The organism is Haloarcula japonica DSM 6131 (assembly GCF_000336635.1).
Lineage (GTDB): Archaea > Halobacteriota > Halobacteria > Halobacteriales > Haloarculaceae > Haloarcula > Haloarcula japonica.
Genome location: NZ_AOLY01000005.1, coordinates 167,146 through 222,281 on the forward strand (window position 1 = coordinate 167,146; position 55,136 = coordinate 222,281).

58 protein-coding genes, 4 tRNA genes and 1 pseudogene (2 of these 63 only partly in view) are annotated in these 55,136 nt (G+C 64.4%); 28 read left to right on the forward strand and 35 right to left on the reverse strand.

The annotated features are described in order from the left end of the window. From C444_RS02055 to C444_RS02065, 4 genes are all read right to left on the reverse strand, one after another. Positions 1 to 292 carry the 5' portion of a 30S ribosomal protein S24e gene (locus C444_RS02055; RefSeq protein WP_004516108.1) on the reverse strand. 17 nt of this gene lie to the left of the window's left edge, so the window shows 292 of its 309 coding nt (coding positions 1-292); the start codon lies at positions 290 to 292; the stop codon falls past the left edge of the window. A 203-nt stretch (positions 293 to 495) separates the two neighbouring features. Further along, complete coding sequence (locus C444_RS02060; RefSeq protein ID WP_004590580.1) at positions 496 to 1,503, reverse strand: AAA family ATPase; 1,008 nt, start codon at positions 1,501 to 1,503, stop codon at positions 496 to 498. Positions 1,504 to 1,666: 163 nt separating this feature from the next. Then, the gene (locus tag C444_RS22150; protein ID WP_167320806.1) at positions 1,667 to 1,807 is read right to left on the reverse strand and encodes a hypothetical protein; all 141 of its coding nucleotides are present in this window, start codon (positions 1,805 to 1,807) and stop codon (positions 1,667 to 1,669) included. A 209-nt stretch (positions 1,808 to 2,016) separates the two neighbouring features. Continuing rightward, positions 2,017 to 2,087: transfer RNA gene (locus tag C444_RS02065), tRNA-Gly, on the reverse strand. Between the two features lie 206 nt (positions 2,088 to 2,293). On the opposite strand from C444_RS02065, the gene C444_RS02070 reads away from it, so the two are divergent. Next, positions 2,294 to 3,127, forward strand: coding sequence for an NAD+ synthase (locus C444_RS02070; protein ID WP_004590582.1), 834 nt, complete (start codon positions 2,294 to 2,296; stop codon positions 3,125 to 3,127). Positions 3,128 to 3,149: 22 nt separating this feature from the next. On the opposite strand, the gene C444_RS02075 is transcribed toward C444_RS02070, so the two are convergent. Together C444_RS02075 and C444_RS02080 are read right to left on the reverse strand one after the other, a co-directional pair. After that, positions 3,150 to 3,923 carry a DUF3105 domain-containing protein gene (locus C444_RS02075; protein WP_004590583.1) on the reverse strand — a complete coding sequence of 258 codons (774 nt, stop codon included), beginning with the start codon at positions 3,921 to 3,923 and terminating at the stop codon, positions 3,150 to 3,152. Between the two features lie 38 nt (positions 3,924 to 3,961). After that, complete coding sequence (locus tag C444_RS02080; protein ID WP_004590585.1) at positions 3,962 to 4,636, reverse strand: enoyl-CoA hydratase/isomerase family protein; 675 nt, start codon at positions 4,634 to 4,636, stop codon at positions 3,962 to 3,964. A 60-nt stretch (positions 4,637 to 4,696) separates the two neighbouring features. Here C444_RS02080 and C444_RS02085 point away from each other — a divergent pair, with 60 nt between their 5' ends. Next, positions 4,697 to 5,353, forward strand: a complete 657-nt coding sequence (locus C444_RS02085; RefSeq protein ID WP_004590587.1) for a DUF7114 family protein — start codon at positions 4,697 to 4,699, stop codon at positions 5,351 to 5,353. A 67-nt stretch (positions 5,354 to 5,420) separates the two neighbouring features. Next, positions 5,421 to 5,492, forward strand: a tRNA-Thr gene (locus C444_RS02090). Between the two features lie 241 nt (positions 5,493 to 5,733). Here the strand turns inward: C444_RS02090 and C444_RS02095 are convergent. The 8 genes from C444_RS02095 to C444_RS02125 all read right to left on the reverse strand — a co-directional run bounded on the left by C444_RS02095 (position 5,734) and on the right by C444_RS02125 (position 12,662). Continuing rightward, a complete protein-coding gene (locus tag C444_RS02095; protein ID WP_004590589.1) occupies positions 5,734 to 6,174 on the reverse strand; it encodes an acyl-CoA thioesterase in 441 nt (146 codons plus the stop codon). A gap of 124 nt (positions 6,175 to 6,298) precedes the next feature. Next, positions 6,299 to 6,847 (reverse strand): KH domain-containing protein, encoded by a 549-nt coding sequence (locus tag C444_RS02100; protein WP_004590591.1) that lies wholly within the window; start codon positions 6,845 to 6,847, stop codon positions 6,299 to 6,301. A gap of 118 nt (positions 6,848 to 6,965) precedes the next feature. Then, complete coding sequence (locus C444_RS22505) at positions 6,966 to 8,105, reverse strand: hypothetical protein (protein WP_239641250.1); 1,140 nt, start codon at positions 8,103 to 8,105, stop codon at positions 6,966 to 6,968. 193 nt (positions 8,106 to 8,298) lie between these two features. Then, positions 8,299 to 9,348, reverse strand: coding sequence for an ATP-binding protein (locus C444_RS02110; RefSeq protein ID WP_004590595.1), 1,050 nt, complete (start codon positions 9,346 to 9,348; stop codon positions 8,299 to 8,301). A gap of 275 nt (positions 9,349 to 9,623) precedes the next feature. Beyond that, the gene (rio1, locus tag C444_RS02115) at positions 9,624 to 10,559 is read right to left on the reverse strand and encodes a serine/threonine-protein kinase Rio1 (RefSeq protein WP_004590597.1); all 936 of its coding nucleotides are present in this window, start codon (positions 10,557 to 10,559) and stop codon (positions 9,624 to 9,626) included. Positions 10,560 to 10,601: 42 nt separating this feature from the next. Next, positions 10,602 to 10,889, reverse strand: a complete 288-nt coding sequence (gene eif1A, locus C444_RS02120) for a translation initiation factor eIF-1A (RefSeq protein WP_004516096.1) — start codon at positions 10,887 to 10,889, stop codon at positions 10,602 to 10,604. Positions 10,890 to 11,017: 128 nt separating this feature from the next. Then, the gene (locus tag C444_RS22875) at positions 11,018 to 11,146 is read right to left on the reverse strand and encodes a hypothetical protein (protein ID WP_004590599.1); all 129 of its coding nucleotides are present in this window, start codon (positions 11,144 to 11,146) and stop codon (positions 11,018 to 11,020) included. Continuing rightward, positions 11,139 to 12,662, reverse strand: a complete 1,524-nt coding sequence (locus C444_RS02125) for an aldehyde dehydrogenase family protein (protein ID WP_004590601.1) — start codon at positions 12,660 to 12,662, stop codon at positions 11,139 to 11,141. Before C444_RS02125 ends, C444_RS22875 begins: the two co-directional genes overlap by 8 nt. Positions 12,663 to 12,860: 198 nt before the next feature. Between C444_RS02125 and C444_RS02130 the strand changes: the two genes are divergently transcribed. After that, on the forward strand, positions 12,861 to 13,577 hold the full coding sequence (locus tag C444_RS02130; RefSeq protein ID WP_004590603.1) for a helix-turn-helix domain-containing protein: 717 nt from the start codon (positions 12,861 to 12,863) through the stop codon (positions 13,575 to 13,577). Between the two features lies 1 nt (position 13,578). Here the strand turns inward: C444_RS02130 and C444_RS02135 are convergent, their stop codons facing one another. Further along, positions 13,579 to 14,415 carry a proline dehydrogenase family protein gene (locus C444_RS02135; RefSeq protein WP_004590605.1) on the reverse strand — a complete coding sequence of 279 codons (837 nt, stop codon included), beginning with the start codon at positions 14,413 to 14,415 and terminating at the stop codon, positions 13,579 to 13,581. 71 nt (positions 14,416 to 14,486) lie between these two features. Further along, positions 14,487 to 15,458: a proline racemase family protein gene (locus C444_RS02140; RefSeq protein WP_004590607.1), complete on the reverse strand. Its 972-nt coding sequence runs from the start codon at positions 15,456 to 15,458 to the stop codon at positions 14,487 to 14,489. A gap of 140 nt (positions 15,459 to 15,598) precedes the next feature. Between C444_RS02140 and C444_RS02145 the strand changes: the two genes are divergently transcribed. The 7 genes from C444_RS02145 to C444_RS02175 all read left to right on the forward strand — a co-directional run bounded on the left by C444_RS02145 (position 15,599) and on the right by C444_RS02175 (position 21,295). Then, a complete protein-coding gene (locus C444_RS02145; RefSeq protein ID WP_004590608.1) occupies positions 15,599 to 16,906 on the forward strand; it encodes an ABC transporter substrate-binding protein in 1,308 nt (435 codons plus the stop codon). A gap of 30 nt (positions 16,907 to 16,936) precedes the next feature. Beyond that, the gene (locus C444_RS02150; RefSeq protein ID WP_004590610.1) at positions 16,937 to 17,854 is read left to right on the forward strand and encodes a branched-chain amino acid ABC transporter permease; all 918 of its coding nucleotides are present in this window, start codon (positions 16,937 to 16,939) and stop codon (positions 17,852 to 17,854) included. Next, positions 17,851 to 18,960 (forward strand): branched-chain amino acid ABC transporter permease, encoded by a 1,110-nt coding sequence (locus C444_RS02155; RefSeq protein ID WP_004590613.1) that lies wholly within the window; start codon positions 17,851 to 17,853, stop codon positions 18,958 to 18,960. Before C444_RS02150 ends, C444_RS02155 begins: the two co-directional genes overlap by 4 nt. Beyond that, positions 18,953 to 19,765 (forward strand): ABC transporter ATP-binding protein, encoded by an 813-nt coding sequence (locus tag C444_RS02160; RefSeq protein ID WP_004590615.1) that lies wholly within the window; start codon positions 18,953 to 18,955, stop codon positions 19,763 to 19,765. Before C444_RS02155 ends, C444_RS02160 begins: the two co-directional genes overlap by 8 nt. After that, complete coding sequence (locus tag C444_RS02165) at positions 19,762 to 20,484, forward strand: ABC transporter ATP-binding protein (RefSeq protein WP_004590617.1); 723 nt, start codon at positions 19,762 to 19,764, stop codon at positions 20,482 to 20,484. Before C444_RS02160 ends, C444_RS02165 begins: the two co-directional genes overlap by 4 nt. Positions 20,485 to 20,600: 116 nt before the next feature. Continuing rightward, positions 20,601 to 21,011: an SCP2 sterol-binding domain-containing protein gene (locus tag C444_RS02170; protein WP_004590619.1), complete on the forward strand. Its 411-nt coding sequence runs from the start codon at positions 20,601 to 20,603 to the stop codon at positions 21,009 to 21,011. A 38-nt stretch (positions 21,012 to 21,049) separates the two neighbouring features. Then, entirely contained in the window at positions 21,050 to 21,295 is a 246-nt protein-coding gene (locus C444_RS02175; RefSeq protein WP_004590621.1) for a DUF7470 family protein, read from the forward strand. A 75-nt stretch (positions 21,296 to 21,370) separates the two neighbouring features. Here the strand turns inward: C444_RS02175 and C444_RS02180 are convergent, their stop codons facing one another. Next, positions 21,371 to 23,347 (reverse strand): DUF460 domain-containing protein, encoded by a 1,977-nt coding sequence (locus C444_RS02180; RefSeq protein WP_004590623.1) that lies wholly within the window; start codon positions 23,345 to 23,347, stop codon positions 21,371 to 21,373. Positions 23,348 to 23,693: 346 nt separating this feature from the next. Between C444_RS02180 and C444_RS02185 the strand changes: the two genes are divergently transcribed. From C444_RS02185 to C444_RS02200, 4 genes are all read left to right on the forward strand, one after another. After that, a complete protein-coding gene (locus C444_RS02185) occupies positions 23,694 to 24,266 on the forward strand; it encodes a sugar O-acetyltransferase (protein WP_004590625.1) in 573 nt (190 codons plus the stop codon). Between the two features lie 64 nt (positions 24,267 to 24,330). Then, a complete protein-coding gene (locus tag C444_RS02190) occupies positions 24,331 to 24,678 on the forward strand; it encodes a thioredoxin family protein (RefSeq protein ID WP_004590627.1) in 348 nt (115 codons plus the stop codon). A 62-nt stretch (positions 24,679 to 24,740) separates the two neighbouring features. Further along, on the forward strand, positions 24,741 to 25,508 hold the full coding sequence (locus tag C444_RS02195; RefSeq protein WP_004590629.1) for a glycerophosphoryl diester phosphodiesterase membrane domain-containing protein: 768 nt from the start codon (positions 24,741 to 24,743) through the stop codon (positions 25,506 to 25,508). Positions 25,509 to 25,601: 93 nt separating this feature from the next. Continuing rightward, entirely contained in the window at positions 25,602 to 26,120 is a 519-nt protein-coding gene (locus tag C444_RS02200; protein WP_004590631.1) for an HPP family protein, read from the forward strand. A gap of 28 nt (positions 26,121 to 26,148) precedes the next feature. On the opposite strand, the pseudogene C444_RS02205 reads toward C444_RS02200, so the two are convergent. Beyond that, positions 26,149 to 26,301, reverse strand: a pseudogene (locus tag C444_RS02205) (universal stress protein); the annotation flags it as partial. 86 nt (positions 26,302 to 26,387) lie between these two features. On the opposite strand from C444_RS02205, the gene ddh reads away from it, so the two are divergent. Further along, complete coding sequence (gene ddh / locus C444_RS02210) at positions 26,388 to 27,314, forward strand: D-2-hydroxyacid dehydrogenase (protein WP_004590635.1); 927 nt, start codon at positions 26,388 to 26,390, stop codon at positions 27,312 to 27,314. Positions 27,315 to 27,351: 37 nt separating this feature from the next. On the opposite strand, the gene C444_RS02215 is transcribed toward ddh, so the two are convergent. Continuing rightward, a complete protein-coding gene (locus tag C444_RS02215) occupies positions 27,352 to 27,987 on the reverse strand; it encodes a DsbA family oxidoreductase (RefSeq protein ID WP_004590637.1) in 636 nt (211 codons plus the stop codon). 255 nt (positions 27,988 to 28,242) lie between these two features. Here C444_RS02215 and C444_RS02220 point away from each other — a divergent pair, with 255 nt between their 5' ends. From C444_RS02220 to C444_RS02240, 5 genes are all read left to right on the forward strand, one after another. Then, positions 28,243 to 28,809, forward strand: a complete 567-nt coding sequence (locus C444_RS02220; protein ID WP_004590639.1) for a GNAT family N-acetyltransferase — start codon at positions 28,243 to 28,245, stop codon at positions 28,807 to 28,809. 109 nt (positions 28,810 to 28,918) lie between these two features. Beyond that, positions 28,919 to 29,617, forward strand: coding sequence for a CDP-alcohol phosphatidyltransferase family protein (locus C444_RS02225; protein ID WP_004590641.1), 699 nt, complete (start codon positions 28,919 to 28,921; stop codon positions 29,615 to 29,617). After that, positions 29,614 to 30,318 (forward strand): CehA/McbA family metallohydrolase, encoded by a 705-nt coding sequence (locus C444_RS02230; RefSeq protein ID WP_004590643.1) that lies wholly within the window; start codon positions 29,614 to 29,616, stop codon positions 30,316 to 30,318. The genes C444_RS02225 and C444_RS02230 overlap by 4 nt, the downstream gene beginning before the upstream one ends. Before the next feature lie 2 nt (positions 30,319 to 30,320). Next, positions 30,321 to 31,046 (forward strand): TVP38/TMEM64 family protein, encoded by a 726-nt coding sequence (locus tag C444_RS02235; protein ID WP_004590645.1) that lies wholly within the window; start codon positions 30,321 to 30,323, stop codon positions 31,044 to 31,046. A 72-nt stretch (positions 31,047 to 31,118) separates the two neighbouring features. Next, positions 31,119 to 31,799, forward strand: coding sequence for a metal-dependent hydrolase (locus C444_RS02240; protein ID WP_204365958.1), 681 nt, complete (start codon positions 31,119 to 31,121; stop codon positions 31,797 to 31,799). 39 nt (positions 31,800 to 31,838) lie between these two features. On the opposite strand, the gene thiD is transcribed toward C444_RS02240, so the two are convergent. Continuing rightward, on the reverse strand, positions 31,839 to 33,227 hold the full coding sequence (gene thiD, locus C444_RS02245; protein WP_004590649.1) for a bifunctional hydroxymethylpyrimidine kinase/phosphomethylpyrimidine kinase: 1,389 nt from the start codon (positions 33,225 to 33,227) through the stop codon (positions 31,839 to 31,841). A 122-nt stretch (positions 33,228 to 33,349) separates the two neighbouring features. Between thiD and C444_RS22155 the strand changes: the two genes are divergently transcribed. Continuing rightward, positions 33,350 to 33,514 (forward strand): DUF7331 family protein, encoded by a 165-nt coding sequence (locus tag C444_RS22155; protein WP_004590650.1) that lies wholly within the window; start codon positions 33,350 to 33,352, stop codon positions 33,512 to 33,514. 5 nt (positions 33,515 to 33,519) lie between these two features. Here C444_RS22155 and C444_RS02250 read toward each other — a convergent pair whose 3' ends face one another. The 8 genes from C444_RS02250 to C444_RS02285 form a co-directional block, all read right to left on the reverse strand. Continuing rightward, positions 33,520 to 34,401: an EamA family transporter gene (locus C444_RS02250; RefSeq protein WP_049909055.1), complete on the reverse strand. Its 882-nt coding sequence runs from the start codon at positions 34,399 to 34,401 to the stop codon at positions 33,520 to 33,522. A gap of 40 nt (positions 34,402 to 34,441) precedes the next feature. Beyond that, a complete protein-coding gene (locus tag C444_RS02255) occupies positions 34,442 to 36,754 on the reverse strand; it encodes a CARDB domain-containing protein (RefSeq protein WP_004590654.1) in 2,313 nt (770 codons plus the stop codon). 238 nt (positions 36,755 to 36,992) lie between these two features. Beyond that, positions 36,993 to 37,286, reverse strand: a complete 294-nt coding sequence (yciH, locus tag C444_RS02260; RefSeq protein WP_004516073.1) for a stress response translation initiation inhibitor YciH — start codon at positions 37,284 to 37,286, stop codon at positions 36,993 to 36,995. Positions 37,287 to 37,330: 44 nt separating this feature from the next. Beyond that, positions 37,331 to 39,565, reverse strand: a complete 2,235-nt coding sequence (locus tag C444_RS02265; RefSeq protein ID WP_049909039.1) for a transglutaminase TgpA family protein — start codon at positions 39,563 to 39,565, stop codon at positions 37,331 to 37,333. Further along, a complete protein-coding gene (locus tag C444_RS02270; protein WP_004590658.1) occupies positions 39,562 to 40,536 on the reverse strand; it encodes a DUF58 domain-containing protein in 975 nt (324 codons plus the stop codon). The genes C444_RS02265 and C444_RS02270 overlap by 4 nt, the downstream gene beginning before the upstream one ends. Further along, a complete protein-coding gene (locus C444_RS02275) occupies positions 40,533 to 41,492 on the reverse strand; it encodes an AAA family ATPase (protein WP_004590660.1) in 960 nt (319 codons plus the stop codon). The genes C444_RS02270 and C444_RS02275 overlap by 4 nt, the downstream gene beginning before the upstream one ends. Positions 41,493 to 41,686: 194 nt before the next feature. Next, complete coding sequence (locus tag C444_RS02280; protein WP_004590663.1) at positions 41,687 to 41,956, reverse strand: DUF7573 domain-containing protein; 270 nt, start codon at positions 41,954 to 41,956, stop codon at positions 41,687 to 41,689. Between the two features lie 82 nt (positions 41,957 to 42,038). Continuing rightward, positions 42,039 to 42,722, reverse strand: coding sequence for a class I SAM-dependent methyltransferase (locus C444_RS02285; RefSeq protein WP_004590665.1), 684 nt, complete (start codon positions 42,720 to 42,722; stop codon positions 42,039 to 42,041). A 162-nt stretch (positions 42,723 to 42,884) separates the two neighbouring features. On the opposite strand from C444_RS02285, the gene C444_RS02290 reads away from it, so the two are divergent. Both C444_RS02290 and C444_RS02295 read left to right on the forward strand, forming a co-directional pair. Beyond that, positions 42,885 to 44,228, forward strand: coding sequence for a tryptophanase (locus tag C444_RS02290; RefSeq protein WP_049909057.1), 1,344 nt, complete (start codon positions 42,885 to 42,887; stop codon positions 44,226 to 44,228). 97 nt (positions 44,229 to 44,325) lie between these two features. Continuing rightward, positions 44,326 to 44,544, forward strand: coding sequence for a hypothetical protein (locus C444_RS02295; protein WP_004590669.1), 219 nt, complete (start codon positions 44,326 to 44,328; stop codon positions 44,542 to 44,544). Here C444_RS02295 and C444_RS02300 read toward each other — a convergent pair. The 7 genes from C444_RS02300 to C444_RS02330 all read right to left on the reverse strand — a co-directional run bounded on the left by C444_RS02300 (position 44,501) and on the right by C444_RS02330 (position 48,638). Next, positions 44,501 to 45,478 carry a 5,10-methylenetetrahydromethanopterin reductase gene (locus tag C444_RS02300; RefSeq protein ID WP_004590670.1) on the reverse strand — a complete coding sequence of 326 codons (978 nt, stop codon included), beginning with the start codon at positions 45,476 to 45,478 and terminating at the stop codon, positions 44,501 to 44,503. The genes C444_RS02295 and C444_RS02300 overlap by 44 nt on opposite strands. Beyond that, positions 45,465 to 46,238 (reverse strand): coenzyme F420-0:L-glutamate ligase, encoded by a 774-nt coding sequence (locus tag C444_RS02305; protein ID WP_004590671.1) that lies wholly within the window; start codon positions 46,236 to 46,238, stop codon positions 45,465 to 45,467. The genes C444_RS02300 and C444_RS02305 overlap by 14 nt, the downstream gene beginning before the upstream one ends. Before the next feature lie 121 nt (positions 46,239 to 46,359). Beyond that, positions 46,360 to 46,848 carry a metallophosphoesterase family protein gene (locus C444_RS02310; protein ID WP_004590672.1) on the reverse strand — a complete coding sequence of 163 codons (489 nt, stop codon included), beginning with the start codon at positions 46,846 to 46,848 and terminating at the stop codon, positions 46,360 to 46,362. Positions 46,849 to 46,922: 74 nt separating this feature from the next. After that, a complete protein-coding gene (locus C444_RS02315; protein ID WP_004590673.1) occupies positions 46,923 to 47,219 on the reverse strand; it encodes a winged helix-turn-helix transcriptional regulator in 297 nt (98 codons plus the stop codon). Between the two features lie 120 nt (positions 47,220 to 47,339). Then, complete coding sequence (locus tag C444_RS02320; protein ID WP_004516061.1) at positions 47,340 to 47,993, reverse strand: hypothetical protein; 654 nt, start codon at positions 47,991 to 47,993, stop codon at positions 47,340 to 47,342. Between the two features lie 450 nt (positions 47,994 to 48,443). Continuing rightward, positions 48,444 to 48,516 (reverse strand) — tRNA-Asp (locus C444_RS02325). Between the two features lie 49 nt (positions 48,517 to 48,565). Beyond that, positions 48,566 to 48,638 (reverse strand) — tRNA-Asp (locus C444_RS02330). Positions 48,639 to 48,914: 276 nt separating this feature from the next. Here C444_RS02330 and C444_RS02335 point away from each other — a divergent pair. The 4 genes in view from C444_RS02335 to C444_RS02350 are tightly spaced (at most 1 nt apart) and all read left to right on the forward strand, a layout consistent with a single transcriptional unit that may run on beyond the window. Further along, a complete protein-coding gene (locus tag C444_RS02335; RefSeq protein WP_004590674.1) occupies positions 48,915 to 49,142 on the forward strand; it encodes a DNA-directed RNA polymerase subunit H in 228 nt (75 codons plus the stop codon). After that, positions 49,142 to 50,707, forward strand: a complete 1,566-nt coding sequence (locus tag C444_RS02340; RefSeq protein ID WP_004590675.1) for a DNA-directed RNA polymerase subunit B'' — start codon at positions 49,142 to 49,144, stop codon at positions 50,705 to 50,707. Before C444_RS02335 ends, C444_RS02340 begins: the two co-directional genes overlap by 1 nt. A gap of 1 nt (position 50,708) precedes the next feature. After that, positions 50,709 to 52,535, forward strand: a complete 1,827-nt coding sequence (gene rpoB, locus C444_RS02345) for a DNA-directed RNA polymerase subunit B (protein ID WP_004590676.1) — start codon at positions 50,709 to 50,711, stop codon at positions 52,533 to 52,535. Next, positions 52,532 to 55,136, forward strand: the 5' portion of a protein-coding gene (locus C444_RS02350; RefSeq protein WP_004590677.1) for a DNA-directed RNA polymerase subunit A'. Its footprint extends 305 nt past the window's final position; only the first 2,605 of its 2,910 coding nucleotides appear in the window; it begins with the start codon at positions 52,532 to 52,534; its stop codon lies off the right edge, out of view. Before rpoB ends, C444_RS02350 begins: the two co-directional genes overlap by 4 nt.

The window sequence follows — 55,136 nt, forward strand, 5'->3', positions numbered from 1 at the left end:
CCTCTTCGCCGTCGGCGACGATCTTGTTGCGTTCGAGCATGTGGTCCTGCTCGACGTCGCGGGCGTACTCGGGGTTGTCGTAGACCTTCGCGTAGCCGACCGTCTTCCGCATGCCGAACTTGGTGTCGAGCTTGTGGATGACGACTTCCTCGGCGTCCTTGTTCAGCGTGGCCGCAAGAGAGTCGCGGACAGAGAGACGGGAAGGGGTGGCTTCGTCGTGGACGACCTCGAACCGGACGTCCGTTCGGTGCAACATGGGATTTTCGTCTTCTTCGATGATGTCGATATCCATGGTTCGTTGTCCGTATCTACCCGCCGAAGCGCGTAAAAGGATTTCGAAGCGGTTGACGCCGGCGTGACGGCCGAGCGTCCGCGATTGTTGATCGCCGTCCGTAACTCTGTTTTCGGGACGCTAGCCTGACGCGCTGAGCGGTCAGTTGTGGGCGTTTCGGCTGTAGTCTCGGTAGCAGGTCGATCCCCGTTCGCAGTGACTCCTTACTGCTCGCCCAGTTGCGCGAGCAGGTGCGAGAGATGGATTCGCTCGTTGGCCGCGTCGACGAGCGCCATATCCGTCTCACCGGCCATCGTGTGGATTTCGGCCAGTCGGTCGCCAGAGTAGCGTGACCGGGCTACTTCCAGCATGTCGTCGAGGATATCGGACGCGCCGTACCCCTCGTCGACGAGTAGATCGTCGAGCGTCGACCGAGCGTCGGTGAAGCGACCGTCTTCGGCCGCCTCGATCATCTGCTCGACTTGGTCGTCGGCCTCGACGGCATTGAGCGTCTCGAAGGCGGCGTCCATCGTCACCTCGCCCTCGGCTTCGGCGGTGGTCTGGGCGGCCAGTACTGCCGTCCGGAGGTCCCCCTCAGCGTAGCCGGCGACGTATTCGATGCCCTCATCGTTGTGGTCGACGCCCTCCGCGGTGACGATGTCCTCAAGCACCGACGCCGTTTCCTCATGGGTTGGCTCGCGCATCACGACCGGGAAACACCGCGAGCGGATCGGCGGGATAACGGCCGAAGGCTGACGCGTCGCGATAACGAACTGCGTCGCCTCATAGTACTGTTCCATCACCCGACGCAGCGCCTGCTGGAAGTCCTCGCGCATCCCCTCGGCGTTGTCCAGCAGGATGGTCTTGTAACTACCAGATACAGGCGAGTAGCTGGCGGACTCTTTGAGGACGTGATTGATGAGGTCGGCTTTCGAGGACTCGCGCCGTCGCTTGCTGTCGATGAACGACGAGAATCGCGGGTCGTTGGCGACCTCCTTTTTGGTCATACCGAACACGTCGGCCATGTTGAGTTCGGTGAAGTCCGCATCGGGGTTTTCGTGGACCTCGCGGGCGAACGCACGGACGGCGGCCGTCTTCCCGCTCCCTTTCGGCCCGTGGACCAGGAGGTTCATCGGCTCCTCGATGGCCCCCTGCAAGTGCTCGCGGGCCTTCGGCTGGCGGATCTCCGACAACTCCGGGGCGTGTGTCTCCGTCCACAGCGGCGCGTCCATCTGTTGGCACTGGGTATGCCCGGCCCCGACAAGTATCCCGCGGTCCGCGGGCTCACGCTACTTGCTGGTACCAACGGTGCAGTAGCGGCGCGTTCGGCCCACCCATCACGACCCAAATCTAACGGCGACCGGCACACTGGTACCGGCAGTCCCCGATCCTCGCTTACGAGAGTAGACTGTCCTCGGCTGGCTGCCAACCGCATTCCACGCACTCGAACTCCTCGTCGGCCGTTTTGATTACCGGCTCGTCGCATTTCTTACATTCCCGGAGGGGATTGTGGGGCCGAGTGGATGGTCGAGACATACGTTAACTAACTACACATTCTTTTCATATAACCGTTCGTTCTACGTACCTAGAATCATCGCTCCGACCAGCGAAGCTGGCGTCGCATTCCACCTGTGTGCTGGTTTCTCACGGATCCTCCTGCGCTCTGGTCGCTCGCAGCAACATGTCGACCGGAAGCGAGCGAACCAGTGGTTCGCCACCATCGGCCGGCAAACGACAGAAGGGAGTGCGCCGGCCGGGAATTGAACCCGGGCTATTGCCTTGGGAAGGCAATGTCCTACCACTGGACCACCGGCGCTCGTTGCACTCGCGCCGAGGTTCGCGATTCCCGCAGAATCGCTCACCACCGGCGCGCTGTGGTAGACTGCAGGTCGGTCGGACCTGCGAACCCTGTACCGAACTGTCAACAGCGACCGTACTTGAACGTAGCGCTTCGACTGGACGCCCGTCCGAAAATATCACGCCGATGAATGGGTATTAGTTCCGTCCGGCCAACCAACAGATATGGCAACAGCCGACTCCGTCGTTCGGGCCGAGAACCCGTTCGACCTGACGTTCTCCGAGGCTGAACTGGACGCCAACCGGGAGCACATCACGTCGTTCATCGAGGCGCAGGTCGACGCCGCGGGTGTCGACACCGTCGTAATGGGGCTCTCGGGCGGCATCGACAGTACACTCGTCTCGCATTTGGCTGTCGAGGCACTTGGCCGCGACGCTGTCCACGGCCTCGTGATGCCCAGCGAGGCCAACCGCGCTGACAACATGAGCGACGCCGAGCGAGTCGCCAACGACCTGCTCGGTATCGACTACGACGTCATCGAGATCAACCCGCTGGTCGACGCGTTCCTCGACGCTTATCCCGATTCTGAGGGCGACCAGCTCGCCGTCGGCAATCTCCGGGTTCGCTGCCGTGCGGTGCTGAACTATCTTGTCGGGAATCACGAGCAGGCGCTGGTACTGGGGACCGGGAACCGCAGCGAGGCGCTGGTCGGTTACTACACGAAATACGGCGACGGTGCGGTCGACTGCCATCCTATCGCGCCGCTGTACAAACAGCAAGTCCGGCAGTTGGCGAAACACGTCGGCGTCCCTGCTGATCTCGCGGAAAAGACTGCTAGCGCCGAGATGTGGGCCGGCCAGACTGACGCCGACGAAATGGGGATGGACTACGACACGCTCGACTCTATCCTCGCCCTGCACATCGACGGTGGTGTACCGGCAGCCGCGACAGCCGACCGGCTCGGTGTCCCGCTCGATGTCGTCGAGACTGTCCGCGAGATGTTCGAATCGAGCGCCCACAAGCGAGCCATGCCGCCAGGTCCGGACCCGCTGTACTGAGACCTGTGCTGCGCTCCAGCCGCTAACGGACCGGGTTCTCCGGACCCCGACCCAGATACTCCGAGAGGAACGCGTGGACCGTTTCGGCATCGTAGCTATCCATCGGTAGCTCGTGCTGCCACGCCGTCACGATGTAGGGTGCCCGCGGGTCGTCGTTGGGGTTCGGAACGGCGACGACGCTCCGCCAGGTGCCGGTGTGGGTGCTCGAAAACTCTCGCAGGCTCCCTCTGGCTTCGGGCGAGATCTCGTCGGGGTCGTAGTAGACGATGACCGCGCCGTGTTCGAGCGTGTGGACGAGTGAGCCCAGCAACGGCGTCGCCTCGTAGAACCCCGCGCTCACTGTTGTTGCGTAGTGTGTTCCGGAGAGCGGCGGGAACCGCTGGTAGTCAATCGCACTGCCTTCTTCGACATGGTTGTTCCCCCGGTCCGGGAACTGCTCCACACCGGACAGTCGGTCACTGTCGCCGGTGTCGTCCAGTGACGACGCTTCGACCCCGGTGGCCTCAACCGCGGAGAGCGGCTGTGCGCCTGTCGTCCCGACCAGGTCCGCGTCACTTCCGCTGCCGTCACCACCGCTTAACTGAGTAACGTACACTGTGAGACCAATAGCGAACACCACGACGACGCCGATAACAATCGGCCCGACCGGGATGGCATTGCCATCCTCGTCACCGGTATGCTCCTCGACGCGCCGTCGGTCAATCGCACCCAGTTCGCCGTCGTGGGCGTCAGCGAGGTGATCGAGATAGGCGGCCTCGCCGTCGAACGATTCCGCACAGTACTCACAGTCGACCATTGGCGGTCCGTAGGCGAGGGGTGGTCTTGTACCCTTTCCTACTCCGACTTCGCGTTGAGATCGGCAAAGACCTGCTGCTCGCGGCGCTCCTGCGTCTCTCTGTCGGCGTCGTCCCGTATCCGCACTTTCAGCGCCCGGAGCGCGTCCGTATCGACGGCGGCCAGTTCTTCAGTGACGGCCCGCGGTTCCGTGGTTATCCGCGAAACCAGCCCCATCTGTCGCGCCGTCTCAGCATCGAGCGTTCGGCCGGAGAGCGCGATGTCCAGCGCTTCGCCGGTCCCGACGATGTCAGGCAGCCGCGCCGTCCCGCCCCACGCGCCGAACAGGCCGAGTTTGACCCCTGTTTCCGCCAGCGTCGCGTCTGGCGTCGCTACACGGATATCACAGGCCAGTGCCAGTTCGACGCCGCCGCCCCGCGCCGCGCCGTCGATACCGGCAACAACGGCCCCGTCGTACGATTCCAGTGCGTGAGCGACCCGCTGGCCCAGCGCCGCGAACGCCTCGGCGCTCTCCGAACCGAGGGCCTTGACTTCGTCGAGGTCCGCGCCGGCACAGAACGCCTCGCCAGCGCCATGGAGATACAACACTGGTTCGGTCGCTGACTCGACCGCCGCTTCGAGGTCACGCAGCGCCGTGCTTGTGAGCGCATTGCGCTGGTCGGGTCGGTCGAGCGTCAGGGTCCGGATACCATCGCCGCTCGTGGTCTGTACCATGCCTGCTGTGACTCTGCGGTTTCCAAAGGTCTTTGCCCTTCCCGTCGCTAGACCCTCATAATGGAGGAAGTGGCGGCAGTTCGCCGAGCGGCGTTGGCGGCAGTCGACGATGTCGAGCCTGACCGGCTCCACGAGCGGATCGACGCTCGCCTGGACGACGCGTCGCTGGCGCCCGGCGTCCTGACGCTCGTCAGCGCGGGCGCAACGAGCGACCCGCCGGTCGACCTGGCTGATGGCGTCGCTGACCGAGCCGCTGGCGTCCAACTCATCTACGAGGGGCTCTCGCTCACCCGGCAACTGGCCCACGACGACCCCTGGGTCAACGGCGACCGCGACACAGCCGACCTGGATATCCTCATCGCCGATATCCTCGTCTCGCGTGGGTTCTACCTGCTCGCCAGGACCGAAGCCGCCGACGCCGCTGTCTCTGTCGTCCGCTCGTTCGGCCACGACCAGACAGTCCGTCAGACGACTGACGACGAAAGCCTCGACACCGCGCTCGAAACGGACATTCTGGAGCTCGCCGTGGTCGCCGGCGTCACCGCCGCTGGCATCAGGCCCACCCCGACGCTCCGCGAATACGCGACCGAACTGGCCGTTGACGGCCTCCCGTCGAACGCCGACCTGCTCGGTGAGGACGTCGCCGATGCGCTCCGAGCGCGGGCAGGGGCCGAACAGCCCACCGGCGACGGGACCGAAGCCGCCGCCGACCACTGATACTAATCGACACACCGGTCCCGAATCGAAACGACTTTAGACAATTGCCGGATACACACTGTTGCGTGCCTGGGTAGCTTAGCGGTAAAGCGCGTCCTTGGTAAGGACGAGACCCCGGATTCAAATTCCGGCCTAGGCTTCTCACGCGAACTATCTGCGCGGAGTTCCATCTCCGCGCGACCCCCGTGAGCGTGTGACACGGGAGCGGAATTTGAATCCCTGGAAGGCGAGCGAAGCGAGTCTTCCTCCGGTTCAAATTCCGGCCTAGGCTCTTCTTGAAAACAACCTGCGAGTGGCGCGTCTCGTCGCGCCACGTCACGCGGCACCAACTCCGTAGCGGTATGTCCCTGCAGAACACTGTTAGCGAGACTCTCCGGCTGCTACCGATCCGGCTCTTCTGCAAGTGCTGTCTCGCGCAACCGTTTGCACTCCTCGCTTTCGGCGGTCAATTCGGGGACGGGCGTCGGTTTCCCGTCGTCGACGGCGACGAAGGTGGCGTAGGCGCTCGTCGTCTCCTCAGTTTCGCCCGTGTGTGGCTCCTCGCGGGCGACTTCGATGCGGACCCGGACACTCGTTCGGCCCGTGGCGTAGGCGTAAGAGTCGATAAGTGCGGTGTCGCCGATGGGGATCGGGCGCTCGAAGTCGACGCTGGACATCTGCGCGGTCACGCAGGACTCCCTGGCGGCCCGCATGGCCGACATCGCGCCGATTTCGTCCATCCATTTCATGACGATTCCGCCGTGGGCGCTCTGGTAATTGTTCGCGTGAGTCGGCTGGACGCGCTCGCGGTTGACGATGTGTGTCTCGGCGATGGTCGGCATACCTCCTCGTAGAGCCTGTTCCGGCAAAACGGTGTGGTGCGCCGATGGGACCTGACAGCAACCGTCCGTGCTCGTACTGTCGCCGTGGCGCGCAGTCGCCAGTCACGCAGTCGAACTACTGGCGTTATCCGGTGAACTGGTGGTATTCGAGGCCTTTGTGCTTCATCTCGTTGTGTTTGCGTTCGAGGAACGAGTAGACGGAGCCGTGTGGCGCGCCGTCGAGGATCATCTCGGCGGCTTCTCGCACGGCGTCGACCTGTTCGGGGCCGCCGATGATGCCGAGTGTCGACCCGTAGATAACCACAGCCGCGCCGGAGAGTTCCTGCATGAGTTCCCGCGTCCGGCCGCCCTCGCCGATGAGACGGCCCTTCTGACGGCGGAAGTCGTTCTTGTTGCGGGAGGCGGCCTCGATGTCGATGAGTTCGAACATCATCATGTCGTCCTCGAGGAGCGCCAGCGCGTCGTCGGGCGCGAACCCGCGGCCGATGGCCTTCACGATGTCGGGGCCTTTCAGCGCCGTCACGGGGTCGCCGACGGACTCGACTTTCACCGTGCCGTCCTCGGAGTCGATATCCAGTCGGACCTCTGCGCGCTCCTCGATCTCGCGCATGGTCTCACCGCCCTCGCCGATCAACACACCGATACGGTCCTGCGGAATCTTCACGTGTTGCATAAGTATACCTCTCTGTAGGAGGGTCTGCCTGTTTAAAACTTCGGCGTCCGGCGTATCCGGTACCGTGCCACACCCGTCGGCAGGTGCGGACTGCATATTACAGTCGAGGTGTGGCCGATCAGCCACCCAATACCGTGGTGAGGAACCAGATGAGGCCGAATATACTCCCGGCCGCACCGACCAGTTTCGTGAGCATGACGTTCCAGTCGGCGGGTTCGACCTCACTGGAACGGGTTGTACTCCCGATGGCGTCCAGCTGTTCGTTGAACTTCGTGATGCCGTACGCATACCGGTACATGAGCGCCCCACCTATCGTCATGAGCGGACCCAGCAGGAGGCCGGACTGGGATTCTTCGGGCTCGCTCTCCTCGGGCCCGGGATTGTAAGTGAAGGTTTCCGGTGTACCTGTCTCATCACGCTGCGCCGCTGAGGCTGTGGACTGGACAGGCGACGCTGATGACTGTTCGCTGTCTCCCGTGTCAGCCGGCCCCGTGTCGTGGGACCCAACTGCGATTTCGTCGAGATACGCCCGGCCGTCGAGCTGGACCTGCCAGGAGGAGGTTGCAGCGCTGGTCGAAACCGCTCTGGTCACGCGCTGCCGGTGCTGTCGGTCAGTATCCCACAGCGCGACCTGTGCGGTCCCGTTCGGATACCACTGAATTTGGACGACGAAAAACCGACCGGTGGGGGCTGTGACGCGCTCGGAGGTCATCACTGTCCCGCTCCCGTTCGTCGAGATGATGTCGACACGGTCGTTATTTTCCCGGCCGACATTCCGGATGGAGACTGACGCCGTGGTGTTTCCGTCAGGGCGCTCGACAACCCGAAACGCCCCGCCGCGACCCACGTCAACGACACCGGTCACAGTGCCCTGACTGGTGTTGACTGTCGCCGCGGTCAGTGTCGCGGTGTCGTTGGCACGGACGCCGAGCGAACAGTCCCCGTCTGTGCCGATACGCAGGGTTTCGCCGGCGGTCCAGTTGGCTGTCGACGTGGCTCCAAGCCCATCGAGGTAGTAGTACTCCGAGTCCGTGTCCGGTGGCTCCGGGCGCTCGTCTTGCACCGAACACGCTGGCTGTGGCGTCGCTGCCTCGGTTGTGGCGGCGTGGCTGTGCGTGGCACTCCCCGAGCGTGTCTCATCGGGTGCCACATTGCTGACACCGGCGGCGGCCCCGGAGACGGCAACGAGGGCGGCTATCCCGAGCAGGAAAACGAGCGACACTGTCCGTCTGATCGTGAGTGTTGGAGGGCGTCCCATGGGTGGATTGCAGGGGGTATGTAGCCGTGGTGGCCTCTCGTCGTTGGGCATCACCGCCCCATCGGTTATTGGTTTTCTGCTTCTGTGAGACTCGTCCACAGGGAGTGCGCTCGGGCGGGGACCGTCATTCGTTATCGACGAGTAAGGCGGGAACCGGTCGCCGGAACCGAACGGCGCTCTCCTGATCCCGCTGTCAGTCTAAAAACTCGACACCGGTGACTTCGAACCGTGCCCCGCCCGTGTCGCTGTCGGTGACGAGGATGTCCCAGCCGTGTGCGCCCGCGATGGTCCGGACAATCGAGAGCCCGTAGCCACTGCCATCCTCGGCGGTGGTGAAGCCGTGGTCGAACACGTCGTCCTTGATTTCGGCTGCGATTCCCGGGCCGTCGTCTTCGACGTAGAAGCCGTCGTCAAGCGGGCCAACGCGGACGATAACGGTCCCGTCGCCGTGTTCGACGGTGTTCTGAAAGAGGTTCTCGAACAGCTCGATGAGGCGGTCGGCGTCTGCGCTCACTGCGCCGATGTCCTCGTAGTGGAGCGTGGCCCGTCTGGTGGCTCCACCGCTTCCTTCCCAGGCGGTGTCAACGACGGCCTGAACGTCCGTCGTCTCCGGGTCGGTGACGACGTTTCCCTGCCTCGCGACGCGGAGCAGGTCCTCGACGAGACGGGCCATCCTGTCGCTCGTTTCTTCGAGGGCATCGAGGTGTTCCTCGTCACCGGTTTCGCGGGCCAGCTGCACTCGCGAAGAGATGACGCTGAGCGGGCTCTGCAGGTCGTGGGCGAGGATGTCGGTAAACTCCTTGAGCCGGTCGTTTTGGCGTTCCAGCATCTTGTCGTACTGGTGTTTCTCGGTCGTGTCCTGGCTGACTGCGACAAACCCCTCAGGGTCCCCATCCCCGAGCGGCGAGAGCGAGAGAGTCGCCCAGAACACGGCCCCATCAGCTTGCCGGTGCCAGTGCTGTGTCTCGACGGGGCCGTCCGCCGCTTCCGTCAGCAGTGATTCGACGGTCGTCTCCATCTCCTCGGGGTCGGCAAACAGCATGTCGACGTGACGGCCGACTGTCGCGTCCCGGTCGTAGCTGTACAGCGACGCTGCCGGCTCGGGCCACGTCGTGATGATGCCATCTGTATCGAGCATGAACACTGCATGCGAGGACAGTCCCTCGATGAGGCGCTCAGAGACCGAGTCACCACTGTGTGCTGTCTGCTGGTCCGAACTGCTGTCTGCCGGGTCGGTGTCCATCAGCTGCACCCACTCTGGCCATCCAAGTAGTGGCCCACAGGGAACGAGAAGCACTGTGAAAAGACAATCATACCGAAGTATACAACATCTAATATCCTATGCACTGTGGTTTTCACACTCAAATGGGTTGTGAGAAAACGGGTGAAAGACGCGTAGTACTGTATATTTCTCTCCAGAAAGCATCGGCATGACTGGGACTGCTAGCAATTCACCTATAGCCAAAGCAACACATCAGCACTACTCAAAACCCGTTCGTGCGAACAGAATGACAGTGCTTACTCGTCGTCGCGGCGGTCGGCTGGCGTCCCCTGCGGGACGGCGTCGTCGTCGCTCCCCGGGGCGGTGTCGTCCTTGTCCTTCGGTGTCGCGTACTCCCTGACGTACGCGAGCAGGTCCTCCGGCGTGGCGTCGACGCCCTGTCTGGCGAAGAAGTTCGCGACGTTGCGGCAGTCCCGTTCCAGAAAGTCGTCGGCGTTGGGATGGTGGATTGTGACCGCCTGCCCGAGGTCGATGATGTACAGTTGGCCCTCGTGGAAGACGATATTGTACTCCGAGAGGTCGCCGTGGACGAGGCCGGCATCGTACAGCCGGCGGGTGTACTCCTTGACGACCTCGTAGGCCGTCTCGGGGTTCTCGATGTGCACCTCGCTGAGACGTTTGCTGCGACCTTCCTCGGTCCCGAGATACTCCATCACGAGGACGTTCCGCTCGACGGCGATGGGTTCCGGCGTCCGGACGCCAGCCCGCCGGGCGCGCTTGAGGTTCGAGGACTCTTTGCGGACCCACGCGGTGACGACCTTCTTCTTGTCCGAGCCGATGCCCTCGAAGCGGGGGTCGCCGTCGAGATAGCTCCGCATATCCTTGAAATCGGAGGCGTTGATGCGGTACACCTTGACGGCGACCTCTGTCTCGCCCGACAGCGCCGTGTAGACGTTGGCCTCTTTCCCGGTCGAGATCGGCCCGCCGAAGGCATCGATATGGCCGTCCTGCACAAGCTTGTACAGCGCGCCGTAGGTGGCATCGTCGAAGACGCTGGCCTCGACCTTGAACTGGTCGGCGTCCTTGATGCGTTCGCGGAACTCGCTGAACTCGCGGTCCCGCTTGCGGGCGATGCGGTCGGCTTCCGTGTCGGAGACGTCGACCTCTTCCCACTCGTCACCGGGGGAGTCAACGTCGTCCGTATCGAGCAGGCCGAACTGCCCCTCTGTCACGCTTGTGCCTCCGTCGAGCGCGCGGCCAGATACATATTCAGGCTACTCCTGGATGTGTCCCTCCTCGCGTAGCTGGTCGGCGTCCTGTTTCTCATAGCGCCACGTGATGTCGGCTTTCTCGTCCTGCCAGTCCCAGGGTTCGACGAGGACCACGTCGTCCTCGCGTATCCAGATCCGCTTTTGCATCTTGCCCGGAATCCGGGCTGTACGCTCGACGCCGTCCATACAGCGTACCTTGACGCGGTTCGCGCCAAGCATGTCCATGACGACGGCGAACACCTCGTCCTCTTCCGGCATCCGCAGGTTCTTCCTGCTGTCGTTGTCGCTCATAGACGGTACTTCGACGGGGAGAGGTTTAAGGTTTGGAAAAGTTGGACCGTGAACCCGGTCCGTAGCCTCCGACGCGGGTGGGACAGACGCCGGGGCCGTCTCGGAGAAAGTGTCGCAGCGGCGACCGCTCAGTCAGCGCCGAGGCAGCCGACCCACGAGCAGTCGGTGCAGGTCTCGATGCCGTTCGCTGTCGTCGTCTCGCCGCGACAGCGCGGGCAGACGGACCCGACCTCTGGCGACTGGACGGACTTACTCATCGGTGATGATGTCCGCCGACAGGCCCTGTGCCATCTCGATGTCCTTGGAGTTGTTCAGCGTCCAGGCGGTGCGCTCGGTGACGGCCTCGATGACCTCGCGGCCGCTCGGGAGGCCGTTGCCGGACTTCTTGACGCCGCCGAAGGGCAGGTGGACCTCCGCGCCGATACACGGGAGATTGCCGTAGGCGAGGCCGATTTCGGCCTCGTCGCGGAACTGGTTGATCTGGCGGTAGTCCTCGGAGATGATAGCGCCGGCGAGGCCGTAGTCAACGCTGTTGTGCATCTCCAGCGCTTCGTCGAAGTCACCCGAGTACTCAAGCAGCGCGACGTGGGGGCCGAACACTTCCTCGTTGATGCACCGCAGGTCCTCGTCGTAGTCGACCTCGTAGACGAACGGGCCGACCCAGTGACCCTCCTCGTGGCCGTCGGGAATCTCTTCGGCACCGAGGTCGGCGCGGTCGACGAGCACGTTCGCGCCCTCCTCACGGGCGAGGTCGTTGTAGCGCTTGAACTTCTCGACCTGGTCGTCCTCGATGAGCGGCCCCATGAAGGTGTCTTCCTCCAGTGGGTCGCCGACGGCAATGTCTTCGGCGACGTCGACGAACCGTTCCTTGAACTCGTCGTAGAGGTCCTCGTGGACGATGAGGCGCTCCGAGGAGACACAACGCTGGCCGGTCGTCTTGAAGCTAGACATCACAGCCGAGTGAACGGCGATGTCGAGGTCGGCTTCCTCCGTGACGATGACAGCGTTCTTCCCGCCCATCTCGCAGGCGGCGATCTTGCCAGGCTCGCCGCCGACCTTGGAGGCGATCTTGTGGCCGACTTCGGCGCTCCCGGTGAAGAGGACCGTCTCGACGCGGTCGTCCTCGACGATGGCGTTGCCGGCGTCGCCGTAGCCCTGCACGAGGTTGAAGACGCCGTCTGGGATGCCCGAGTCCTCGAACATCTCGGCGATGATATGGGCACACCACGGGGTCTGTTCGGCGGGCTTCCAGACGACGGTGTTGCCCTCGACCAGCGTCACTGCGAGGTGCCAGAACGGGATGGCGACCGGGAAGTTCCACGGGGTGATACAGCCGACGACGCCTTTCGGCTTGCGCCGCATATAGGCGTCCTTGCTGGCAATTTCCGACGGTACCACGTCGCCGTGGGGGTGGCGGGCGTTGCCGGCGGCCCACTCGACCATATGCCAGGACTCGGTGACGTCGGCCAGCCCTTCGCTGATCTCCTTGCCACACTCCATGGTGACGATCTCGCCGAGTTCCTCGTGGCGGTCACGCAGCTCGTGGTAAATGTCCCAGAGGTACTCCGCACGGTCGATGTGCGAGAGCGAGCGCCACTCGTCGTAGGCGTCCTCTGCCGCGGCCAGCGCGCGGTCGACATCGGCTTCGGTTCCGCGGTGGAACGAGGCGAGTGCCTCGCCGGTGGCCGGGTTCTGACTTGTGAACGTTTCGTCGCCGGTGCCTGTCGTCCAGTCACCGTCGATGTAGTGTCGACGTGAGTCGTCTGTACTCATGGTAGGTGCTGTACGCGTCCCCCACCAATATGTTCCACCGTCCATGGTCAGGGGGCCGCCGCTGTTTGCCGTGGTCCGGTGGCCCGTTGGAAAAACGGCCGAATCTACCATGGTCGGTGTTTCACTTATGAACCGCACCTTTATTGGCGTCCATACCGTGACCACTCCTAACATCCCCCTATCTGGAGGGTGCCCAATATGAGCGAAGCGCAACTAGAAGACTGCGGACTCCAACTGACTCTGAGCATCTGGCATCCTGACTGCTGGACGCTCGAAGTGACCGACAAGACAGCGGCCGGCTTGTTGGCTCACGGCGTGTACAACACCCAAAACGGTAGCGTGAAGGGCCTGTTCACGGCGTACGCCGACAGTATTAGTGACGTCGAGGATCTCATTGACGCGACTCGTGATTCGTCCCTGACCGACTCCGTACTGGAGTTGCGCGAGCGCCACGGCGCGACTGGCACAGGCTCGTCGCCGGGCAACACGACCCGGGAGCTGTTCGTCGAGTACGATCCGGACAACACCATCAGCGACAGTCTGCTCTCGCGCGGATTTATCCACAACGACCCGGTTCGGGTCCGGCACGGTCGCGAACACTGGCCGGTGTTTTTCCCGGACTCCCGCGATGAAGCCGAGTCACTCCTCGACGAGATCCGCGAGGAGCAATCGGCCGATATCGAAGTGACCCGAATCACGTCCGCCGGCGGCGGCAACCCAGGGGAGCTTCGCCGGATGGACCGGCTCTCGGATAGTCAGCGCGAAGCCTTTGAGCTCGCCCGACAGGAGGATTACTACGCGTGGCCACGTGGTATCTCGACGCGCGAACTCGCGTCGAAGCTCGGCGTTTCGAAGACAACGCTGCTCGAACACCTCCGGAAAGCTGAGGCGAAACTGCTCGACCCGGACCAGTAGTTCAGCTCAGCACGGCCCGGACGGCGAACAGCGCGTTTTCCTTGCGCTCGCGGACGCGCCGGTAGAAGTAGGAGAACCACTTGTCGCCGTAGGGAATGTACTGCCACATCGGGACGCCCTCTGCGGCGAGGTCGCGCTGTTCGTCGTCGCGGACGCCCATCAGCATCTGCACTTCGTAGTCGGTGCCGTACTCGTCGTGGAGGTCCTTCGCGTGGTCTATCATCGCCGGGTCGTGGCTGCCGACGGCGACGCCGCCCTCGAACTCCTCGAACATCAGTTCGAGACAGTCCCGATAGGCTTCGTTGACGCGCTCTTTCTTCTTATAGGAGACCTTTTTGGGCTCGGAGTAGGCCCCCTTGACCAGTCGGACCTTCCCGGGAAGGGGCGCGAGTCGTTCGAGGTCCTCGGGCGTCCGCTTGAGGTTTGCCTGCGTACAGACGCCGACGCCGCCCTCGTGTTCCGTGACGAGCCGCTCGTACGCATCGAGGGTGACGTCGGTCGTGGTGTAGTCCTCCATATCGACCCAGACGAAGACGTCGCGGTCGTCACCCGCCGCGACGATTCGTTCGAGGTTTTCGACGAACACGTCGTCGCCAACGTCGAGGCCGATCTGTGAGGGCTTGACTGAGATACAGCAGTCGAGACCGCTTCTGTCGATTTCCTTTATCAGCTCGATGTACTGGCCTGCGTCCTCGTCGGCTGGCTGGCGCTCGTCGTAGTGTTCACCTAACAGATTCAGGATGCCCTTGACACCGTCGTCGTTGAGCGACGCGACGTGGTCGAGCGCCCCCGGCGCTGTCTCCCCGGCGACGAAGTTGTTCGCTATCGGCGGAATCATTATCGAAACTACGCCACTATATCGGCCTAAACGCACCCCCTACCAAAAAAACCATCCATTGAGAGTTGAAATCAAGCGAGAGTGAAACTGCCGAGCGTATCGTCGTCGTCCCGGTAAAACGTGTGCTCGCCCGTAATATGCGCTGTGCCAGAAACGACCGGGCTGGTCACGGTGACACCGTTGTCGACCCGTGTGTCGGTGATATACCCCTCGAACGTCGACCCCACCGGGCCAGTCACTTCGACACGCTCACCGATAGCCAGGTCGCCATCGACGTGATGGAGCGTCAACCGCGCACACGTGCCTGTGCCACAGGGGGACCGGTCGACGGAGCCGTCGGCGAACACCACACAGCTCCGGTCGCCGTCACCGCTGGCGGTGAGTTCGACTGCTGAGACAGTCACCGTCGAACCGGTGACTGGGTCCTTGGGTCCGGCGTGGTTGATTGCTCGTCGGAGTTTCAGTGCGGGCTCGATACACTGCGTGGCGTCCTCACGGTCGAGCGTGACGCCCAGGCTGTCAGCGTCGACGACGGCGAAGTAGTTTCCCGAATAGACGATACGAGCCTCGACCGGGACGCCGTCCTGTTCGACGGTAACCGTCTCACAGACGTAACTGTCGACGTTTTCGAACGCAACGCGGCGGACGATTCCATCTACTATCTCGACTGTCACGTCGACCAGTCCGGCGGGAGTTTCGACGGTCAGTTTGGGCGACTCGGGAAGGTCACCCCGTTCGATGAGTGCGGTGACGACCCCGATGAGGCCGTGGCCGCACATATCAAGATAGCCGTCAGTGTCCATGAAAAACACCCCGAGGTCGGCCCGGTCGGTTGGCACCGGGACCGCCCCGAACATATCCGCGTGCCCGCGGGGCTCCTGCATGAGGAGTTTTCGGACGCCGTCAGCCGTGGCTTTGAACCGGTCGCGTTTCTCCCGGACGGTTGCTCCAGCGAGCGTGTCGACCTCGATACCGTCGAGGACGATGCGCGTTGGTTCCCCGCCCGTGTGCGTGTCTACCGTGGTAAACTCCGTTCGTTCCATAGCCGTAGCGATACTCTATGCGGCAAACGCGTTCCAGAAGTATTAATTGACGGCTTTCCGTATGCGGTTGAGAACATGGTGCCTACCATGGACGGTGACAGGGTTATACAGGGACTTACGAAAAAGGATATCAGTATACCATGAACGACAATGACAACCGCTCGATTGACAGGCGAAGCGTAATCAAAGCCGCTGCGAGTGCCGGACTCGTCGGTCTCGCCGGCTGTTCCGGTGGTGCTCCCGAAGACGGTGGTGGGGGTGACGGTGGTGACGGCAGTGACGGCGGTGACGGCGAATCGACGGATTCCTCGACGGACTCCGGGTCCGAAACATACACCATCGGGATGGTTGACAGCCTCTCCGGCTCACTATCGGCCTTCGGTCAGCGGAACCAGCGCGGCAAGGAAATCGCGCTCGACGACGTCAATTCCGTCGGCGTCGGTGGCGGCGAACTGGCGATCTCACAGCAGGACGACCAAAGCACGAGTCAGGGCGGAGTCAGTGCAGCCCAGACACTCGTCAATCAGGAAGAGGTTCCGCTGCTCATCGGTACTGTCGGGAGCGGCGTCAGCACGGCTATCCACGAAAGCGTCGTCCAGAACACCGACGTCGTCCAGATCAGCCAGAACAGCACTAGCCCGAACCTGACGAACTTCCCGGACCTGCTCCGGATGCCGCCGGCCGGCAAGGCACAGGCTGAGGCTATCTCCACACTCCTCGACGAAGACGGCAACGAATCCGCCGCGCTGGCCTGGATTAACAACGATTACGGCCAGTCCGTGGGTGAGGCCTTCATTGATGCCTACGATGGGGAGATCGTCTACAACGAACCTCACGACCAGGGCCAGTCTTCGTATAGTAGCACTATCTCCTCGATGTCCGACACCGACGCTGACGCGTGGGTGTTCATCACTTACCAGCCCGAGTTCGCGACGATGTCCCAAGAAGCGTTCGACCTGGGCGTCACTGACCAGGCCGCCTGGTACGGCGGTGACAGCGTCAAGGGCCCGAAGGTCCTCGAATCAGCACCCGAGGGCAGTCTTGACGGAATGAAAGCCGTGGTTCCGAGCGTCCCGCAGGACGCCGAGAACTACCAGGCGTTCGTCTCGGAGTTCGAAGAGCGCTTCGGCGAGGAACCCACGTCGTGGTCGGCCTACGCCTACGACGCTGTGGTCGTCAGCGCACTCGCTATCGAAGCCGCAGACGAGTTCACCGGCTCGGCGCTCATGGAGGTCGTGCGGGACGTGACGCGACCCGAGGGTGAGGAGGCGACCACCTACGAGGCCGCCCACGAGATTCTGGCCAACGGTGGCTCGCCGTCGGACGTGGACTACACCGGCGTGAGCGGCCCAATCGACCTCGACGAAAACGGTGACCCGGTCGGGTTGCTGCAGGTGTTTGAAGTCGTGGACCACGCGTACGAATCCGCCGGCTTCATCGAGGGCTAACGCGGCCACAACCCTTTCCCCATCTTATCAATGGCGCAGATATTACAGTACCTGGCAAACGGGCTCGTTTTCAGTAGTATCATCATCCTCGGGAGTATCGGGCTCTCGCTGGTCTACAGCATCGCTGACTTCGCGAACTTCGCACACGGCGATACGATGACGCTGGGTGCCTACGGGGCATTCGTCGCGTTCGGCGTATTCGGCGGTCTCGGTGGCACTGTTCTCGGTCTCCCAATCGGATTCTTTATCGCCTTGGTAGTCGGGATGGCGCTGGCGGCCGCCGTCGCCGTTCTGACCCACATCCTCGTGTACAAGCCCCTCGATACGGACTCGATCGGGTTGCTCATCACGAGCATCGGCGTGGCGTTCGTCTACCGCGCAGTGCTACAGGCGTCCTTCGGGACGGACTTCCTGCAGTACGATATCAGCCGTAGCGGGCCGATTCCGGTGCTGCTTGACACACTCGACGTTGCAGTGACACAGCGAGACGTCGCGATTATCGTCAGCGCGGCGGTCCTCGTCGCCGGCCTGCATCTCCTGCTCCAGCGGACGACGCTTGGCCGGAAGATGCGCGCGACGGCTGACAACCCTGATCTCGCACGCGTGAGCGGTATCCGAACTGACCGCGTCATCCTCGTCATGTGGGTCGTCGGCAGTGCGCTGGCCGCCGCTGGCGGCGTTTTCCTCGCGCTGTACAGCCAACTTGACCCGCGAATCGGATTCAACATCCTGCTGGTCGTGTTCGCCGCGGTCATCCTCGGCGGCATCGGTTCGGTGTACGGGGCGATGCTCGGCGGCCTTCTCATCGGGATGCTCCACGAACTGACGCCGCTGCTTAGCGATGTCGGCCTTCCGATCAGCAACGCCTACGCGCCGGCTGTCGCGTTCGTCATCATGGTCGCGGTCCTGCTTGTCAGGCCCCGCGGCATCGCAGGTGATATGACATGAGCACGCTTGATGTCGGTACGTATTCGCCACGCGAGAAGGGCGTCGTAGGACTGCTCGGCGTGCTTGGCGCGCTCCTGCTCCTGGCGGTCGTCACTGGCTTCCTCGCCCCGGCGTACCTGCTGTATCTCGTCGGGCTGTCGGCGATGTACATGCTTCTTTCGATGGGCTTGAACGTCCAGTGGGGGTACGGCGGCATGATCAACTTCAGCGTCGCGGCGTTCTTCGGCCTCGGCGCGTACGGGACCGCGTTGCTGACGGCGTCCGGGTCGCCGATCTCCGGCGGCGTCAGTCCCGTCGTTGCGCTATTTGGCGGTCTCGGCCTGGCCGCGGTGCTCGCAGTGATTATCGGGTACCCGACGCTGAAGCTCCGCGACGACTACCTCGCAATCGCGTCGCTGGGTCTTGCAGAGGTCGTCCGTATCTTCATCCTCAACGAGTCACAGTGGACGGCGGGTAGCGCCGGCCTGACCGGTATCCCGCTGTTCTTCTCCGACTGGCCCGTGCTCGGCGACTTGACCTACCCCTACGTCTTCTACGCGGGCGGGACGCCGGTGTTCAACATGAGCCAATCGGTCGTGACCAGTTTCCTGAACGTCGTGCTGGTCTCGGTCATCGTCGCGGCCGTCTACCTGTTCCTCCGGCGCATCCATCAGTCGCCGTGGGGTCGCGTCCTGCGGACGATCCGGACCGACGAGGACCTCGCGGAGACGCTGGGCAAGAACACGTTCGCGTTCAAGATGCAGGCGTTCGTCATCGGAAGCCTCATCATGGCGCTTGCGGGCGTGTTCTACTCCCATCTCGTGCTGTTCGTCAGCCCGCAGGACCTCCAGCCGATCACGACGTTCTACGTCTGGGTCGCCGTCATCCTCGGCGGCACCGGCAGCGACCGCGGCGCGATGCTAGGCGGGTTCACAATCGTCGCCATCCAGCAGGGGACGCGCTTCCTGACCGACACCGGCGCGCTGCCCATCGGTGCTGCCCCGCTTCGGCTCATGCTGGTCGGCTTGCTGATCATCTTTATCGTCAGGCTCCGCCCGGAGGGCATCCTCCCGCCGGAGCGCGAACTCATCTGGCCCGACTCGCTGGGCGGTGGTCGCGATGAGTGAGCAGTCGCTCGTCTCAGACGGTCCCATTCTAGGGAAGGACGATCCGGTTCTTCGGGCTGAAGGACTGGAGAAACGCTTCGGCGGCCTCGTCGCGACGGACGACGCGTCCATCGAGGTCGAACGCGGCACCATCACGGGTCTCATCGGCCCGAACGGGGCCGGCAAGTCGACGCTGTTCAATCTCGTCTCGGGCTTTTACGAGCCCGATGCCGGCTACGTCTCGGTCAACGGCGTCGACGTGACCGGACGGAAGCCCCACCAGATCGCCGATCAGGGGATGATCCGGACGTTCCAGACGCCGCGGAAACCGGAGGGGATGACCGTTCGGGAGGCGCTGCTGGTGGGACCACACAACCAGACTGGGGAATCGATTATCCCGCTGTTCACCTCGCCAGACACCGTCGAACAGGAGGAGCGGCGTTCGCTGGAACAGGCCCAGGAGATGCTCGAGCGGTTCGAAATCGGCGACCTGGCGACCCAGCCCGCGACGGACCTCTCTGGCGGGCAGATGAAGCTGGTCGAACTGGCCCGCGGGATGATGGCCGAACCCGACCTGCTACTGCTGGACGAGCCCGTCGCCGGCGTCAACCCCGTGCTGGCAGACAAACTGGCCGGGTTCATCGAGGAACTCAACGAGGAGGGGATCACCTTCCTCATCATCGAACACGACATGAACTTCATCATGCGGCTCGCTGACCCGATTATCGTCCTCAATCAGGGGAGTGTCCTCGTCGAGGGACCGCCCGAGGCGGTCCGGAGCGACGAGCGCGTCATCGACGCCTACCTGGGAGGGCCGTCGGAATGACCGACCCGATACTCACCGTCGACGGCGTCGACAGCGGCTACGGCGAAGTGCAGGTGCTCGACGACCTCTCGCTGACCCTCGGCGAGGGCGAAATCGCCTGTCTCGTCGGCCCGAACGGGGCCGGCAAGTCCACCGTTCTCAAGACGGTATTCGGCATGCTGGAGCCCTGGACCGGCTCGGTACGTCTTGGCGACCGCGAAATCGGCGGGATGGCCCCCGAAGACATCGTCCGTATCGGTGTCGGCTACGTCCCACAGACGGAGAACGTGTTCGGCTCGCTGACTATCGACGAGAACCTCCGGATGGGCGGGGTCGCTCGCGACGACGGCCTCGACGAGGTCGTGGCCGAACTGTACGACCGGTTCCCCATCCTCGACGACAAACGCACCGCGAACGCGAAGACGCTCTCGGGCGGCCAGCGGCAGGTGCTCGCGTTCGCTCGCGCGCTCGTGATGGAGCCCGACGTGTTGCTCATCGACGAGCCGAGCGCCGGACTGGCACCGAACACCGCAAAGGAGGTGTTCGACGACGTTGAGACGGTCAACGAACTCGGCACGTCGATCCTGATGGTCGAGCAGAACGCCCGCGAAGGGCTGGGAATCTCCGACCGCGGATTCGTCCTCGATCAGGGGACCGTCAAGTTCGAGGGCGAGGCGGACTCGCTGCTCGACGACCCCGAGGTGTCCCGGCTGTATCTCGGCGGCGAGTCGCGCCGCTGAGTCCTCAAATCCCTGTTTTCTCACGTTCGCCACCAAGCCAGAATGACGACTCACCGGGTGTTGCACTCAAAGGGACAAGGCAACACAGAAAAGCCCCCCTCGCATATCGCCTGCCAATGACGGTGACGCTTCCGACCGAGGCCGGCGACTGGGCCGCTGCGTGGCGCGACCGGATCAACGAGCGGGCCGCGTTCGCTGAGACCGCCGACGGCTTCACCGCCGCGTTCTGCTTCGAGATCCGCGCCGACGACGCCTACACCGGCGAGCCGATACAGTTCTCGGTCGTCATCGAGGACGGCGTCTGTACCGCTGCGAACACGGCCGCGGACCCCGAGTACGACTTCGCGTTCCGTGGCCCCTACAGCCAGTGGGTCACGATGCTGCAGGGCGACCTGGACATCTCCGCCGCCGCGATGGACGGCACTTTCGACGTTGAGGGCGACACGATGCGGCTACTTCGTCGGCAGGACACCATCGCCGAGATGGTCGCGGCGGCACAGAACGTCGACACCGAGTTCGAGCACTGACCGACGGGCTTTTGTCCGCCCGCTTGGCCTACACGGGTATGCTCGACAAACTCGGTGCGGTTGGTATCGGCGGCATCGTCGTGTTGCTCGCCGGCATCGGTCTGGTCGCGTGGAAGGCACCTATCGTCGCTGTCGGTATCGCTCTGGTCGTCGGCGGCCTCGGGCTAGTCGTCTACGGCCTCGTCACGAGCCTGCTCGGCGCGTTCGGACTCGGTGGCGGAATGGGCGGTATGGGTGGCGGCGGCATGGGCGGTGGCGGTATGGGCGGCGACGGCATGCCCTGAGGCGGGGACAGCACTACTCGCGATACCGCTTCTCGAAGAAAGTGGGCCAGTGCGGGCGGACCGCCCGCCTCTCGGTCAGTTCTCGCTCGTCGGCCGGTCGGCCCGGTGTTCGCTGATGATCTGGTCGACCATCTCGGCGTTTTGCTCCTTCCGGCGGTCAGCGGCCCGCTCCTCCCAGTCCTCGATTGCCGCCTCGATCTCGCCCTCGCGGGCGACGGCCAGTTCGTCCACTTCCTGGACGGTGACCATCTCTGCCGGTGCGACGGGGATGTCGTTGTCGAACAGCACCTGATCGGCGATGTCGGAGAGGTTGCCGTTCCGGAGGACGATTTTCGGGTCGATATCCGCCAACTGCTGGGCCGTCGACCGGCCCGCGCCCGAGGCGTCACGGAACATGATGATGTCGTCCTCGACGAGGCCGAACCGCTCGTCGGCGTCGGCGATGGCGTCCCTGGTGAACTGCTCGACCACCTTGACGGGTGTCAACCCCTCCTGTTTCTCCGAGACGTCCGCGAAGTTCGAGTGGTCGAGCTTCCACAGCGCCTTGAGTCGTTCAAGCTTGTCGGCCAGCGCCTCGCGTTTCTCCTGTTCTTCCTCGACCTTCCGTTCGAGGGCCTCATTGCGTCGCTGGAGTCGCGTCACCTCGCGGTCTTTCCTCACTTCGCGCCGGCCCTCGCTGCGGGCCTTTTCGAGTTGTTTGTCCTTCTCCGAGAGCTGGTCGTCCTTGCGCTTGATCGTCTCTTTGAGGTCGTCGACGTGTGATTCGAGCCGTTCGATGCGGGCGTTCAGTCGCTTGATTTCCTTCTCGTCGTCGGTGAGTTCCCGCGGCTCGTGGGCCGTCGCTTCCTCGTCCTCGCCGTCATCGTCTTCGAGGTCCCGCAACACCGTCTCGACGCTCTCCTCGCCGGCGACGACGCGGTCGATGACCGGTCCCACGTCGTGCTGTGGCGGGACCTTGCTCGCGACGCGCTCGAACTGGTCGGCGTGGTAGTCGAAGGCGTAGAGGGCGGCGGCCATCGCGTCCCGCTCGTGGTCGTTGTCGTAGGCCTCCTCGCGGGTCCGGTGTTTCTTCTCGTCGACCGGGAGATCGGTGTCGGGCTCCCAGCCCGCGGCGCTAAAGGAGCGCCGGAGCTTCTCGACGGTTTCGGGCATCGGCGTCACATCGGCGGCGACGACGACCGGCCGCCCGCGCTCGATGATCCACTCCGTCGTCGCCGCGGCGTCGTCGGTGCGAGAGGAATACACGTCCAGGACAGTGCCGTCCAGGGAGACGATGGCGACGGCCGTCGTCGTCCCGGGATCGACGCCGACGACGACGTGATCGCGCCGTTTCGCGAGCGGCTTGAACTCGATGCCGTCCCGCCGCTGGCGCTCGATCTCGACGCGTGTATCGCCCGAGCGTGCTCTCGATACCGGGATGTCTTGCGGTCGGGCCGACACCTGAAAGACGGCGTTCGAGAAGCCGCCGTACTTCTCTGTCACGTCCCGTTCGTACTCAAGACCGGCACCATCGAGTTCGGACTCGATTTCACGTGCTCGCTTCCGGACCGCGCCGTGGATGCGTCGCGTGTAGCGGTCCTCTGACCACCCGCCTTTTCCGGTCGAGCGGCCCCGCGAGACCTTCACCTCAGTCGTATCGGTGAAGGCCGACACTTCCTGACCGACGTTGGCGGCGGCCAGTCGGGCCGCGGCTTCGGCCTCCTCCATCGGGTCCTTGCCGTAGGGGACGCCGTGCCGCTTGGCGACCCGGGAGAGCGGCTCCGGCCGCTCGTCGCCGGTCACCTGCACCAGTTTCGTTTCGTCGGGGAGGGACCCGAGGACGTGGATCAGGGCGTCCTTGTCCTCAGCGAGTTCGTACATGTTGTCCGTCGCGACGATGGCCGGCTCCTCGTCCTCGATGCGCCGGCGGAGCTTCCGCCGCGAGACCACGTCTCGCTCGACTGATTCCCCGTCGAAGACCACCAGCGCGTACGACGGCGCGTCGCCGCGCACGTCGCCGCTCTGGATGTCGACACCGAAGACGACCGCGTCGAGCGCTGCCGTGCGGTTCACGGGAAACGGTAGGCGACGCGCGATTATAAATCCGTTCCGGGCTAGCAGGATAGGTCTGATTTGATTGTGCGATGGAGACTTCGAACAGCCAGAAAGCCCCCGACCCATCAACTCCCGCGTCTCGCTTCGCTCCTCGGTCGTTGCACTCCCTGCGGTGCTTGCGTCGTCGGGGTTCGTTGATGGGTCGGCCCCTTTCAGTCCCGCCCGACATAGATTGTTCAGCTGGCTTGATGGGGCGTTATGGTTCGGGATTGCCGACCCCAAACATCTCTTATCAGGGCGGTCCGAAAGCCCACTATGACCACACCTCGCTGCGCCACGAGCGCCACTCCGGAGGCCGGTCGGCATGGCGTCTGAACGGGAGAAGATGCTCGCCGGCGAGCGCTACGACGCGAGCGACCCGGAACTCGTCGCCGCCCGCGAACGTGCGAACGAACTCACTCGAGAATACAACCGAACCGACCCGACAGACACCGACACCAGACGGGCACTCATCGAGGACCTGTTCGGCTCGGTCGGCGCGGACTGTCACGTCGAACCGCCGTTCCGGTGTGACTACGGCGACAACATCCACGTCGGCGACGGCTTCTACGCGAACTTCGACTGCGTCGTGCTGGACGTCTGCCGGGTCGACATCGGCGACGATTGCCTGCTCGGGCCAGGCGTCCACGTCTACACCGCGACGCACCCGCTCGATCCGGACGAACGACGCAGCGGCGTCGAGTACGGGAAGTCGGTGACTATCGGCGACAACGTCTGGGTCGGCGGTCAGGCGGTGATCAATCCGGGCGTCACCGTCGGCGACGACGCCGTCATTGGGTCCGGCGCGGTCGTCACCGACGACGTTCCCGCTGGCGTCGTCGTTCAGGGGAACCCCGCATCGGTCGTGCGGGAAATCGAGACTGACGGCCCCCGATAGCAGCTGCGGCCGAACGGGCGTAACTCGTCGCGGGGTTCTTCGCGCTGTGGCACGTATTATCTCTATGGACACGAAAACGGAACACAGCGTTCGGACGGTGGAAACGCGAGACGAACTCGACGACGTACTGGCGACGGCCGACCGCGTGCTGGTGATGGTCCGAACGACTGGCTGTACGATCTGCAAGTCGATGGAGCCGATACTCGACATCGCCGCGAAGGCCACCGACGCCGCGGTGGTCGTGTTCAACCCCGAAACCGACCTCGACGCTGTCGAAGCCTTCGACGTCCGGAGCGTCCCGACGTTCCTGCTGTTTGGCGACGGGGACCTTATCGACCGCCGTGCCGACGGGTTCGTCCCGGCCGAGGAACTTATCGAATTCACCGAAACCGGGCTTGAATCGCGCGTGTGAACTGGGTTGCATTGTCACACTGAGGGAACACTTTTACCATTGCTTGTCGAAGCGGTCCGACGATGGCCCTCCAAATCGGCTCCGCCCTCGAAGAGGCGGGGTACCGGCTGTTCAGTCGTACCGGCGCGATACTACTCGTAGCGTATTTCGCCCTGATGGCTAGCTTTCAAGCACTGTTCAATTCAGCCATAGCGACGACCTACACCAGGATGGGATACAGCGAGATTGCCGCAGCCATGCCGCTCACATTCGACATCCCGCTTACTGTTGCTGGTGTCGGTATCGCTATCACCTCCGTGGTCTCACTGTATCTCACCGTCGTGTCCTTCCGGACGTTTGTCGCTGGGACACGCACCAGCTTCCCCGCAGGAGCGTTCACGCGGAACGTCCCACTCGCGCTAGTGAACGTCTTTGTCGGCGGGATCGTCTACAGCCTGCTGGTGTTTATCGGGTCAATCTTGCTCATTATCCCTGGCATCTTCGCGTACGTCGCGTTCATCTTCATGATGCCGTACATCATCACCGAAGACCGGAACTTCATCGCGGCGCTCAAGGAAAGCTACCGGCTCACCGAGGGCGACCGGCTCGCGCTGTTCGGACTGCTGTTGATTGTTGGTGCCGCCGCGGCGGTCGTCGGCGGGATCCTCGGATTCGTCGGCTCGCTGGCGCTTTCGTGGCCGACTTCACAGTTGGCGAGTGTCGTCGTCCAACCCCTAGCGTCGCTATATGGCACCGCAATTATTGCAGTCGCGTTCGAGCAACTCCGGACGGCTGACGGGCAGCCGCCGTCGGCCCCGAGCGAGGACGACACGACGCTGACGGCTCTCTGACTGGATTCGTCGGCCCCTGTCGTCCCACTCAGGACGACACCGTTCTCTGTCGCATCGTGACTGTCTTATCCGTCCAGTTGCCTACCGGGAGCAATGCGACGGCACCGGATCGGGACGAGCTTGTACGCTGGCGTGCTGTTCGTCGTTCTCGGAACGCTCGCGTGGGCGAGCGGGCAGCCGTTTATTTTCCCGAGTCTCGGTCCATCTGCGTTCATCCTCGCGTTTCAGCGGGACGGCGACCGGACGGGGCTGGTCAGCGTCGTCGTGAGCCATCTCATCGGCGGCGTTGCGGGACTGCTCGCGTACAGCCTGCTCGCCGGTGGCGTCTCGCTCGTCGCGGACCCGACCGCGTTCTCGATGGCCGGGCTCCGCCTCGTCGCGAGTGCGACGCTCTCGATCGTCGTGACGAGCTGGGGGATGATTGCATCCGACACAGTACACGCGCCGGCCTGTGCGACGACGCTCATCGTCTCGCTGGGGCTGCTCTCGACGCCGCTGCAGGTCGCAGTCATCGTCGTCGGTGTCGGCGTCCTCGTCGCGTTCCACGCGCTCGTGCTGTCCGTGTACCACCGAGCGACTGATCCGTCCCGGCCAGGCTCGGTCGATGGCTGATGCGGTCACACAGCCCTCTGTACCGTGCTCACTCGTCCGACAACTCGACGGTTATCACCGGCACCGGCGATTCGCGGATGACCGTCTCCGCGACGCTCCCGATGAGATAGTGGTCCAGTCCGGTCCGACCGTGGGTTCCCATCACGACGAGGCCCGCGGGAACTTCCGTGACGGCGTCGACGCGCTCGGTAGTCGTTGGAACTAATCGGCTTGAGACCCCGCTGCGTTCCGGAAAAGGACTATACTGTCCCCGTCGCAGGGACGGATATGGACATCTCCAGAATCGCTGTCCACGAGTCGGTTGCGAAGGCCTGTCCGCTGGAGTCGATGGTCGCCGCGCTACAGGGACCTGACGTTCCCGTCGAGATTGTTGGAGACGGGGCCTCATTCGATGCCAGTGATTGCGTCGTCACGTTCTCCCCGCGGGACGCGTTTCTGGACGCCGTCTGGGTCCACGGCATTCGCGCGGGCTACGACGAGTTCGACGTGGCTGCCTACGAAGCCACCGGGACGGCATTGACAAACAGCACCGGCATCCACGGCGACACCGTCCCGGAAACCGTCGTCGGCTACATGACAGCGTTCGCCCGCCGTCTCCACGTCTACCGGGACCGTCAGTTCGACAGCGACTGGACCCAGGAACCGTACGACGCGCCGTTTACGCTGACCGGCGAACAGGTGTGCGTGGTCGGCCTGGGCACCATCGGTCAGGGCGTCGCCGACCGGGCCGACGCGTTGGGGCTGAATGTCGTCGGCGTTCGTCGCTCCGGCGATCCCGCCGAGCACGTCGAACGCGTGTACACGCCCGACGACCTAGACGCCGCTGTCGCCGACGCGCGCTTCGTCGTACTGTGCTGCCCGCTCACCGAGGAGACCGAAGGGATGGTCGACACCGCTCTCCTCGAAAAGATGCGGGCAGACAGCTACCTCGTCAACGTCGCTCGCGGGCCTGTCGTCGTCGAAGACGCGCTGCTGGCTGCGCTGGATGACGATGCGATTGCCGGGGCAGCTATCGACGCCCACTGGGAGGAGCCACTGCCGGGCGACCATCCGCTCTGGGACCACGAGTCGGTCATCGTGACGCCACACGTCGCTGCGTTCACGAACCGCTATCACGAGGACATCGCGGCCCTCGTTCAGGAGAACCTCGAACGGATCGACCGCGGTGAGTCGCTGCGGAACCGCGTCGCGTGAGGGCGGACCGTCCGGGGACTCTCTCTGGCCGCGCCGCTCAGGTGCCTTCGACTAACCGTTCTAGCTGCTCGGGCGGCACCGCCCCGCGAGCGGCGTGGCCGTCGTAGGCGAACGTCGGGACGCCGGTGATGCCCTGTCGCTGGGCCGCGGTGAACTTCTCGCGGACCGCCGACCGGAGGGCATCGTCCGCGAGCGCCGACCGGATCTCGTCGCCGTCGATGCCCGCGTCTTCGGCCAGGTCGACAAGCAGGTCTTCGTCACCGATGTCCGCTCCGTCTTGCCACAGCGCCTCGAAGATAGATACGTCGAAGGTCAGCCATGTCTCGTAGCCGTAGTGCTCCTTGACGTAGTACGAGGCGATCTGGGCGGGTAGTGAGTCGATGTCGGTGGCGATGTCCAGATCCATCTCGACGTCGTATTTCGCCTGAAGCCGGCGGACGCTCTCTTTGGCCTGCTCGTAGTAGTCCTCGTCTTTGCCGTCGTCGACAGAGTGGTCGATGGAGCCGTCGGGGTTGCGCTTCCCGCTCCGGAGGTCGAAGGGGTGCCAGTCGATCTCTAGGTCGTCCTCGCGCGTCGACTGGTACTGCCTGAGCGATTCGCGTCCGAGATAACAGAACGGGCAGACGTAGTCCGAAAAGACCGTGATCCGCTCGCTCGACTGTGTCTCACTCATACGTCCGGGTATGCGTTGCTCGCGGTTAAACGCGGCCACCGTCTGTGTTAGATGCGTGCACACCCGTCTTGGAGCGTAACTGTCGAGATAGAACTATATCTATATAGATGTCATAGCAACGGATTACATGACAGCCCATCCTTTCGGTACCGACGTGGACGACTCGAACGGAGACGGTCAGTGGATCGCCGGGTCTGCCGTCGAGAGCCACTTCTGTAGACGCGGTACAGCCGACACTCGGCCCGGAGGGTCGCTGTGACGGGACTGTGGCGACTAACGCGAAACCGGTACGGCCGGACCGTCTACGACGCGCTCGACCGGGCCGGCGTCACGGCGACGTGGATGTACGAGTACACCCGGTCGCTGGCGGACCCGATACCCGACCGGACCGACACCGCGGTCGCCGTCGAACGTTGTTCCCCGGGTCGTATCGCTTCCCTCGACCCGCCGGTCGAGGACCTCGTCGCGGCTGAGGATATCGTCGCCGCCCTCGCGGACGACGAACCGGTGGGCTACCTGTTCTGTTCTGTCGGGGCGACACACCACATCGCACCACTCCACCGCCGACTCTCGTTCGACGGCGCGTACCTCAGACGCGTATTCGTCGACCCGGACTATCGGAACCGCGGCGTGGCAACCGCGATGGTCGCCGCGGCGTGTCGACGCGCGGCAGACGAGAATGCGACGGAAGCGACGGCGCTGGTGGCACTCGACAACCGTCCGTCCCGGGCGTTGTTCGAGCGGCTCGGATTCCGTGCGACGCGGGCGAGGCGCTACGCCGCCGTCGGTCCGTTCTCGTGGCGGTCGGTCCGCGACCTGTGAAACGTCTCTTGACGGCTGCGTAGCCGAATATATCTATATATTTTACTACTAAGTAAATAATTCTCAGGCAAGATTTATACTTTGAACGGGCGAGGTTCGAAACGGGTCGATGACCGAGCCATTGCGAGAGGCGATACGGGGCGTCTGGAACCGGGTGGACTTCGCCGACCGACGGGTCTCCGATACGGTCGACCGGACGGACATCGTGGGTCGGCTCACCGGTGCCGACTACATCAGCCTCGCGGCCCTGTTCGTGGGGTGGGGGAGCGCGCTCCTGTTCTTTCGTGGGGCACCCAACTGGGGTCTCATGGTGATGTTCGTCGCGTTCTTCCTGGATAAGGTGGATGGCTGGTACGCACGGCGCACAGGTACCTCGTCCCCGTTTGGCCGGCAGATCGACTCCTTTATCGACATCTTCGCGTATCTGCTCCCTGCAGCACTGCTGTACCACGTCGCACTTGCGCCGTCACCGGTCGCGAGCCTCGTCGTTGGATTTCTGCTCTTCGCGTTCGGGGGGCTCCGACTGATCCGACACACCAACGAGGGGTTCGGCTCCGACGGCGGCGACAGCTACTATCACGGGACGACGGTCGTTCACACCAACTTACTCGTCGTCGCGAACTACTTCCTCGCGAGCTTCGTCGGACTGTGGAACGGGTGGCTCGCTGGCGTACTCGTGGGAGCCGCCTGCCCCCTGATGGTCTCTGACTACAAGGCCTACAAGACGGACCTCAGCCACGGCCTGGCCGCCGCTGTCGCGCTGGCGGCGGGTGGACTGGCCCTCGCGATGGAACTCGGATACGTATGACCGGTTTGTCGGGGCTGCCGGGCGACCCTGACGGCCGAACGGTCCACGTTGACACACATCTCCACACGGTCGCCTCCTACGACGGTAACATCATGCCCGAGACCCTCCTTGCAGGTGCGAAGGCGGCGGGGCTCGATGCAGTCGTGGTAACCGACCACGACACGGTCGAAGGCGCACGGCTCGTCGCCGACCTGGCCGAGGACGTGCTGGTCGTCGTCGGCTGTGAAGTCTCGACCGCCGACGGCCACTTGCTCGCGCTCGGTGTCGACGCCGCGCCGGAACCGGACAGACCGCTGGTCGAGACCGCCCGTGACATCCAAGACGGCGGCGGAGTGGCCGTCGTTCCGCACCCGTTCCAGCGGTCGCGCCACGGGGCCAGCCGGGAGGCTATCGACGGCGTGGACGGCATCGAGGTGTACAACGCCCACGCGCTGACCAACATCCGGAACAAGCAAGCGGCGCGGTTCGCACGGACAGCGGGCTACCCGGCCTTCGGCGGGAGCGACGCCCACCGCCCCGGCGGTATCGGCCGCGCAGCGACGACAGTTGCGCTCCGACCCGGCGACCCGCTGACCACCGAGACGCTCCTCGCAGCGATGCGGGCCGGGCGAACGGCCGCGGTCGGACGCTCCCCGGCACGCTCGCGCTATCTCTCGAAAGTCGTCGAGAACGCCACGCGAAAGACGCTGACGCTGTTCTGACCGTGGCACCGAACCGACCCGATGACGACCCGACGCGGTTTTTCAGGTCGAAAGCAGCGCGACGGGACGCGATTGCGCGGACGCTGGCGCTGCTCGGTCTGTTCGTCGCCTTCGCCGTTGGGATTCACGCAGTCGCGCCGCGGCTGCTCGACCCGGTGTGGCTGCGCCGCCAGCTCGCGGCCTTCGGCGCGTTCGCGCCCCACGCTTTCGTCACCTTGCAGACGCTTCAGGTGCTCCTCGCCCCGATTCCGGGCCAACTCCTCGGCGGCGTCGGGGGCTACCTCTTCGGTGTCCGGGCCGGGGCGGCCTACAGCCTGCTCGGCGTCTGTCTGGGGAGCGCGGCGGCGTTCTCGCTGGCCCGCCGCTACGGCCGGCCGTACGTCGAACGGGTCACGCGGTCGGAAATGCTCGCCCGGTGGGACCGGTTCCTGGCCCAAAACGGCCTGATGGGGCTGTTCGTCCTCTTCCTCCTCCCGACGTTTCCCGACGACCTGCTCTGTTTCGTTGCCGGTATCTCGGACTTGCGTCTGCGGACCTTCCTCGTGCTCGTCGCTGTTGGTCGAACCCCGTCGTTCCTCGCAGCGGCGTACGCCGGCGAGCGACTGGACGGCGGCCACGTCGGCACGTTCCTCGCCGTCGTGACGGCACTCACGGCGGTCTCACTCGCCGTCTTCGTCCTGCGGGAACGTGTGGTCGCCGTGTTCGGTGATCCGGACACGGGCGAGTAATCCGCGGTCTTTTCGGGTGTCCCGCTACCCGAGTATCTCGTCGTGGAGACGGCGCTGTCTGACGCAGTATTTATGTCTATTGAGCCGAAGGTAGCCGTCAGTACGACAATGATGGCGACGACGCACGCGTTCATGACAGTCGCCGTCGCCGCGCTTGCCATGCCCGCGCTGTCGGAGTACGCGGCCCCGCCGCTCGTGCTCGCGGCCGCGTTCGTCGGCGGCCTCGCACCCGACTTCGATGTGGTCGCCAGCCACCGGAAGACACTCCATTTCCCAGTGTACTTCTCGGTCCTGGCGACGGCGCTGCTGGGTGGCGGCCTCGTCACGGGCACGACACCGCTAATACTCGCCGGCGTCGCCGTCGCCGCGGGGGCCGTCCACTCCCTCTCGGACGTGTTCGCCGGCAGCCCCGAGGCCGAACCGTGGAACCCGACGACGGACATCGCGGTGTACAACCACCTCCTCGGTCGGTGGCACCGGCCCCGGCGGTACGTCCGCTACTCCGGCGCTCCTGAGGACTTCCTGCTTGCGGCGGCCTGTGCCGCGGTCGCTGTGCTCTCGCCCGCGACGGGCGTCTGGGCCGACAGCGCCCTCGTCGCCCTGCTTTCGGCCACCGGGCTGTACACCGCCGTGCGCAAGCATCTGGCGTCGATTGCGGCGACGACTCGGTCGCTTCTCCCGGTCCGTGTCCCGAGCGTTTCCGTGACGGAATCCGAACACGGCGGCTCGACGCTCTCCGTGGAGTTCCGGTAGTCCGGGTCCCGTGCGGGACCGTTTTGAACGCTGCCCGGCCTACCTGTTGCTGCCGACTCCCTCTCGGACGCTCTCGACACGCGAGATGAGGGCATCAGCGTCCGCCGCGAACAGCAGTACGCGCCCGCTGTTCCCCATACTCTCGCGGCCCACGACGGCGACGGGCGGCCCGTCGCTGGTCTCGAAGGCCCGGTCGACGCCCCACTGTGCTGTGGCGTCGGCGGAAACGGCATCTGGGCGCTCACCGGCGTCATACGAAGCGATAGTGCCGTCCAGCGATTCAAGCGCGTTCTCGACGGTATTGGTCAGTCGGCAGTCGACCGCGAACCGGATCGATGGGTCGCGTTCCCGGGCGGCCAGCAGGGCGCGAGCAACCGTCGTGGACGCGCCGAAGCGGACCCCGCGGTTCGGCCGGACGCCGTCCGTCATGCGGGCTATGCGGCCTTCGACGGCGGCGACTGCGTCTGGCCGCTCGGCGTACGGCGTCGCGCCGGCGACGGTCATCCCTCGGTCGGGGACCAGCGCCGACACGTCACCGTCGACGAGCGCAGACACGGCCCGCTCGACGGCTTCGCTCGTCGGCTGTCGAGCGGCATCGTTTCTCGTCTGGACCAGGTGCTGGACCGCGCCGGGACCTTCCCCGACGTCGACGTTGTACCGGACTGCGCTCGCAAGCAGATTGATGCCGCTCCCGACCGCCGACGACAGGTCGTCGCCGTGGGCCAACTGCGTCGCGATGGCCGAGGAGAGCGTACAGCCGGAGCCGTGGGTGGCTTCGGTGTCGATGCGGTCGTGGCGGAACGTCGTCACGCCGTCCTCGGTCACGAGCGTGTCGACGACGGTGTCACCCGGAACGTGGCCCCCCTTCACGAGCGCGCTGTCGGCCCCCATCTCGATGAGGTCACGGCCCGCCCGTTCTGCGGTCTTTGGATCGTCGACGTCGCGCCCGGTCAGGACGGCCGCCTCGTCGGCGTTCGGTGTGACGACCGTCGCTTCGGCGATGAGGCTCTCGTAGGCGTCTTCGGCCTCGGCGGCAAGTAGCCGGTCGCCAGAGGCCGCCACCATCACCGGATCGACGACGAGGTTCGGCAGGTCGGCGGCGTGGGCCACAACCAAGTCGATGACCTCGCTCGTCGCGAGCATCCCCGTCTTGACCGCGGCCACGTCGAAGTCTTCGGTGACCGCCTCGATCTGGGCCTCGATCTGTTCAATCGGGAGCAGATGCTGGCCCTGTACGCCCGTAGTGTTTTGTGCCGTGATACTGGTTATCGCGCTGGTCCCGAAGCCATCACAGGCCTCGATGGTCTTGACGTCGGCCTGGATACCGGCCCCGCCACCGGAGTCGCTGCCGGCGACGGTCAGCACGACTGGCGGTGTCACTGGGGCGTCCGCTCGTGTCATATCTGATGCCTTCAGCGGCGGCCACATATCGGTGCTGGTCTCTCAGTCGGACGAAACTATGCGGCCAAATCCTAGTATGGTAATAATACTACATACTACATCTGAGAAACATTTATGTAGCGCTGTGTCGGATGTGCCCTTGTACCACAATGGAACCAGCGTCGCGCGATACTACCGACTCCGACGAGCAGTACGGCAGCTTCACCACTGGCGGCGGCGACGTCGTCGTCTATGACACCGAGAACCCGACCGCGTGGCTCCAATCGAGCTATGCGGTACAGGTTGGCTGCTCCTCGGAGCGAAAGTCGGCCTGACCTTCTTACCCGACCGATATCATCGCGATACCGACGATAGCCAGCCCCGCAGCAGCCAGGCGTGCTCGGAACTGCGCTTCATCGAGCACAATCGCGCCCAGAATGACGGCGACGATAGCCTGCCCGTTAACGATAGGTGAAACGATACTCGCCGGGAGCAACTGGAAGGACAGTAACACGATGTGGTTCGCGTAGGCGACGAACATCGCCGCGACGACGAACTTCGGGAGGTCCCCTCGCCACCCTGGTGGGACCTGGTAACGGAACGCGAGCGGCGTCATCAAGACGGCGATGCCGACGGCCATCACTGGGATGTAAGTCGTCGGTTCGATAGCCAGTTCCTGCATCAGCACCCGCTTGCTTACATCGACGAGCGCGAACGCCGCAGCCGACAGTAAGGCCAGCTGTGCGGGCCGGGACTGCCGGGCCCGTTTGAGCGGGGCCAGTAACGCCGTACCCTGCCAGTTCGCGACGTAGACGGCCGCGGTCGCGACGACGACACCACCGACCTGTAGCGGCGAGAGGTGCTGGCCCAGCAGGCCGACTTCCAGCGGCAGGACGAACACGGGAACGATTTTGCTGATTGGCGACACGTAGGAGACTTCGCCGACGCGGATCGCCCGAAAGAGGGTGAGCAGTCCAACCGCCGTCACCGCCGTCACAGCGAGTATCGACGAGAGGACGTTGATGCGGTTGCCCGCCGGGAGGAAGGGCTCGTTGCTGACGAAGACGATTGGGAGGTAGACGATGGGGACGATGCTGTATGTAAGCAACAGGAACACCGGCGATGGGTACTCGGTGAACCACCGCTTCATCACGAACAGGTACACCCCGAATATCAGGGCCGACAGGACGGCGTACGCGATTCCGACGTTCACGGTTGACAACGACTGGCCGACCGCAATAACTGTTCCCTTCGGGCTCGTGTCAGGAACCGCGATGGCGAGCAAGCAACGCCGCAAGCAACACTGCGAGACCGGCCACGAGCGCGGTAAAGCCGTCGCCCTCGCCGGCTGTCGTCTGTGTGTCTGTGCGCATCCCCGTCGGAGTCGACGTTGATGCGGCTGTTTCCGTCGAAACGACCACGTCGACCGTCGTCGTGGTCCGTCCGTCACCCGCCGACAGCGACACTGTTCCGGGCTCGTTGAGGGTGACCGTCCGCGCGACCGTTGTCGTCGTCTGTGGCGGGAGATACAGCCGCTGCTCCGCGAATACGGCGTCGTTGCGGCGGAACTCGACTACTGTTGTCCCCGGAATCTCGTTGTCGTTGGCGACAGTGGCGGTCACGTCGACCCTGTCACCCTGCCTGACTTCTCTCGGACTCGCGGTGACGTCGGTCACGCTGGCGGCTGCCGGTTCCGTCACCACGACAGTGACGGTGTCGCCGTCGACGCTGATCACGTATCGGCCGGGGTCGGCGAACGTGTGTGTCATCGCGACGTCAGTCCGTTCACCCGGTTCGATCTGACCCTGTTTCGTGGCGACGACGGTCTCGTTGACCGCGAGCGACACGTTGTACGCCCCCGCCTCGCCGCCGGCGTTCTCGACGACCGCATCGACCGCGAGCGTCTCGTTGGTCGCCAGCCGGATCGGTTCGTTGCCGCCGACCGGCGCGTCCGACCGGTAGAGACTGTCTGCGCGGTAGGCGTCCGCGCGGTCGACCGGCGGGAGGCTGTAGCCGATACGGGCGGGAATCGCACCGAACAACCGCTGGTGGGTCGCCTCGTTCCACATCGCCACCGTCGCTGTCGTTTCGGTCTCCGTCGCGGTCGTGTTCCGGACGCTTGCCCCGCCAGCGGCCTCGATCTCGGTGAGGAACTGCGATTGCGTGACCGGGTCACGATAACCGTTTAGTGCCTGGAACACGGTCTGGAGTGTCTTGTTGCGGTCAGTGGCCGAGCGGATATGGACGTCTGCCCGCCCGGCCACCAGCGCGCCCTTCCTGTAGTTCGCGTCGCTCGTCCAGCTCGACCGGTCCGTCAGCGCCACGTCGCTGTAGACGGGCCGTCCGCCCGCTGCAAGCTGTGTCCGGAACTCGTCGAACCCGATCCGGTCCTGTTCCAGCGTCAGGACGGCGGCGTAGTACGTCGCCCAGCCCTCGACCGTCCACCGCGTCTCCCGCGTCGTCTCGTAGGCCTGCCGGCTGTGGACGTACTCGTGGAGCCAAACGTTGTTGGCGGTATCGAGCGACTGCCCGGACTGGACCCACATGTCCGCATCACCGATCTGATACCCTTCGACGCCCCAGTCGACGGCCTCGGACGGCGCGGCGACGACGAACACCTGCTCGTCACGGTCGCCAACCCGGAGCGCGTTCGACGCGTTCGCCATCGAATCGAGGACCGAAATCGGCGAAGCCGTCATCGTCGCCCGCTCCGGCACAGCCAGCGTGAACGTCTGGTTGTGCGCCGTCTCCTCGAACGTCGCCACTTCGCCGAGGTACACGATCTCCTCGCCCGCCGCGCCCGGACCTGCCGTCCGGAGTGTGCGGTTGTACCTGACTGGGTCCTGGCCGGTGTAGCGCCAGCGCGTCGGCGTCAGCGACCGCGTGAGCAGCGCCCAGTCGCCCGTATCGACGCTGAGATATCGGCCCTCGGCTCCCTCCGGACCGCTCTTCTCGATGGTCCGGTTCGGGTTGGTGCGGTAGCTGATCGTCGCCGTATCCGTCGTTTCGTCCCACTCGTACACGGACTCGTTGATGCGCTCGAACCCGTCGGTTTCGGTCACCGTCGCCTCCGCTGGGACGTGTGTTTCGAGGTCGATGACCCGGTCCGGGACCTCGTAGGTCAGGGTCACTGCGACTTCGCCCGGCTGTTCCGGCACACGTGCGTAGGTCTGTGTCTGCTGAATCACGTCACCGTCGCTGGTCTGTGTCGTACCCGACGTGGCTGTCCCTGTCTCTACGCTGGCCGCTGCTGTGGCCGCCGTTCCGGCTGTGTCTCCGCCCTGTCCGCGCGGCTGGCGTCGATACGTGTCGGCGCTTCTCGCTCGGACTATCGAGCCATTTGACTCGCTAGTGGCTGTCGACGACTGCACCGTTCCAACTGCCTGTCCACGCTGAGCCGATGCCGTCTCGGTTTTGTCTGTGCAGTTCTCACTGACGCCAGTCGCCGCTCCGTCGCTAGTCCCGGTCACCGCCCCATGGTCAGCGGTCGCAGCCACCGGGAGCGACGAAATTCCCCCACCAAGGAGAAGAACCACGAGTCCGACGGCCACCACCCGCCGGGGTACAACGAACATTGCAAACAGTTATCGTCCGGTGGTTGAAATAGTTGACCGCCGATTGCGAGTGTTGGTATCATGCACCAATACCTGCCTCGACCGGTCGCTCCTACGACGGCAAAAAACAGCCAGACCTGAACCACTCGTAACCGACCGCAGCGAACACTCGCGAGCAGACCGAACTGAAAAGCTGGCGAGCAGGTCACAGCAGCGGCTTGCCACGGTGCTTTCACGAGAACCGCTGGCAGTCAGGAGTTCAGGCGACGTTGAAACCTTTGTCGCGGAGGAAATCCTCGACGCGGCCCGTGTGATTGCCCTGGAGCTCTATCTGCCCATCCTCGACAGTGCCACCGCAGGCGAACTTCGATTTGAGGTCTGAGGACAGCGAGTCCATGTCGACGTCTTTCGGGTCGAATCCCTCGATAATCGTTACCTCCTTCCCGTAACGGCGCTCGTCGATGCGGATGTTAATCTCCTGGGACTCCTTAGCGACGTCCTCACAGACGCAGAGCTCCTCAGGCAGCCCGCACGTCGAGCAGACTTCCGACATTACAATCGCGCCTACGAACACGACCTATTAAACACTGTCGGGGACTAGCGCTCGGAGACGATTCCATCGGCGATTTCGACGGCTTCGTCGGCCATCGCCTCGCTCACCTCACCGCCGTACCGGAGCCGCTCCCGTAGCGTCGCCAGTCGCCGGACCCGGTCGTCGGCCCCTATCGCGTCGAGATACGCCCGTACTGTCTCGCCGCTCTTGCGGCCCCGGTGTTCCGTCGCAAGGACATGCATGGCTCGCTGGAACGCCCGCTCGACGTCGGTCTCGGGGTCCACGCGGCGCTGGTATCGCAGCCACACTGCCCGGTAAGCTCGTTCGCTGAGGCCGGACCGGCGCGCGCCCGCTGCGATGCCGAGCAACGCGACGACGCCGAGCGTCATCTCCTCGCGCGACGGGAGCTCCGGCAGGCTCAGCTCCGCCGCCTCGTCCGTGTCCGACTCCCCTGCTGTGCCGGTGGGTGTGTCGGATTCCGTGGCCGTTGGTGTCTCCGTCGGCTCGGTCTCGGTCCCATTGGTCTCAGTCAGCGGGGCGGGCGTCGACGTGTCGGATGGCGTGTACTGCTCTACCGGGTTCCCGTCGCCGACGGTGGGCGCCGATCCGTCCGAACTCGCGTCCTCGATACGTTGCTGTCTGACTTCTTCGCGCGGCCCGGACGGCGTTGGGTCGAACTGTACCCAGCCCTGGCCGGGGAAGTACACCTCGACCCAGGCGTGGGAGTTGAGTCCGCGCACGACCCACTGGTTCTCGTCGATTCGCTGGCCGGAGGTGTACCCGACGGTCATGCGCGCCGGGATGCCTTGGGTCCGGAGCATCGTCACCATCGTCGTCGCGAAGTAGACGCAGTACCCCTCGTCCATCTCGAAGAGGAAGGCATCCGCGACGTTGAAGTCGGGTCGGTCGACCTCGAGTGAGTAGTCCTTGCTGTCCTGCAGCCACCGTTCGACGACCAGCGCCGTCTCGTAGGGGTTCTCGGCGTTCGCAGTGAGAATCGCTGTCCGTTCCGCGACTCGGTCCGGCGTGCTGTCGGGGAGCTGGGTGTACAGCTCCACAGTCGCGTCGTCGTAGTCAGTGCCGGCCGCACGCAGCCCGTCCGGGGTTGCCACGAGCAACTCGCTCCTGACCTCGTAGCTATCACCCGACGAAAGTGTCCCATCCGGCTGAAACCCGCCCTCGCTGGAGACCGATACCGACGGCTCTCCGGAGTAGCGGACGGGCTTCCAGGCAGCCGGGACGGTCCCGATGGTCGACTCCGCCCGGAACTCCTGTCGAAGCGTCCGGGTCTCTCCCTCTGGAGAGTCGAGGCGCTGGTCGTCGTACGGGATTGGGTTCCCCGTCCGTACCCACCCGTTGCCGGTGTAGCGGTCGTAGGAGGTGACCCGCCAGTAGCGTGGTTCCTCGCTTTCGACCGTGTACCGTATCTCCGGTGTCAACGAAATGCTCCCGCGTACTGAAAGGGACTCCCCGGCGTCGAAGAGGCTTCCCTCGACGGTCTGTCCCTCCGACCCGTCGTCGTACGACAGCAAACTATCCCGGGTAATCGGGACCTGCGAGAGCGCTGCTGGGAGCACGATTATCGCTGCCAACTGTTCGAGGACGGCACGCCGCCCGGCGTCGATGCCGTCACCGTCATCGTCCGCGCGCTCCGTCCCGTCACTGCCAGTCATCGCGTCGGGCCGCTTCGTCAGGTCAGTTGGCTCGTCCGCCGACAGCGTATCGAGCGTCCCGAAGCCGACCGTCGCCGCGATACCGACCACGCCCAGCAGCGTCGTCACCACGCCGGCGTCGGTCGTCAGGGCGAAAAACGCGAGCGCCGTGCCGGCCGCCACCGTTGCCGTCACGTACCAGCGGCGCAGGGCGAAATACCACGTTAGAAACACCGGTGCCGGCGCGAACGACAGCACCCACAGCCTGACCTTGGCGATCTGGAGCAGCGACCGTCCGGTCAGCAGGGCGGCGGTGTCGCCCAGCAGCTCCGTTATCGCCGGATTCGTCGAGAGGTTCAGTATGTACGCACCGAGCCCGCCGGCGAACAGTACTGCGCCGACACCGACCGCCAGTGGGGGTCTGAGCACGCGGGCCAGCAGTGTCGCGCCGACGAGCGAGAGCCCAGTAAGCGCCAGAAACAGGGTCGGGTCGCCGACTACGTCGCTGAGATAGTACATCGTTCGTAGCGGCGCACCGATGGCCAGCGCCGCCGCAAGCAACGCCAACATTCGTGACCCGCTCCACGGGACTCGACGGCGGACTCGTTCCACGACGGCAGCGCTCATCCGTTCACCTCCCCCGCAATGGGGTTGTCCCGACTGGCAGTCACGTCGGCGAAGGACTGGCGGCGGCCGTCGACCGATACCGTGACGCCGTCACCGCTGGCCGTGACGACCACGTCGGCGTCGTCCACACGGCCGGTCTGGCCCGCATCGGCCCGGGCCAGCAGTTCAAGCAGTCGCGTCCGGTGGGTGTCGCCGTACCCCTGCTCGACTGCGCCGTTCGGGACGGTGAGTTCGACGGCGAGGCCGCTCTCTAGGGCGGCCATCGTGATCGTTGCCGCGGCGGCGGCCATCTCGTCGGCGTGGCCCCGTTGGGCTTCTGCGGCAACGAGCAGGGTCCGGTCACTCCGGGTGTCAGTGAACTCCTTGACCAGCAGGTCCTCGCGCTTGGCGCTGGATTTCCAGTGCACGTCCCGCAGGGAGTCGCCACTGACGTACTCCCGCAACCGGTCGAACGACTGCCGGTCTTTGCTCTCGGGTGTGAACGTCCGCGCGAACGCGTCTGTCCCGCCCAGCCGGTAGACGGGCGGATACACGAGCACGTCGGTTTCACTCTCGACAGTGTACCGCTCCGTGACGAGTCCCAGCGCGTCCGTCACAGTCACGTCGATGGGGCCGGCCCGCTGCTCGCCTCGGGCCGTGTAGGTGACCCGGTATGTCACCGTCGCCGGCAGGGACTTCGTGACCGTTGTCTCTCCCTCTAATCCCGCGGAGAGCCGGTCGGTGACCGTTGCGATGCCGCTGCCGTCGACGCGGAACTCCACGGACTTCGTCTCGCCGGGAAAGCCACGGCGGAGGCGACCCCGTTCGACGGTCGGCGCACCGCCCCAGCGGACCTGGACGGCGGCGGCGAACACGCCGACGAACAGCGGACCGGCGACGGCAGTGAGCCCGGGCTGGCCAAATCTGGCGCTGATGAGGAGGGCGGCAACGGCGACGGCGAGTACGGCGAAACCGCGGCGTGTCGGTCTCATTCGACGTAGACGGTATCGAGCGCCTCCGCGACGAGTTCCCGGGCGTCCTGCTCGCTGCTCTCAGTACGGATACGGTGTGGCAGGACGACCGGCGCTTCCGTCTGGATGTCGTCGGGGATGACGTAACTACGGCCGTCGAGGACGGCCCGGGCTTGCGCCGCTCGGAGCAGCGAGATGCTCCCCCGCGGGCTGACCCCGAGCTGGGCGTTCTCCCGCGTGTACCGCGCCAGCCGGGTCGCGTACGATCGGATCGGTTCCTCGACGGTCACGTCGGCCACCGTCTCCCGAGCGGCGGACAGCGCTTCGAGAGTGGCGACCGACGAGAGCTCCTCGATGGGGTGGTGGCCCACCACGTCACCCAGCATCTCCGTCTCCGCTGCCTCGTTCGGATAGCCCAGATGGAGCTTCGTCATGAACCGGTCGAGTTCGGCCATCGGCAGGTCGTAGGCCCGGTTCTGCTCGACCGTGTTCTGCGTGGCGATGACGGTAAAGGGCTGTGGCACGGGGTGTGTGGTCCCGTCGACCGAGACCTGCTGTTCTTCCATGGCCTCCAGCAGTGCGGACTGCGTCTTCGGCGGGGCGCGGTTGATCTCGTCGCCGAGGACGACGTTTGCGAAGATGGGGCCCGGCCGGAATTCGAACTCCTGAGTCTTCTGGTTGTAGATGTTGACGCCGGTCACGTCGGTCGGGAGGAGGTCAGGCGTGAACTGGACGCGCTTGAATTCACCATCGAAAGACGCCGCGACGGAGCGGGCCAGCATCGTCTTGCCGACACCGGGGACATCCTCAAGCAGGACGTGGCCGCGGCCGAGCAGCGCAATGACGATGTGTTCGATGGCGTCGTGTTGCCCGACGATGACCTGCTCGACGTTTTCGATCACCTGATTGGCGACGCGTGTGGCGTCGCGGAGGGGACTGTCCGACTGTTGACTGCGTGAGGTGTCAGTGTCTGTCATGGTCGAAAGCTCGTGTGACGACGCCTCGGCACGGGGACTGGTAGGATACTCTGCCCTGTCGACCAGTAAGTGTCTTGTGTGGGGTACCACATCCTCCGGGCCGTTCAGTTGTAGCCGCTTCTATGGCGTGCGCATATGTAACTCTGTGGATGGGTGAGAGCAACACACATCCGCTTTACGGCCGGTAGCGCCCTTCACCAGCTCTTACAGGCCCCACAGACGAGGAGACTGTCCTGTGTCCACCGCCGTTCGACGACCTCCCCACACTCCGCACAAGCCGCGCCCTCGGGCGACCACGCGTACGTCGTCACGGCTGGGTCGACCGCGTCGGTCGAGACTCCGGTGTCGGGGACGTCGCTTTCGGTTTCTGCAGTATCGTCTCCCGCAGCCGTACCGCTCTCTCCCTCGTCCTCGCTCTCGTCGCCAGCGTCGAGAAAGTCCTCCAGCGAGGCGTCTTCAACCATACACGTTGGTTTTGCCCGCGACCACAAAATACCCTGTCGTCGGCCGGTCCGTGGTCCGTGTTTTGATACGCCGTCCGGGCCGTTATTCCGTGGCGACGCCGACGGTCAGCAGCGTCCCCAGTTCGCGGTAGCGCTCGACCATCGCCTCGCGGGTCTCGAACTCGTCCGTGGGGAACGCATCCGCTGGCGGAATCTCCACCTCGCGGTCGGGGATCGTGTCCTGTGATGCCACGGCCAGGCCCGCCTCGCGGAACGCCTCGCGGTACTCCGGGCCGCTCCAGCGGGTCATCTCGATATCGATGAACTCCTGCCACTCGTGGGAGTGGACGTTCTCCTCGTAGTAGTTCACCGCGATGTGGGCGGTCCCACCCGGTCGCAGCACCCGCGCGATCTCTTCGAGTGTGTGTGGCGGATCGCCGGCGTAGTAGAAGGCCTCCATCGAGAACACGTGGTCGATGCTGTCAGTCGCAAACGGCAGGGCGTCGAAGTCCCCACGCAGGAATCCGATGCCGTCGTCATCCGTGTACTCGCGGGCATTCCGAAGCATCTCCGGTGACCCGTCGAGGCCGTAGCAGGGACCGGCGTCGTTGGTGTCCCGGAGCGCGCGGAGCGCGTAGCCCGAGCCCGTCCCGAGGTCGAGTACCGTGTCGCCCGGTTCGACCGGCATCCGGGCGAGGACGTGCTTGGCGGTGTGCCAGTGTCGGTCCTCCATCCCTCTGTCCTTCCCTTCGGCCGCCCACGCGTCGAATTCCTCGCGAACGCTCATACGTCCCACCAGCAGTTGTGGCCTCTAAATGCCCGCTGTTTCCGCCCGCCGGAAACACGTGCCCACCGATAGCCGCACCCGTCTGGTGATGGACATCTCAGCCCACCACTGTACACAAAATATCAGATGGATAATAAGACGGCTGGCGTACTGCGACACAGCATGCGCTCGTACAAGGCCAAATCGGTAACGTCGATACAGCTTCCGCCCCGTGAGCGACGTGCGACCGCGCTCACCGAGGCTGGACACAACGTCTTCAACCTCGCTGCGGATGACGTCTTTATCGACTTGCTGACTGATTCGGGGACCGGGGCGATGAGTGACGACCAGTGGGCGGACGTGGTTCGAGGGGATGAAGCGTACGCAGGTTCGCGCTCGTTCAAACGCTTCCGTGAGGCGGTCGCCGACGTGATGGGATTCGACCGCGTGGTCCCAGCACATCAGGGCCGCGGCGCGGAGAACGTCCTGTTCGGAGCGCTGCTGGACGACGGCGACGTCGTTCTCAACAACACACATTTTGACACCACCCGCGCACACGTGACAAATCAGGGTGCGACCGCGGTCGACTGTCCGGCAGAGACGGACCTGACCACTGATAGCGTCGGGACGTTCGCCGGGAACTTCTCCACAGACCGTGGGTGGGACGCCGTCGAGGAGCACGGGCAGGACGCCGTTTCGACTGTCGTCCTGACGATCACGAACAACTCCGCCGCCGGCCAGCCGGTGTCGATGGCGAACATCCGCGAGACAGCCGCCTTCGCCGCGGAGATTGATGCAACGTTCGTCATCGACGCCTGTCGGTTCGCCGAAAACGCACAGTTCATCAAACAGCGGGACCCCGAATACGCCGACACACCCCTCAGTGAGATTGCTCGCGAGCAGCTACGCCCCGCGGACGCAATCACGATGAGTGGGAAAAAGGACGCACTCGCAAACATCGGCGGGTTCACTGCCGTCCGCGACGCTGCCCTGTTTGAACAGTGCAAACAGCGCGCGATCCTGTACGAAGGATTCCCGACCTACGGTGGCCTCGCGGGTCGTGACCTCGAAGCGATGGCCACTGGTCTGCGGGAAGCGGTCCAGCCGCCGTATGTCGCCGAGCGGATCGAACAGGTCGCGACTCTCGGCGCCCTCCTGCGTGAGCGCGATATCCCAATCGTCACGCCGACCGGCGGTCACGCCGTCTATATTGATGCGGCCGCCCTGTTCCCGGACATTCCCGCCGACCAGTTCCCCGGGCAGCGACTCGTCTGCGAACTCTACCGCGAAGGCGGCGTCCGGACAGTCGAACTCGGCTCCTTTGCCTTCCCCGAGACCGACCGTCCGGAACTCGTCCGTCTCGCCCTCCCTCGCCGGACGTACTGGCGCGAACACCTCGAACACATCGCGGAGACCGCTGCACGAGTTCGTGACCGCCGCGAGGAGTACACCGGTCTGAAAATCGTCTGGGAGCCCCCGATGGAAGAACTCAGACACTTCTCAGCGGAACTCGAACCCGTTGCGTAGATTTGCCTGCCCGTCGTGCTGTGCGACAGCGACCCACGAGCAACCACACGGTGGCGGGAACGCAAACGCAAAGTAGGGCCACGCTAACGTTCAGGTAATGCAAGGACTGCTGTCGGAACTGCTCCAGAGCATCATCGACATGCCCGGCTGGTTCCTCGACGTGGCACTGAACGACCCGCTGGCGGCACTCATGCTCGCCGTCGGTGCTGTCATCACGACTGTCTCGGTCGTCTTCTTCGGGTATCTGTCGCTGGGGGCCGTGCTTTCGTTGTTCAGCGGCTCCGGCGGTCGAGGACCGCCCCAAGCAAATCGATAGCCGTCTCGACATCCGGCCCGAGCGGCGACGCGAACACCACGCTGTCGGCGTGTTCTTCTAACGCCGCCGTGCGCTCGGCCACCGTCTCCGGCGTCCCGGCGATACAGAACGCGTCCAGCATCGCTTCGGTCACGCCCTCGAACGCGGCCGAGAACTCGCCGGCCGAAATCGCCTGTCCGATGTCGTCGGCGGCCTCGTGGTCGATGCCGTGCCGGTCGAGCACCGGCGGCGGCGACCCCGCGGCGACGAACGCGACTGGCGGCCGGGCGGCTTCCCGCGCTTCGGCCTCGTCCTCGGCGACAGAGACGCTGGCGTAGGCTGCGAGGTCGAACTCGCCGTACTCCTCGGGCCGCTCGTCGGCCATTTCTTCTACTTGCTCGCGTGCCCACGCGAGGTCTTTTGGGTGCGCGCCGTTGTACAGCGCACCGTCAGCGTGCTTCGCCGCCATCCGGGTCATATGCGGCCCCTGTGCGCCGACGTACACCGGAATCTCGCCGACCTCGTAGTTCAGCCCGGCATCGACCGCTTCGAACGTCCCGTCGTGGTCGACTCGCTCGCCGTCCCAGAGCTTTCGCGCGGTCGTGAACGTCTCGAGTACGCGCCGCAGGGCGTCGTCGTGGTCAAAGCCGAGGTTGCTCAGCGTCGACTTATCGCCCGGCCCGATACCGAAGACGGCCCGCCCGTCGCTCAGTTCCTCAAGCGTCGCCACACGCGAAGCCAGCGTCACTGGGTGCGTCTCGTAGGGGTTGGCGATGCCGGGACCAAGCAGCACGTCGTCGGTCCGCTCGGCCATCGCTGTCAGCGCCATGAACTGGTCGCGATTGTTGTAGTGATGGCTGACGTACACGGCGTCGAGCGCGTTCGATTCTGCCTGTTTGGCAAACGAGGCGAGCTGTGCGACCGGGTGTTCCGGGGTAATTTCAATCGCGTACATGGGACCACTCTCTGAGTGCTTGTCTGACTACGTCTTTCTCCGGGTCGCGGAACAGTTGCTCGCTGCCCGCGTGGTCGCCGAAGTCGAAATCACGGACGACTGCGGCGGGTGTTCCGCCGTCGCCTTCGCCGGTGACGAGGTTGGCCGCGGCGGCGAGTTCGTCGACGACAGCCTGAACGGTGGCTTCGAGTTCGCGGCCCTCGCGGTCGTGCTCGCCTCGCCAGTCCCGTGAGGCAGGGAGGCCGGCCCAGCCCAGTGCGACGCCGCGCTGGCCGAGGCGGAACGGACGGCCCGACGTGTCGGTAACGATGACGCTGACTTCGACACCCGCCCGTTCCCGGATGCCGGCTCGGATCGACTCGGCCTCCGCTGTCGGGTCTTCAGGGAGCAAAAGGAGGTCCGCGCCGGGCACGTTCGAGCGGTCGATACCCGCGTTGACGGTGATGTGCCCGAACTCCGTCACGCCGAGGATGAAGGGGGCTTCGACCAGCACCTCCTCGCATTCCTCTATAATCGCCTGTGCCATCCGCGGGTCCTTCTCCTCGCCGGCGATGTCCTCGATAGTCGCCGCGATGCGCTCGGCGCGCTCGCCTGGCTCGTACGATGACAGCGACCGGCCGCGTCTATTGGCTTTGGAAACGATGGTGCTAGCAACACAGACCACGTCGTCGTCCTGCAGGTCGGCCTGCTCGACGACCAGCTCGGCCACGTCGTCGCCAGGGCGGACCTCGGGCAGCCCCTCGACCGCGAAGACTTCCATACCGCTTCTGCGGTCTCTGCCGGAAAAAGACCCGCGTTCGCTGCAAAGCCGGCCAACAGTGGCAACAGCTGCCGGTACATCTCGGGCGCGACGGTCCGGTGGCCCCGCTCACCGAGCCGCGCTACAGTTCATGCTGGGCCACGTCAGTCGAACCGTCTTCGACTGTCGCGGTCATCATGGTCGGACAGTCTGCCGGCGAGGCTCCCGTGACGCTGCCGGGGTTCAGGAGGCGCACGCCCTCGTAGACGGTGTCCACAAGTTCGTGGGTGTGGCCGGCGACGCCGACGGCGCTGCTGTCGGCCTCCTCGCGGACCGCAGCGGCGACGCGGTCCGCCCAGCCCCGTGGCGATCCGGTGCCGTGTGTCACGACGAACGTGACGCCGCCGAGTTCGACTGTCGCCCGCTCCGGCAACCCGATCTGCGGGTCGATATTGCCCGAGACGGCGGTCAGTGCCGTCGCCATGTGACGGATGTCAGCAAGCGCCCCTTTGCTGTCGAAGTCACCGGCATGAATGACGTGGTCGGCGACCTCGATGCGTTCCCGGAACGACGGCGGAATCTCGTGTTCCCGGGAGGGAATGTGTGAATCGCTGATGAGAGCGACATCCATACCGAGATATCACGTCGGTGCTCGAAAAGGGTTACTGCCACGGAAACGGGTGCCGACTGGTCGTCCCGGCGGCGCTACTCTGCGGCCGCAAACACGTCTCGCAGCCCGTCCAACTGTTCGACCAGTCGGTCGATGCCGTCGTTGATCGTTGCGACCCGTTCATCGATGTTGTCGACCGGGATCGCTCCCTGTGGCGTCGGCTCGATGAGTTCGTCGTCTTCCAGCATCCGTAGCGAGTACCGCACCTTGTGTTTCGGGACCCCTGTCTCCTCGGCGAGCCGAACGATACCGATCGGCCCGTTTTCGATGACGGCTTCGAGGATCGACAGGTCCCGCGCCTCCTTCTCGACCTGATCTTCTAATCGGTCCATTCCCATAGGAAATCGTATCTGTGCGTTTACGTCCACGACACATAAACGCCCCAGTTACGGCACTGTGGCCCGGGTTTGCGCTCCGGACTGCCTACGATACTGCGTCCGAACCGATGGCCGCTACTCGTCCGAGACGGGCGTCCGGCGAAGCTCGTCGAGCTGGTCCCGGAGCTTGCTCAGCTCTGTCTCCAGTTCCTCGCGGCGGTCGATGAGCGCGCTCAGCTCCTCCGTGTTGACCGAGTAGTCGTTGTCCATCGCCACGTCCAGCGCGTCGGTCGTCGCGCCCGTGAGGTCGGACGCGACCCGCAGTACCTCGCTCGGCGTCCCGCGGGACTCGTACAGCTCCTGTTCGCCCGACAGCGGGCTGTATGTCACCATCGGCGACTCGACGCCGCGGTGGTAGCTCACCGCGTAGCTCGTGTCCGTCACCGGATTGAGGCGGTCGTCAGCCCGCTCCGTTCGGACGATGTTGAACGGCTCGGCCAGCGCGGGAAACGTGTCGGCGAGGTCCCGAAGCCGGTCCGCGGCGGTCACGTCCAGTTGTGCCTCCACGTCACCGAAGAACTGCCGCGAGTTGGTGAGGCTGAACGCCACGGTGTAAAACACTGACTCGTCGCTGTCAGCCAGATTGCGAACCCGGTCGCGGACCTCCTCGTGGCGGCCCTCGATAGTGAGCTTCTCCAGTTCCTCAAGCAGCGCCCGGACGCCCTCCTCGCGTTCGAGGAACGCCTCGACGATCGCGCCGGGCATTTCCTCGCCATCCACGTCCTCCATGGCCCCTCTTTTGCGGGGCCTCGTAAACAGTTTGTCGCTGACAGCCGTTACTCGCCACGCCGTACAACCAACACAAAACATATGCCATCCCGCGTGAAGTGATAGCACGTCCGACCCCGGTGGACGGACACTATGACAGGCTAAGGGGGCCACCTCCCCGGACGTCTACTGTTGTCCTGCACTTGTGATCTCAGTATGTGCCGCTTTCCCGGCTAGTAGACGGTGTATACTGCCTGTTTGACGGCTCCTAAAGCGTGTACTGGTGGAGCTGTGGAACGATAGCAACGCGACGAAATCCGTCGCTTGTCGAATTGAATGCAGAGAAACGCCCGGAGCGGGATTTGAACCAACGGAAGACGGTCGCCTCTCTTGGCTCGGCGCTGCGACTTCTAGGGTTCAAATCCGCTCATTACGGATTTGCGGCTCGCGAATTTGCTCGCCGCAAAAGTACGCCCGGAGCGGGATTTGAACCCGCGTCACGACCGTGACAGGGTCGTATGATGGGCCACTACACCATCCGGGCAGCCTACGAACACCACCACACGGTGCTCGTCAGTTTGGTCGCAATAGAACGCCCGGAGCGGGATTTGAACCCGCGTCACGACCGTGACAGGGTCGTATGATGGGCCACTACACCATCCGGGCCTTCGTTGCATTTCTTCGTACCTTGGTGTCGGTATTAAGACTTTCCAAAGCGACCCGCCTCGGGATGAGTGCACATGACGGGACCCAAAGTTCTATGTCCGGTCTGCTTCATGTGGTTGGTAGGAGCAACCACGCCCGCAGCCGGTGAGGGTGGGCGGGTCCGATAGCCACGGCAGAGCGACTTGGTAAGTGTTATATGAACCCCGACAGTATGACCCTGTAGTATCTCGTGACAGCCACCTTCTCCAGCAGCAGGCCAAACGCACACGCACACACATGGTAGATGTAAGTCAACACGACCTCGTCCCAGACCACAGTGTCGTCGACGAGGACGACCTCGAAGCAGTACTCACTGAGTATGAAATCAAGAAAACGGACCTTCCGAAGATCAAGCGCACCGACAAGGCGCTGCCCGATGACGCCGAAGTCGGTGACGTGGTTCGGATCGAACGTGACTCCCGGACGACCGACACCGCAGTTGTCTATCGACTGGTGGTAGAATAATGGACACACAAGATCGCCGCGCTATCTCGCGTGAATATTTCGCCAAGGAACGGCTCGCCGAACACCACTTCCGCTCGTTCAACGCGTTCCTCGACCGGGGGATGCAGCAGGTCGTCGACGAGAAAGAGACCATCGAGACTGACATCGGTGACAAGGAAGGGCAGGAACCGGTGTGGGTCGAACTGGGCGACGTCCGCGTCGTCACCCCACGGGTCCGCGAAGCTGACGGCAGCGAGGAACTGCTGTACCCGCAGGAAGCCCGACTTCGGAACATCACCTACTCCGCGCCGGTGTTCATGGAGATGGCCATCGTCCGCGGTGGCGAGGAAGAACCGGAGGAAGTCGTCGACCGGACCGAGACCAAGATCGGGCGGATGCCCATCATGGTCGGGTCGAACAAGTGCAACATCGCGGGCTTCAGCGACGAGGAGCTCATCGATATCGGCGAGGACCCCGCAGACCCCGGTGGCTACTTCTGTGTCAACGGCTCCGAGCGGGTGCTGATGACCAGCGAGGACCTCGCGCCGAACAAGATTCTGGCCGAGTACGATACCAAGTACGGCGACGAGGTGCAGGTCGCCAAGACGTTCTCCCAGCGCCGTGGCTACCGCGCGCTGGTGCTGTGTGAACGAACGCGGGATGGACTGCTGGAAGTCTCGTTCCCGTCCGTCTCGGGCAGTATTGACTTCGTCACGCTGGTCCGCGCGCTGGGGCTGGAGTCGGACGAGGAGATCGTCCACCGCGTCAGCGAGGACCCGGAAATCGTGAAGTTCATGCTGGAGAACTTGGAGGAGGCCGAGGTCCAGACGACCGAGGAAGCCATCGAGACGCTGGGCAAGCGTGTCGCCTCCGGGCAGGGCAAGAACTACCAACTCAAACGGGCCAACTACGTCATCGACCGCTATCTCCTCCCGCACCTGCACGAGGAAGGCGTCGAGGAAGAAGAGGTCCGCATCAACAAGGCGTTCTACCTCTGCCGGATGGCCGAGGCGTGTTTCGAACTGGCGCTGGGCCGCCGCGAATCCGACGACAAGGACCACTACGCCAACAAGCGGCTGAAGGTCAGCGGCGACCTGATGACCGACTTGTTCCGGACGGCGCTGAACAAGCTCGCCCGGGACGTGAAATATCAGCTGGAACGGGCCAACATGCGGAACCGCCAGCTGTCCGTTTCGACTGTCGTTCGCTCGGACGTGCTGACCGAACGGCTCGAACACCCGATTGCGACGGGGAACTGGGTCGGCGGCCGCTCCGGCGTGAGCCAGCTGGTCGACCGGACCGACTTCATGGGGGTGCTCTCGCACCTCCGGCGACTGCGCTCGCCGCTCAGTCGCTCCCAGCCCCACTTCGAGGCACGGGACCTGCACGCGACCCAGTGGGGTCGCATCTGCCCCTCTGAGACGCCGGAGGGCCCCAACTGTGGGCTGGTGAAGAACTTCGCCCAGGCGATGGAGCTGTCACAGGACGTATCGGACCCACAGGGTCTCAAACAGGAACTCGCAGAGATGGGGGTCCAGGGCATCCCCGGTATCGAGTCGATCGAACAGCAGCCCGCGGACGATTAACATGAGTCAGGGACGCGAAGCCAAAGTATACGTAAACGGTAGTCTGGTCGGCACACACCCCGACCCGGAACAGCTCGCAGAACAGGTACGACAGGCGCGACGACGGGGGGACGTCTCCCAGATGGTCAACGTCTCGGTCAAGAACCGGACCGGGGAAGTCATCATCAACGCCGACGCCGGCCGTGCCCGACGCCCGCTGCTCGTTGTCGAGGACGGCGAACCGCTGATGACCGACGAGGAGGTCGAGCAGGTCAAAAACGGTGAGCTCGAATTCGAGGAGCTCGTCGAGCGCGGCCTCGTCGAGTTCATCGATGCCGAGGAAGAGGAGGACATCCTCGTCGGCGTCGACGAGGACGAACTCACCGACAACCACACGCACCTTGAAGTCGACCCGCAGCTGATGTTCGGTATCGGTGCCGGGATGATTCCCTACCCCGAACACAACGCCTCGCCCCGGATTACGATGGGGTCGGGGATGATCAAGCAGTCGCTGGGCCTGCCGTCGGCGAACTACCGCATTCGCCCGGACACGCGCCAGCACCTGCTGCACTACCCGCAGCTGTCGATGGTCAAGACCCAGACCACCGAACAGATCGGCTACGACGACCGCCCCGCGGCACAGAACTTCGTCGTCGCCGTCATGAGCTACGAGGGGTTCAACATCGAGGACGCACTCGTCATGAACCAGGGGTCGGTCGACCGTGCGCTCGCCCGCTCGCACTTCTTCCGCACCTATGAGGGCGAGGAGCGGCGCTACCCCGGTGGTCAGGAGGACCGCTTCGAGATCCCCGACGACGAGGTCCGTGGCGCTCGCGGCGAGGAAGCGTACACGCACCTCGACGACGACGGCCTCGTCAACCCCGAGACGAAGGTCGGCGAGAACGCCGTCCTGCTGGGCAAGACGAGCCCGCCCCGGTTCCTCGAAGAACCGGACGACATGGGCGGTCTCTCACCGCAGAAGCGCCGGGAGACGAGCGTGACGATGCGCTCGGGCGAATCCGGCGTCGTGGACACGGTGACGCTGATGGAAGGCGAGGACGGCTCGAAGCTCTCGAAGGTCTCTGTGCGTGACGAGCGAATCCCCGAACTCGGGGACAAGTTCGCGTCACGGCACGGCCAGAAGGGCGTCGTCGGCCACATCGCCCCACAGGAGGACATGCCCTTCACCGAGGAGGGTGTCGTCCCGGACCTCATCATCAATCCGCACGCACTGCCGTCGCGGATGACCGTCGGCCACATTCTGGAAATGATCGGCGGCAAAGTCGGCGCGCTCGAAGGCCGCCGCGTCGACGGCACTGCCTTCACCGGCGAGGACGAGGAGGAACTCCGTGGCTCCCTCGAAGACCACGGCTTCGACTCCAGCGGCAAGGAGACGATGTACTCCGGTGTTACCGGTGAGAAGATCGATGCGGAGATCTTCGTCGGCGACATTTTCTACCAGAAGCTGTACCACATGGTCTCGAACAAGCTGCACGCCCGCTCGCGCGGACCGGTGCAGGTCCTCACCCGTCAGCCGACCGAGGGGCGCGCCCGCGAAGGTGGCCTCCGTGTGGGTGAGATGGAACGGGACGTGCTCATCGGGCACGGTGCGGCGATGGCGCTCAAGGAGCGCCTGCTCGATGAGTCCGACCGCGAGTGGATCAACGTCTGTGGACAGTGTGGGATGACCGCCGTCGAGAACGTCGAGCAACGGCGCATCTACTGTCCGAACTGCGAGGAGGAGACTGACATCCACGAGGTCGAGATGTCCTACGCGTTCAAGCTCCTGCTCGACGAGATGAAAGCGCTCGGAATCGCCCCGCGGATCGAACTGGAGGACGCAGTATGAGCTCACAACAGACACCCCAGGAAATCGGTCAGCTCAGCTTCGGGCTGATGGACCCAGAGGAGTACCGAGAGATGTCGGCCACGAAAGTGATTACGGCCGACACGTACGACGACGACGGTTTCCCCATCGACATGGGGCTGATGGACCCGCGACTCGGGGTCATCGACCCCGGACTGGAGTGCAAGACCTGCGGGAAACACAGCGGGTCGTGTAACGGCCACTTCGGCCACATCGAACTCGCAGCCCCCGTTATCCACGTCGGCTTCGCGAAGCTCATCCGCCGACTCCTGCGCGGGACCTGCCGGGAGTGTTCCCGACTCTGTCTCGACGAGCACGAGCGCGACGAGTTTGCGGACCGACTGACACGAACCCAGGACCTCGGTCGCGACCTCAACGACGTGACCAAGGCCGCCATCCGACAGGCCCGCAAGAAGGACCGCTGTCCGTTCTGTGGCGAGAAGCAGTACGATATCAAACACGAGAAGCCGACCACCTACTACGAGGTGCAGGACGTGCTGGCCTCGGACTACCCCGAGCGGATCGCCGCCGCGATGGAGGAGTCCGAGGAGCCGATTTCGCCGATTGATCTCTCCGAGGAGACCGGCATCGACAGCAGCCGCGTTCAGGAGATTCTCAGCGGCGAGTTCCGTCCCCGACAGGAGGACCGCAAGGCGCTTGAGAAGGCGCTGTCGGTCGATCTGACCGAGGAGGACATGAACAAGCTCATGCCCAGCGACATCCGGGACTGGTTCGAGGACATCCCGGACCAGGACATCGAAGTGCTGGGGATGAAGCCGGCCCGCTCCCGCCCGGAGTGGATGATTCTGACGGTGCTGCCGGTGCCACCGGTCACGGCCCGTCCCTCGATTACGCTGGACAACGGCCAGCGCTCCGAGGACGACCTCACTCACAAACTCGTGGACATCATCCGAATCAACCAGCGGTTCATGGAGAACCGCGAGGCGGGTGCGCCACAGCTGATTATCGAGGACCTCTGGGAACTGCTACAGTACCACGTCACTACGTTCATGGACAACGAGATCTCGGGCACGCCGCCGGCGCGACACCGCTCCGGTCGGCCGCTGAAGACCCTCTCCCAGCGCCTAAAAGGCAAGGAGGGGCGCTTCCGTGGCTCACTGTCCGGGAAGCGCGTGAACTTCTCCGCTCGTACCGTTATCTCGCCGGACCCGACGCTCTCGCTGAACGAGGTCGGTGTGCCGGACCGGGTCGCCAAGGAGATGACCCAGACGATGAACGTCACCGACCGGAACCTGGAGGAGGCGCGACGGTACGTCTCCAACGGGCCTGAAGCCCACCCTGGCGCGAACTACGTCAAGCGGCCGGACGGCCGCCGGCTGAAGGTGACCGAGAAGAACTGCGAGGAACTCGCGGAGAAAGTCGAACCGGAGTGGGAAGTGTCCCGCCACCTGGTCGACGGTGACATCATCATCTTCAACCGCCAGCCGTCGCTGCACCGGATGTCTATCATGGCCCACGAGGTCGTCGTGATGCCGTACAAGACGTTCCGGCTGAACACGACGGTCTGTCCGCCGTACAACGCTGACTTCGACGGGGACGAGATGAACATGCACGCGCTGCAAAACGAGGAGGCCCGGGCCGAGGCCCGCGTCCTCATGCGCGTGCAGGAACAGATGCTCTCCCCGCGCTTCGGCGAGAACATCATCGGGGCGATTCAGGACCACATCAGCGGGACTTACCTGCTGACCCACACCAATCCGAAGTTCAACGAGACGCAGGCGCTGGACCTCCTCCGGGCGACGCGCATCGACGAACTGCCCGAGGCTGACGGCGTCGACGAGAACGGCGAGGAGTACTGGACCGGCCGGTCGCTGTTCTCGGAACTGCTGCCCGAGGACCTGAATCTGGAGTTCACGTCCTCCGCCGGCGATACTGTCGTCGTCGAGGACGGCCAGATGACCGGCGGCACCATCGACGAGGACGCCGTCGGGGCCTTCGGCGGCGAAATCGTCGATACCATCGCCAAGGATTACTCCCGGACCCGCGCCCGGATTCTCGTCAACGAGGTCTCGGCGCTTGCGATGCGGTCGATCATGCACTTCGGGTTCTCGATCAGCATCGACGACGAGTCGATCCCGCGGGAGGCCGAAGAGCAGATCAACGACGCCATCGACAGCGCGTACGACCGCGTCGAGGAACTCATCGAGACCTACGACCGCGGCGAACTCGAATCGCTGCCCGGTCGGACCGTCGACGAGACGCTCGAAATGAAGATCATGCAGACGCTGGGCAAGGCACGTGACTCCGCCGGTGACATCGCCGAGGACCACTTCGGCGAGGACAACCCGGCCGTCATAATGGCCGAATCCGGTGCGCGTGGGTCGATGCTGAACCTGACCCAGATGGCCGGCTGTGTCGGCCAGCAGGCAGTTCGTGGCGAGCGGATCAACCGCGGCTACGAGAACCGCACCCTCTCACACTTCGAGGAGAACGACCTCTCGGCGGACGCCCACGGCTTCGTCGAGGCCTCCTACCGCTCCGGGCTCGGCCCGAAGGAGTTCTTCTTCCACGCGATGGGTGGCCGCGAGGGGCTGGTCGATACGGCTGTCCGGACCTCCAAGT

Bases quoted from the DNA above. Each gene is read 5' to 3' on its own strand.
- C444_RS02060 (WP_004590580.1), bottom strand. From the start codon at position 1,503: ATGGACGCGCCGCTGTGGACGGAGACACACGCCCCGGAGTTGTCGGAG.
- C444_RS22150 (WP_167320806.1), bottom strand. From the start codon at position 1,807: ATGTCTCGACCATCCACTCGGCCCCACAATCCCCTCCGGGAATGTAAG.
- C444_RS02070 (WP_004590582.1), top strand. From the start codon at position 2,294: ATGGCAACAGCCGACTCCGTCGTTCGGGCCGAGAACCCGTTCGACCTG.
- C444_RS02075 (WP_004590583.1), bottom strand. From the start codon at position 3,923: ATGGTCGACTGTGAGTACTGTGCGGAATCGTTCGACGGCGAGGCCGCC.
- C444_RS02080 (WP_004590585.1), bottom strand. From the start codon at position 4,636: ATGGTACAGACCACGAGCGGCGATGGTATCCGGACCCTGACGCTCGAC.
- C444_RS02085 (WP_004590587.1), top strand. From the start codon at position 4,697: ATGGAGGAAGTGGCGGCAGTTCGCCGAGCGGCGTTGGCGGCAGTCGAC.
- C444_RS02095 (WP_004590589.1), bottom strand. From the start codon at position 6,174: ATGCCGACCATCGCCGAGACACACATCGTCAACCGCGAGCGCGTCCAG.
- C444_RS02100 (WP_004590591.1), bottom strand. From the start codon at position 6,847: ATGCAACACGTGAAGATTCCGCAGGACCGTATCGGTGTGTTGATCGGC.
- C444_RS22505 (WP_239641250.1), bottom strand. From the start codon at position 8,105: ATGGGACGCCCTCCAACACTCACGATCAGACGGACAGTGTCGCTCGTT.
- C444_RS02110 (WP_004590595.1), bottom strand. From the start codon at position 9,348: ATGGACACCGACCCGGCAGACAGCAGTTCGGACCAGCAGACAGCACAC.
- eif1A (WP_004516096.1), bottom strand. From the start codon at position 10,889: ATGAGCGACAACGACAGCAGGAAGAACCTGCGGATGCCGGAAGAGGAC.
- C444_RS22875 (WP_004590599.1), bottom strand. From the start codon at position 11,146: ATGAGTAAGTCCGTCCAGTCGCCAGAGGTCGGGTCCGTCTGCCCGCGC.
- C444_RS02125 (WP_004590601.1), bottom strand. From the start codon at position 12,662: ATGAGTACAGACGACTCACGTCGACACTACATCGACGGTGACTGGACG.
- C444_RS02130 (WP_004590603.1), top strand. From the start codon at position 12,861: ATGAGCGAAGCGCAACTAGAAGACTGCGGACTCCAACTGACTCTGAGC.
- C444_RS02135 (WP_004590605.1), bottom strand. From the start codon at position 14,415: ATGATTCCGCCGATAGCGAACAACTTCGTCGCCGGGGAGACAGCGCCG.
- C444_RS02140 (WP_004590607.1), bottom strand. From the start codon at position 15,458: ATGGAACGAACGGAGTTTACCACGGTAGACACGCACACGGGCGGGGAA.
- C444_RS02145 (WP_004590608.1), top strand. From the start codon at position 15,599: ATGAACGACAATGACAACCGCTCGATTGACAGGCGAAGCGTAATCAAA.
- C444_RS02150 (WP_004590610.1), top strand. From the start codon at position 16,937: ATGGCGCAGATATTACAGTACCTGGCAAACGGGCTCGTTTTCAGTAGT.
- C444_RS02155 (WP_004590613.1), top strand. From the start codon at position 17,851: ATGAGCACGCTTGATGTCGGTACGTATTCGCCACGCGAGAAGGGCGTC.
- C444_RS02160 (WP_004590615.1), top strand. From the start codon at position 18,953: ATGAGTGAGCAGTCGCTCGTCTCAGACGGTCCCATTCTAGGGAAGGAC.
- C444_RS02165 (WP_004590617.1), top strand. From the start codon at position 19,762: ATGACCGACCCGATACTCACCGTCGACGGCGTCGACAGCGGCTACGGC.
- C444_RS02170 (WP_004590619.1), top strand. From the start codon at position 20,601: ATGACGGTGACGCTTCCGACCGAGGCCGGCGACTGGGCCGCTGCGTGG.
- C444_RS02175 (WP_004590621.1), top strand. From the start codon at position 21,050: ATGCTCGACAAACTCGGTGCGGTTGGTATCGGCGGCATCGTCGTGTTG.
- C444_RS02185 (WP_004590625.1), top strand. From the start codon at position 23,694: ATGGCGTCTGAACGGGAGAAGATGCTCGCCGGCGAGCGCTACGACGCG.
- C444_RS02190 (WP_004590627.1), top strand. From the start codon at position 24,331: ATGGACACGAAAACGGAACACAGCGTTCGGACGGTGGAAACGCGAGAC.
- C444_RS02195 (WP_004590629.1), top strand. From the start codon at position 24,741: ATGGCCCTCCAAATCGGCTCCGCCCTCGAAGAGGCGGGGTACCGGCTG.
- C444_RS02200 (WP_004590631.1), top strand. From the start codon at position 25,602: ATGCGACGGCACCGGATCGGGACGAGCTTGTACGCTGGCGTGCTGTTC.
- ddh (WP_004590635.1), top strand. From the start codon at position 26,388: ATGGACATCTCCAGAATCGCTGTCCACGAGTCGGTTGCGAAGGCCTGT.
- C444_RS02215 (WP_004590637.1), bottom strand. From the start codon at position 27,987: ATGAGTGAGACACAGTCGAGCGAGCGGATCACGGTCTTTTCGGACTAC.
- C444_RS02225 (WP_004590641.1), top strand. From the start codon at position 28,919: ATGACCGAGCCATTGCGAGAGGCGATACGGGGCGTCTGGAACCGGGTG.
- C444_RS02230 (WP_004590643.1), top strand. From the start codon at position 29,614: ATGACCGGTTTGTCGGGGCTGCCGGGCGACCCTGACGGCCGAACGGTC.
- C444_RS02240 (WP_204365958.1), top strand. From the start codon at position 31,119: ATGTCTATTGAGCCGAAGGTAGCCGTCAGTACGACAATGATGGCGACG.
- thiD (WP_004590649.1), bottom strand. From the start codon at position 33,227: ATGTGGCCGCCGCTGAAGGCATCAGATATGACACGAGCGGACGCCCCA.
- C444_RS22155 (WP_004590650.1), top strand. From the start codon at position 33,350: ATGGAACCAGCGTCGCGCGATACTACCGACTCCGACGAGCAGTACGGC.
- C444_RS02255 (WP_004590654.1), bottom strand. From the start codon at position 36,754: ATGTTCGTTGTACCCCGGCGGGTGGTGGCCGTCGGACTCGTGGTTCTT.
- yciH (WP_004516073.1), bottom strand. From the start codon at position 37,286: ATGTCGGAAGTCTGCTCGACGTGCGGGCTGCCTGAGGAGCTCTGCGTC.
- C444_RS02265 (WP_049909039.1), bottom strand. From the start codon at position 39,565: ATGAGCGCTGCCGTCGTGGAACGAGTCCGCCGTCGAGTCCCGTGGAGC.
- C444_RS02270 (WP_004590658.1), bottom strand. From the start codon at position 40,536: ATGAGACCGACACGCCGCGGTTTCGCCGTACTCGCCGTCGCCGTTGCC.
- C444_RS02275 (WP_004590660.1), bottom strand. From the start codon at position 41,492: ATGACAGACACTGACACCTCACGCAGTCAACAGTCGGACAGTCCCCTC.
- C444_RS02280 (WP_004590663.1), bottom strand. From the start codon at position 41,956: ATGGTTGAAGACGCCTCGCTGGAGGACTTTCTCGACGCTGGCGACGAG.
- C444_RS02285 (WP_004590665.1), bottom strand. From the start codon at position 42,722: ATGAGCGTTCGCGAGGAATTCGACGCGTGGGCGGCCGAAGGGAAGGAC.
- C444_RS02290 (WP_049909057.1), top strand. From the start codon at position 42,885: ATGCGCTCGTACAAGGCCAAATCGGTAACGTCGATACAGCTTCCGCCC.
- C444_RS02295 (WP_004590669.1), top strand. From the start codon at position 44,326: ATGCAAGGACTGCTGTCGGAACTGCTCCAGAGCATCATCGACATGCCC.
- C444_RS02300 (WP_004590670.1), bottom strand. From the start codon at position 45,478: ATGTACGCGATTGAAATTACCCCGGAACACCCGGTCGCACAGCTCGCC.
- C444_RS02305 (WP_004590671.1), bottom strand. From the start codon at position 46,238: ATGGAAGTCTTCGCGGTCGAGGGGCTGCCCGAGGTCCGCCCTGGCGAC.
- C444_RS02310 (WP_004590672.1), bottom strand. From the start codon at position 46,848: ATGGATGTCGCTCTCATCAGCGATTCACACATTCCCTCCCGGGAACAC.
- C444_RS02315 (WP_004590673.1), bottom strand. From the start codon at position 47,219: ATGGACCGATTAGAAGATCAGGTCGAGAAGGAGGCGCGGGACCTGTCG.
- C444_RS02320 (WP_004516061.1), bottom strand. From the start codon at position 47,993: ATGGAGGACGTGGATGGCGAGGAAATGCCCGGCGCGATCGTCGAGGCG.
- C444_RS02335 (WP_004590674.1), top strand. From the start codon at position 48,915: ATGGTAGATGTAAGTCAACACGACCTCGTCCCAGACCACAGTGTCGTC.
- C444_RS02340 (WP_004590675.1), top strand. From the start codon at position 49,142: ATGGACACACAAGATCGCCGCGCTATCTCGCGTGAATATTTCGCCAAG.
- rpoB (WP_004590676.1), top strand. From the start codon at position 50,709: ATGAGTCAGGGACGCGAAGCCAAAGTATACGTAAACGGTAGTCTGGTC.